General features: G+C 43.4%; 27 protein-coding genes, 1 other RNA gene and 1 pseudogene. 17 read left to right on the forward strand and 12 right to left on the reverse strand.

The genetic code is table 11. From position 1 onward, the window contains the following. Positions 1-299: pseudogene (locus tag OSCI_RS01335) on the forward strand (RNA methyltransferase); the annotation flags it as partial. A gap of 45 nt (positions 300-344) precedes the next feature. Here the strand turns inward: OSCI_RS01335 and OSCI_RS31225 are convergent. Next, a complete protein-coding gene (locus tag OSCI_RS31225; RefSeq protein WP_007353039.1) occupies positions 345-584 on the reverse strand; it encodes a hypothetical protein in 240 nt (79 codons plus the stop codon). A 52-nt stretch (positions 585-636) separates the two neighbouring features. On the opposite strand from OSCI_RS31225, the gene OSCI_RS01340 reads away from it, so the two are divergent. The 3 genes from OSCI_RS01340 to OSCI_RS01350 are packed head-to-tail and all read left to right on the forward strand — an operon-like array spanning position 637 to position 3,394. Then, positions 637-1,878: a serine hydrolase gene (locus tag OSCI_RS01340; RefSeq protein WP_007353040.1), complete on the forward strand. Its 1,242-nt coding sequence runs from the start codon at positions 637-639 to the stop codon at positions 1,876-1,878. A gap of 43 nt (positions 1,879-1,921) precedes the next feature. Further along, a complete protein-coding gene (gene ychF / locus OSCI_RS01345; protein ID WP_007353041.1) occupies positions 1,922-3,013 on the forward strand; it encodes a redox-regulated ATPase YchF in 1,092 nt (363 codons plus the stop codon). 21 nt (positions 3,014-3,034) lie between these two features. After that, positions 3,035-3,394, forward strand: coding sequence for a phage holin family protein (locus tag OSCI_RS01350; protein WP_007353042.1), 360 nt, complete (start codon positions 3,035-3,037; stop codon positions 3,392-3,394). Between the two features lie 188 nt (positions 3,395-3,582). Here the strand turns inward: OSCI_RS01350 and OSCI_RS01355 are convergent, their stop codons facing one another. The 8 genes from OSCI_RS01355 to OSCI_RS01390 all read right to left on the reverse strand — a co-directional run bounded on the left by OSCI_RS01355 (position 3,583) and on the right by OSCI_RS01390 (position 12,276). After that, positions 3,583-4,896 carry a protein arginine N-methyltransferase gene (locus tag OSCI_RS01355; RefSeq protein ID WP_007353043.1) on the reverse strand — a complete coding sequence of 438 codons (1,314 nt, stop codon included), beginning with the start codon at positions 4,894-4,896 and terminating at the stop codon, positions 3,583-3,585. A 95-nt stretch (positions 4,897-4,991) separates the two neighbouring features. Then, positions 4,992-5,768 (reverse strand): ABC transporter permease, encoded by a 777-nt coding sequence (locus tag OSCI_RS01360; protein ID WP_007353044.1) that lies wholly within the window; start codon positions 5,766-5,768, stop codon positions 4,992-4,994. 96 nt (positions 5,769-5,864) lie between these two features. Continuing rightward, complete coding sequence (locus OSCI_RS01365; RefSeq protein ID WP_234708686.1) at positions 5,865-6,578, reverse strand: HAD-IA family hydrolase; 714 nt, start codon at positions 6,576-6,578, stop codon at positions 5,865-5,867. Positions 6,579-6,762: 184 nt separating this feature from the next. Continuing rightward, positions 6,763-7,956, reverse strand: coding sequence for an NAD(P)/FAD-dependent oxidoreductase (locus tag OSCI_RS01370; RefSeq protein WP_007353046.1), 1,194 nt, complete (start codon positions 7,954-7,956; stop codon positions 6,763-6,765). Positions 7,957-8,358: 402 nt separating this feature from the next. Beyond that, complete coding sequence (gene pcrA, locus OSCI_RS01375) at positions 8,359-10,707, reverse strand: DNA helicase PcrA (RefSeq protein WP_019487142.1); 2,349 nt, start codon at positions 10,705-10,707, stop codon at positions 8,359-8,361. A gap of 147 nt (positions 10,708-10,854) precedes the next feature. After that, positions 10,855-11,187, reverse strand: coding sequence for a hypothetical protein (locus OSCI_RS01380; RefSeq protein ID WP_007353048.1), 333 nt, complete (start codon positions 11,185-11,187; stop codon positions 10,855-10,857). Then, positions 11,171-11,536, reverse strand: a complete 366-nt coding sequence (locus OSCI_RS01385; RefSeq protein ID WP_007353049.1) for a hypothetical protein — start codon at positions 11,534-11,536, stop codon at positions 11,171-11,173. Before OSCI_RS01385 ends, OSCI_RS01380 begins: the two co-directional genes overlap by 17 nt. A 290-nt stretch (positions 11,537-11,826) precedes the next feature. Continuing rightward, positions 11,827-12,276, reverse strand: coding sequence for a DUF4278 domain-containing protein (locus OSCI_RS01390; RefSeq protein ID WP_007353050.1), 450 nt, complete (start codon positions 12,274-12,276; stop codon positions 11,827-11,829). 402 nt (positions 12,277-12,678) lie between these two features. Between OSCI_RS01390 and OSCI_RS01395 the strand changes: the two genes are divergently transcribed. The 3 genes from OSCI_RS01395 (at position 12,679) to nadB (ending at position 15,864) form a co-directional block, all read left to right on the forward strand. Next, the gene (locus tag OSCI_RS01395; protein ID WP_007353051.1) at positions 12,679-13,419 is read left to right on the forward strand and encodes an SIMPL domain-containing protein; all 741 of its coding nucleotides are present in this window, start codon (positions 12,679-12,681) and stop codon (positions 13,417-13,419) included. A gap of 27 nt (positions 13,420-13,446) precedes the next feature. Beyond that, entirely contained in the window at positions 13,447-13,584 is a 138-nt protein-coding gene (locus OSCI_RS29490) for a hypothetical protein (RefSeq protein ID WP_157135536.1), read from the forward strand. A gap of 543 nt (positions 13,585-14,127) precedes the next feature. Continuing rightward, entirely contained in the window at positions 14,128-15,864 is a 1,737-nt protein-coding gene (nadB, locus tag OSCI_RS01405; RefSeq protein WP_007353053.1) for an L-aspartate oxidase, read from the forward strand. A 131-nt stretch (positions 15,865-15,995) separates the two neighbouring features. On the opposite strand, the gene OSCI_RS01410 is transcribed toward nadB, so the two are convergent. Continuing rightward, positions 15,996-19,220 carry an EAL domain-containing protein gene (locus OSCI_RS01410; RefSeq protein ID WP_007353054.1) on the reverse strand — a complete coding sequence of 1,075 codons (3,225 nt, stop codon included), beginning with the start codon at positions 19,218-19,220 and terminating at the stop codon, positions 15,996-15,998. Between the two features lie 284 nt (positions 19,221-19,504). Between OSCI_RS01410 and OSCI_RS01415 the strand changes: the two genes are divergently transcribed. The 8 genes from OSCI_RS01415 (at position 19,505) to OSCI_RS01445 (ending at position 38,202) form a co-directional block, all read left to right on the forward strand. Continuing rightward, entirely contained in the window at positions 19,505-20,323 is an 819-nt protein-coding gene (locus OSCI_RS01415) for a tetratricopeptide repeat protein (RefSeq protein WP_007353055.1), read from the forward strand. 340 nt (positions 20,324-20,663) lie between these two features. Then, positions 20,664-21,054: a transfer-messenger RNA gene (ssrA, locus tag OSCI_RS27795) on the forward strand. A 734-nt stretch (positions 21,055-21,788) separates the two neighbouring features. After that, a complete protein-coding gene (locus OSCI_RS01420) occupies positions 21,789-22,667 on the forward strand; it encodes a cupin-like domain-containing protein (protein ID WP_007353056.1) in 879 nt (292 codons plus the stop codon). Positions 22,668-22,759: 92 nt separating this feature from the next. Beyond that, complete coding sequence (locus tag OSCI_RS01425) at positions 22,760-27,376, forward strand: non-ribosomal peptide synthetase (RefSeq protein ID WP_007353057.1); 4,617 nt, start codon at positions 22,760-22,762, stop codon at positions 27,374-27,376. 152 nt (positions 27,377-27,528) lie between these two features. Continuing rightward, a complete protein-coding gene (locus OSCI_RS01430; protein ID WP_007353058.1) occupies positions 27,529-28,455 on the forward strand; it encodes a condensation domain-containing protein in 927 nt (308 codons plus the stop codon). 17 nt (positions 28,456-28,472) lie between these two features. Continuing rightward, positions 28,473-29,480: an alpha/beta fold hydrolase gene (locus tag OSCI_RS01435; RefSeq protein WP_007353059.1), complete on the forward strand. Its 1,008-nt coding sequence runs from the start codon at positions 28,473-28,475 to the stop codon at positions 29,478-29,480. A gap of 183 nt (positions 29,481-29,663) precedes the next feature. Then, positions 29,664-32,930, forward strand: a complete 3,267-nt coding sequence (locus OSCI_RS01440; protein WP_007353060.1) for a non-ribosomal peptide synthetase — start codon at positions 29,664-29,666, stop codon at positions 32,928-32,930. A 229-nt stretch (positions 32,931-33,159) separates the two neighbouring features. Continuing rightward, complete coding sequence (locus tag OSCI_RS01445; RefSeq protein WP_007353061.1) at positions 33,160-38,202, forward strand: type I polyketide synthase; 5,043 nt, start codon at positions 33,160-33,162, stop codon at positions 38,200-38,202. Positions 38,203-38,318: 116 nt separating this feature from the next. Here OSCI_RS01445 and OSCI_RS01450 read toward each other — a convergent pair whose 3' ends face one another. Both OSCI_RS01450 and OSCI_RS28105 read right to left on the reverse strand, forming a co-directional pair. Further along, entirely contained in the window at positions 38,319-38,924 is a 606-nt protein-coding gene (locus OSCI_RS01450; protein WP_007353062.1) for a thylakoid membrane photosystem I accumulation factor, read from the reverse strand. A gap of 68 nt (positions 38,925-38,992) precedes the next feature. Continuing rightward, positions 38,993-39,370 carry a DUF29 family protein gene (locus tag OSCI_RS28105; RefSeq protein WP_071592460.1) on the reverse strand — a complete coding sequence of 126 codons (378 nt, stop codon included), beginning with the start codon at positions 39,368-39,370 and terminating at the stop codon, positions 38,993-38,995. 229 nt (positions 39,371-39,599) lie between these two features. Here OSCI_RS28105 and OSCI_RS01455 point away from each other — a divergent pair, with 229 nt between their 5' ends. Both OSCI_RS01455 and OSCI_RS01460 read left to right on the forward strand, forming a co-directional pair. Further along, positions 39,600-40,676 (forward strand): FecR domain-containing protein, encoded by a 1,077-nt coding sequence (locus OSCI_RS01455; RefSeq protein WP_007353064.1) that lies wholly within the window; start codon positions 39,600-39,602, stop codon positions 40,674-40,676. 53 nt (positions 40,677-40,729) lie between these two features. Then, positions 40,730-42,568: a CHASE2 domain-containing protein gene (locus OSCI_RS01460; protein ID WP_007353065.1), complete on the forward strand. Its 1,839-nt coding sequence runs from the start codon at positions 40,730-40,732 to the stop codon at positions 42,566-42,568. Positions 42,569-42,930 lie beyond the last annotated feature (362 nt).

A 42,930-nucleotide genomic window follows, 5' to 3' on the forward strand; every position in this document is an offset into this window, starting at 1 on the left:
AATTACCAATTACCAATTACCAATTACCAATTAACACCCAAGCTCCCCTAGAAGCCTTAGAAGGCTATTATCAGCAGCTAGAAGCTTCACTGTTAAAAATTGGGTATATTTATCCCCATACGGCCGCAAGTAGGATGGAAAAATTTCGCCGCTTGTTTAACCGCGCTTACCCTTCCACAGCAGAAGTGTCAATGCTGCGGGGCGTTCTCCGTCAAATAGATTGGGCATTGCGAACCTACCCAAAGAGCGCTGTAAATGATACTCTGGATGCGTCGCCGCCCGATTTTCCCCAGGACTAGCGACGCTAATTCTTGCGAGCAAGCCCGCAATTTTCAATCTTAAATCTAAGTGGTGAAGGAGTTAGGTGTGGCTGAGCGGTTTCCAACTAGGTCTATATTCTCCGTAGTATCCTCCTCTTCAGAGTCGGACTCTAAACCTTCAAAATCCAGCAATGGGGGTAAACCTACTAATTCGTCGCGCCGCCAGCGCCGCCCTCCTGAAAAGGAAATGGGGAGAGAAGGTAGAAGTTCTGGCCCCACGCCGATCGCGGAGCACAGAAATAAGAGAGAATTATCCCGTCCCAAATCGAATCCCTCCAAACCTCCCCTAAGTAAAAGTGGGAGCCAAAATTCTAAATTGGGTACTCCCAAATCTAAGATCGAAAATCTACAAGCGATCGCAGATACTGTTAGCCGTAAACAGCAAAAAAGCCCAACTCTTCCTCGTTCTGGCAATCGAGCGGATGCGCCTCAAAGACGGAAAATAGAAAGCGATTCTTTCCAAACTCCCAAAACTCGCCCCCAAAATTCGCCCTATCCAGGGCCGCCACAACCTAAAAATCGGGTAGCAAAACGTCCTCGGCGGCGGGGGATTTCTCCTGTAGTTTACGCTACTCGCTTGCTGATTTTGGGGGTGGGTATTGCGGTGATTGCGGGTACTGTAATTTCAGTCCTCAATTCTTTTACCAACGCCACTTCGGTAGCGCAGGAGCAAGTGCAAAACAGCTCTGGAGTTGCAGAAAGTCCTTCGCCTTCTCCATCCCCGGCTACGCTCACGCTACAGCTAAATCAAGAAATGGTTGGGCTCAAAGCTGAAATTGATAAGTTGGCGGCTCAGAATCTGAATTTCACGCCGGGAGTGTTTATCGTTGATTTGGATACCGGAGGCTACGCTAGTGTCAGTAGCGATGCTGCTTTTGCTGCTGCGAGTACGATTAAAGTGCCGATTTTAGTGGCTTTTTTCCAGGCTGTAGATGAGGGCCGAGTGCGCTTAGACCAGGTGTTAACTCTGCGGCCAGAGCATATTGCTAGTGGTTCTGGGGAGTTACAGGATCAATCCCCAGGGACGAAATACACTGCTCTGGAGGTGGCTACTAAGATGATTGCGATCAGCGATAATACGGCGACGAATATGCTGATTGAGTTGTTAGGTGGCGCTGAGGCGTTGAATCAACAGTTTCAGACTTGGGGTTTGACGGTGACGGCTATTCGGAATAATTTACCCGATTTGGCAGGGACGAATACTACCAGTCCCAAGGAGTTGGTGAATTTAATCGGGCAGATTAATCAGGGGGGTTTGGTGTCGTTGCGATCGCGCGATCGCTTGCTTTACATTATGCGACAAACCCAAAATGATTCTTTATTGCCTAGAGGTTTGGGTGAAGGCGCTATTATTGCTCATAAAACTGGCAATATTAATTCTTTGGTTGCCGATGCGGGTATGGTGGATATGCCGAGTGGCAAGCGTTACCTAGTAGCGGTGATGGTTAAGTACGCTAAAAATGAAAAGGGAGCTGATAAGTTAATCCGCGATATTTCTCGGACGACTTATGAATATTTCGAGCAAGGGGACGCAGCTAGTTCTAAATCTTCGCCTTGAATTTCTGATATTCTAGCAAATAGTAAAATGTTTTTAATTTACTATGCTCAGAGCCGGAATCGTCGGATTGCCCAATGTAGGCAAATCTACTTTATTTAATGCCTTGGTTGCCAATGCCAAGGCAACAGCCGCTAATTTTCCTTTCTGCACGATTGAACCGAATGTGGGTGTCGTGGCGGTACCGGATGAACGGTTAAACGTACTGAGCAATATTTGCAATTCTGCTCAAATTGTACCGACGCGGATTGAATTTGTTGATATCGCCGGTTTGGTGAAGGGTGCGAGTCAGGGAGAAGGACTAGGGAACCAGTTTTTATCTCACATCAGAGAAGTGGATGCTATTGTTCAAGTTGTACGTTGTTTTGAAAATGATGACATCATTCACGTTGCCGGCTCAGTAGATCCGCTACGAGATATTGATATTATCAATCTAGAGTTAATTTTAGCAGACTTAGCTCAGATTGAAAAGAAAATTGAACGCACCCGAAAGCAAGCTCGGACTAGCAAGGAAGCTCAGCTAGAATTAGGAGCTCTGGAAAAATTGGCAGCAGTTTTGAATGAAGGTAAACCAACGCGACAGTGCAGTTTAACTGAAGAGGAAGCTGAGTCTGTTAAAGGATTAGGTTTGATGACGAACAAGCCAATTATCTATGCTGCTAATGTCTCTGAGGATGAGTTAGCAGGGGGCAACAATTATGTTGAACAAGTGCGAGAACTAGCATCTAAAGAAAATGCTAAGGTTGTAGTAGTTTCTGCTCAAGTTGAGTCAGAATTAGTAGAGTTGCCAGAGTCAGAACGAGCAGATTTTCTGGCATCTTTGGGGGTGGAAGAAGGCGGCTTAAAATCTCTGATTAGAGCTACCTATGAATTATTGGGTTTGCGGACATATTTTACCAGTGGGCCAAAGGAAACTCGCGCCTGGACAATTCTTGCCGGAATGTTAGCACCGCAAGCAGCCGGCGTAATTCACTCTGATTTTGAGCGTGGTTTTATTCGCGCAGAAACTGTTGCTTATAAAGATTTAGTTGCGACTGGTTCGATGAATGCAGCTAAGGAAAAAGGCTTAGTCCGTAGTGAAGGCAAAGAGTATGTGGTGCAGGAAGGAGATGTGTTACTGTTCCGGTTTAATGTATAGGTTTTTTCAAGGAGTAAGCAGATGAATATTGTGCCGATTCTGATTAGTTGGTTGGTGACTTCGGTGAGCTTTTTTATCATTTCTAAACTGCCGATTGGAGTAGAAATTACCAGCTTTAACAAAGCTCTAATTTCAGCGGCAGTTTTTGGAATATTGAATGCTCTAATTCGTCCAGTTTTTGTTGTTTTGGGTTTACCTTTTATCTGGATAACTTTCGGTTTGTTTACCATCGTTATCAACGCGATTATCTTTGGTTTAGCTGCTTGGCTAGTCGAAGGATTTTGGTTGCGGTGGGGAATCTGGAGTGCATTATTAGGCGCAGTTGCATTGGGTTTTATTAACTCGTTGCTTTATCAGGTATTGGCTTCTATTAAGCTGTAATTTAGCACGCCTAAAAACTTCAGCCTGAATTGCAAAGAAATCGGGTTTCTCTGAAAAATTAAGATGCTCACGAGTTATCTGCAAAGAAACCCCAAAGAAACCGGGTTTCTCTGAAAAATTAAGATTCTCAACGAGGTATCTACAAAGAAACCCGGTTTCTGACCTCGACTTGCATAACTCCTGTCCTGTTAAAATATTTCTAATGACTTACCTCTAAAAAATTCAGAGTTCACCTGACTATAAAGTTGCTGTGGTTGGATTAATTCGCGAATGGGTTGTAGATAAAAATTACTATATTTCCAATAATCAAACTGTCTAAGAACGCGATAACTAATTGTCTCTAAAAAGTTCATTAATCTCTTTTGATTCACTCTCCTAACTTCGATAATTATATCAGGTTGATATTTTAATAATATCTGTTTAGCTCCTTCTAAAACCTCAACTTCTAAGCCTTCAACATCGATTTTAATTAAATCTATGGGCTCTTGTACTAATTCATCCAAAGGCAGAATCTCTATTTCCCCTGTTTCATTGGCTACCACTTCATTTAAACACAAATCCCCGGCTGGATGTTCTACCAGAGTAGATTTACCTGGAAATCTGCCCACAGCATAGCCTAATTTGGATAAATCTACATTACTAAGTTGATTTAAGAATATATTTCTTTTTAACAACTCAATTGCACCTGGATGAAACTCAATTGGAACCACCTTAGCTGCTGTCATTACTTTGGCAAAATAAACTAAATGGTTGCCCGTATTTGCTCCTACATCTACAATAACAGGATTTTTAACTTTGATATTTTTATCTATAAATTCCAACTCCGCTAATTCATAAAAATGACCTGAAATGTGAGCAATTTCAACACCTAGATTTTTCCCTGTAATCTCAAAATTCACAGGATTTTCTTGATAATCAAAGGAAACTTTATTATTGTCGCTCAATAAATGATTGACAAAAGATAACCATTTCTGAGCGTTAACGTGACTGGGATTTATTTGCAAAACATTTGTAAATATATCTCTGGCTTCAATGAGGTGATTTTGCCGTACTAATATATTTCCAATTGACCAAAGAGACTCAACATCAGCAGACGATTTTTCTAAGACTATTTTAAAATAGGTAATTGCTTCATCTAATTGACCTTTTTGAATTAAAATTGCTCCAATTTGTCTGAAACCATTTAAATAAGTTGGTTCGATTTCTACCAAACGTTTAAAACAGATAATAGCTTCATTAAATTCCTCTAATTCCATCAGACAGTTAGCTAAATTAGACAAGCCAATTTTATAGTTAGAATCAAAAGAAAGCGATAATCTATAAAACTCTATGGCTTTTTCTATATCCCCTTGTCTTTTATAAATAACGCCTAAGTTACTTATACTCTCAATATGATTTTTTTGCACTGCTAATATTTGCAGATAAATCGATTCCGCTTCTTGAAATTGTTCGTTTTGTTGATAGTTTAAAGCTATCTGAAAACTCTTTTCTATACTCATCATAGTTGTAATGCTGACTTCTGGATGGTAGAGATACCGCCCAGAGGGCGGTGTTAGGTGATAACTTTCTAATTCCTATTAGTATTTATCAACTTCAACTAATCCTGCTGCGTCGAAAATTGGCGAGCCCCAATTAGAGAAAAAATCACTGCTGCACCCAATAAAATTGGTACAATATACCAAGGAAACTTAGTTAAATCGTAGGCAGCGGCTCTCAAGCCAATACTAGCATAAGTCAGTGGTAAGAGATAAACTATGGTTTTTAAAGCCATTGGCAAAGTTGCAGGGTCGAAAAAAGTTGCTCCCAAAAATGACATGGGAACTATGAGAAAATTGTTATATAAGCCGACAGCTTCCAGCGATTTTACTGTCAACCCAACAATTACGCCTAAACCAGAAAATACCGCACAATTAAGGACTATCACTAGCAAAAATAGGGGATTGAGAAATACTAGCTTTTGAGTGAACAAAACTGCTACTAAAATCACTGAAGCAGAAGTCAGTAAACCTCGGACAATTCCTGCTAGCATTTTACCAGTATGCAAAGCTAAAGGATGCACTGGTAGTAACAATAATTCCTCAAAAGTTTTGGTATAGAGGCGTTCCCCACAAATGGAAAATACAGTACCGCTAAAACTGATAGTCATTGAGGATAAAGCTACCATTCCCGGTAACATAAACTCTAAGTAATTACCCCCAATGGCGGGTTTAGGCAAGGAACTACCCAACCCCAAACCAAATGCTAAAATATAGATGATTGGCGATACTAAACCCGCAGCAGCAACCGGGAGTATTCTAACTCGTAAATCTAACCAATCTCCCCAAAAAACGGTAAGAGTGTCAGCTAAAATATTTTTGAGTCGGGATTCTGTCATGTTAGGGCTAAGTGAGGAAATTTTTGATCTTTGTAACGCTGCTATCTGGGTGATATATTTACCACCCAGAGGGCAGCGTCATATTATATTATCAACTTAAAAGTACAAAATATCAAGACTTGTACACTGTTGAAAATCTTGCTCAATTATAGGAATTTGATCCGCTGAAGTTTGTTCTCGATTAAGTAAGATTGCTTTAATTCCAGCCGCTTTCGCACCTTGATAGTCAGCTTTAAAGCTGTCACCTATATGTAAAGCTTCTACGGCCGAAAATGAGGATTTTTGTAAAGCAGTGAGAAAAATTTGGGGATCTGGTTTGGCTGCACCTACTTCTGTAGAAATTGTTATAGATGTGAAAAAATCAGCTAAATTAAGTGCCTTTAATACCGAATAGAGGCGCGAATCAAAGTTAGACAATACTGCTAACTCAATTCCTTGATTTTGCCATCTTTCTAATGCTGGTTTGACATCGGGATAGAGAAACCAAGGTTCAGCAGTGGCAAAGTATTTGTATAGTTCAATAAAGAAACTAGAAAAGTCTGAGAATTTGGTAAATACGCCTGCTGTTTGGAAGGTTTGGATGGCAAGTTTATGCCACCAATCAAATTCCATTTCGGGAATTTTGGCAAAGTCTACGCCGGGAAATGCCATCGGAGTTGCTGAGGTAAAGCTTTGAAGGAAAGCTTGATTTAATAATTCGGGAGAAACTTCTACTCCAAAACGGCTAGTTATTTTGGTGTAAGCTTCCCCTACACTACCACGCACTCCAAATAGCGTACCAACAGCATCGAGAAAAATAATTTTAGGCATTGGTAATGGGTAATGGGTAATGGGTAATGGGTAATTGGTAATTGGTAATTGGTAATTGGTAAATTGCTTTGCTTTGCTTTGCCCCAATGATATAATTTCAAGTAATTTACCAGACTTGATATTCGCCATTAGCAATTAGCCATTAGCAATTAGCAATTAGCAATTACCAATTACCAATTACCAATTAGTTTACAAGCATTTCTTGAATTGGTCTAGCTATCCAATTAAAACCTACTTTGATTTGATGATCTAATGTAGGCATTCGATAGAGATAAGCTAAACGACGGGCTACGTGAGCCATTTGACCGTCTAGTTTAATTCCTAAACCCGCAAAAGTAGCATTGTCAACTCCTAATGTCAACATTTCTCCGAGTGGCTGATAGCGGAAAGGAAGCAAAGGTCTGTCAGTGAGTGATGCCCATATATTCCAGGCTGTGTAGTCAGCTTGCTGGAAGGCTACTTGAGCACTGGAAGGGACTTTTTGACCGTCAGCATCTACGCATTCGGTTATATCTCCCAGGGCAAAAATTCCTGGGTTATCAACTACTTGTAACGTCGGTTCAACAATTAATTGACCGCGAATATTTTGCTGGAGATGAAGCGAACGTACCATCGGGGATACAATCATTCCTACCGTCCATAAAACGGCATCTACTGGCAAAATGTCGATCTGTCCTTTGTAAACTAGAGAAATTGTGTCGGACTCAATAGCATCAACACTGGTTTCTAAGTCTATCCAGACGCGGCGTTTTTCTAAGGCAATATTTGCAGCTTCTCGGTTAAAATCTGGGGATGTTTGGAGAATTTTATCGCTTTGTTCGATTAGGCGTAAGCGTCCTCTTTCGCCGAGGCGATCGCTCAATTTACAAGCTAATTCTACCCCAGAATAACCGCCGCCAACGACGGCAACCCGAATTTTGTCAGATTGAGAGCTTTCTAGAATTCGCAGGCGTTCTTCGAGGCGGTAGGCATCGCTAATAGTACGAAAGGGGAAGGCGTGTTCGGCTGCGCCACTAACTAAATTGAGGGGAGTTTCGCCGCCAAGGGCCAAGACTAAGCGATCGCAAGTAATTTCTGGGCCGTCTTGCAACTGCACTCGCTTTTCGGTGATGTCAATCGCAGCAACAGTACCTTGACAAAAGCGGATACCCGTATCTTTCAACAATTCTTCAAAGGGTGGGGCGATTTCCCAGGTTTGTAATTCTCCGGTGAGGATTTCGTATAACAGGGGAGAAAACAGGAAGCGATCGCACCGATCGACTAAGATAATTTCAGGTTTTTGGGGCTTGGCAAAAGGTAATTGACTCAAACGCAGAGCCGTGTAGAGTCCGCCGAAGCCGCCACCAAGAATGCAAATGCGGGGTTGTTGTTGAGTCATAAAAAATGTCGGTAAGTGGGAAACTCAGAGGTTTGAGCATCGGAGATGTAAACGAAACGGGCGGTTTTAAACGCCATGAATCTTAAAATAGGTAACTTTCACCGTCTTTTTTGTGGATTGTTGTGTCTCTCCAATTGCTTGTGATGTTAGCTTCATAAAGTTTTAAGAGCTTGTTAGAACTGCAACACTGTTTCAGTGACTTTGCAGACCTCATCTTATTGACTATTAACAATTTTATACCAATTCTCCAAATTCTTGAGACCCTCTGCATTGTTGAGTGAACTTCCACAACTGCTGCATAACTTTTTTGGAGAATTTTTATTACAAGAGCCTCCTAACTTCTGCCTCCTGCCTTCTGCCTCCTGCCTCTACTGTTGCATAACTTTCTTTGGAGAATTGGGATTAATTCACTTTTTGCAGCGGTGCAGTTCTCGGATCGAGGATTTTTTGACCCGATCCAGAAAACCTAATCGCCAAAGTAAATTTATCGCCAGTTCCTAAAATATAGGTAACTTGTCCCAGTCCAAAAGATGAATGAACAACGCGATCTCCTACCTTCCAATCCATTAACTTTGTATTCCCAGTTTTGCCTTTCAACTTATTAGATGGCGATTGCGAAACAGGTGTTTTAGCTGTCTTTTTCTTAACGGTATTTCCGCTCAAAAACTCCCTCGGTAATTCTCCTAAAAATATCGAAGGAATAGCTAACTGCTTATTTCCCCAAGTGCGGCGCTCTATGGTATAAGTAATGAACAACCTTTCCTGAGCGCGAGTAATCCCAACATAACAAAGGCGGCGTTCCTCCTCCAAAGCAATAGGATCGTCTAAACTGCGAAAATGTGGTAACAATCCCTGTTCCATTCCCACTAAAAACACTACTGGAAATTCTAACCCTTTCGCAGCGTGGAGAGTCATCAAAGAAACCCGCGATTCTTCCTCTTTCATGCTATCCATATCCGAACTCAAAGCAGCACTCGCCAAGAAATTTTCTAGTTTAGCTTCTTCGGCATTTTCTTCTTCAAATTGCTGTACTGCATTGTATAGTTCTTTGATGTTTTCTATGCGATCTTCTGCTTCATCAGTACCTTGTTTTTTTAACTCATCAATGTAACCAGATTCTTCTAAAATACCTTGGACAACCTCAGAAGCAGAGGTATTTGCCACTTCCTCTTGCCACTTTCGGATCGTCCGCATAAATTCAATAATCGGCTTAGCAGTCCGCCCTGCTAAAGTGTTAACAGATTCTTCATCAACTAGAATATCCCACAGCGGAATATTCAATTGCTGAGCAGCTTGTACTAACCTATCTGTCGTAGCTTTGCCAATACCACGCCGAGGTGTGTTGATAATTCGTAACAGGCTGACAGTATCCGCAGGATTAACAATTAATCTTAAATAGGCTAATACATCTTTAACTTCTTTGCGGTCATAAAACTTCAAGCCGCCAACTAAATTGTAAGGTATACTCCACCGCACTAGACACTCTTCAAAGTTGCGCGATTGGGCATTTGTGCGGTATAATATAGCAAAATCTCCCCATTTTAATTCGGGATTCTTCCGCACCAGTCCTGTAATTTCATTGGTGACAAATTCTGCCTCTTGAATTTCATCATCCGCGCGCTCTACACAAATTGGTTCTCCCTCCCCGCGAGTTGGCCGCAATACTTTATCGATGCGTTCGGTGTTGTTTTCAATTAGGGCATTAGCAGCGTGTAAAATGTTGTCTCTGGAGCGATAATTCTCCTCTAATTTTACCATTGTCCGGGTATCATCGTCCGCCAAACCGTCGCCGAAGTCTTTCTGAAAATCGAGCAGAATTTTGAAGTCTGCCATGCGGAAAGAATAAATCGCTTGATCGACATCACCCACTACAAAAATAGAGCGTCTTTCCCAGTTTGTAAATGTTTGGGGATCTTCGTTATTTGTGGCTAACAGGCGAATTAAGTCATACTGGACGCGGTTGGTATCTTGGTATTCGTCTACTAAAATATGGCTAAATTTTTGATGCCAGTAACCCAATACTGACTCGTTTTGACTGAACAATTGTACGGGTACGCGAATTAAATCATCGAAGTCTAGTCCGTTGTTAGCAGCGAGAGCATCTTGATAAAGATTGTAGGCATCAGCGATTACTTTTCCCCGATAATTCGGTTGTTCTAATTCGACTTCTCTGGGAGATAAGCCTTGGTTTTTAGCATTGCTAATTGCGTAGCGAACATTACGGGGTTCAAATTTTTTGTCGTCCAGATTTAGCTGTCGGGTGACGATATCTTTCACCAGACTTTGAGCATCAGATTCATCGATAATGGAGAAATTTTTCCGCCAGCGACGACCTTTTTCGTCTTGAAATTTCTCGATGTCGTAGCGGAGAATCCGAGCACAAAGACTGTGAAATGTACCTACCCACAGAGGTTTGATATAATTTCTATAAACCCCCGATCGCAGTCTTGCCTGTTCATCAGGTGCTAATGCTTCTAATGGTTTACCATATTTCGCCTCAGCTTGCCCAGTTGCAAACAATTTCTCTATTCTCTCTTTCATTTCCCGCGCCGCTTTGTTCGTAAAAGTTACGGCGAGGATATTATCAGGATCGACTCGATGGGTGCGAATTAAATTAGCAACTCGATAGGTTAGAGCCCGCGTTTTGCCGGAACCTGCGCCTGCTACTACTAATAATGGGCCGCAAAAATGCTCGACGGATTGGCGCTGTGAGGGGTTGAGTTGGCTGAGAAAATCAGTAGTTGGTGTCATGGCGATGTGAGTGCGGGCCCCAGGGCGTTGTTGCAAGAGACAGAAATAATGTCTATAGACTAGGCTACCATTTTCTGCATAAATTGTACACTCCCTGCCCTGATAGATAGTTGTTAATTGCTCACTAATCGTGCCGTTTTCCCCTTTTTACCTAGCTCTACCAGTGCGCTCTTTAGCTTTATCGTAAGCAGGATCGTGTTCCTCAAAACTAATAATAAACACCCGTTTAGGAGTTGGAGATTCATATATCCGATAAACCAGCCGATAGGCAATTCCATCCCAATTTATATCTAAAGTGCGGTAGCCATTCAGTCTACCGTCTAGATCGTGACTTGGTACGCCGCGAGGCTGATAGGGATTCTTAGCCAAAACAAGCTGATAGACTGAAAATTCTTCCTGTAGCTGTTCTGGTAAATTTGGTAAGTCTTGCGTATTTACCAGGGGGTTAATCTTGACCAAGTAATTAGATTTTGTAGCCACGTTGTCTCAACCAATTATCTAAAGCTTCATCGTCAATCTCTTGGCCTATTTCTACTTCTATTGGCCAGTCAGTAGTGCTCTCTAGAAATTCCAAGTCTTCCTTAGTTAGCTCTTTTGGTTCCCTGGAAATATTTTTTTCACTATCAGGCCAAGCTTCATCTGGTATCTGAAGACCGCTCTCAGCAGCTTTAATAGTTCTTCGCAATAAATCTTGATGCGCCTTGTAGTCGTGTGGTGCAACTTCAAGTTCTAATTCCATACTTTCCACTAGATATTTTAATTTCTCAAACACATTTTCTAGAGGATGTGTTGCTATCTGTTCTGTTGGTGAATGGCTGACTTCTGACATAGTTTTGTACCACTATTTTTGCAACTTTTAACTATTTTATCATTTGACAGATAGTTTTTGCTTAAGCAAGCCTCCAACCAAAATCGCTGCCACAATTCCTAACCGGAACCCAAGAGGGACAACTACACCCGCAGCTACCCCATTTTGAGGCTGACTCTGAGCTATTTCTGCGGATGCTTTTTATCAACACTCGGCTAAAATCTGTGGGAGAATTATCTTGAGTACCAGCTACATTCCGAGCGGTACAATAATCCTATCAGTAATCGCACTTGCTAACTCGTCAAAATTAATCATTCAAGATTCATATCTTTTTCCACCGCAGGCACGATGGCTTGTTCTGACTTAACAGGAGCACCTCGATATTTCATCCCTGCTGTCACCACAGTAGTATTTTTTAGCTTCGGCGTTCTCCAAATTTGACCGCGATATTTGCCTGTAATTTCTCCATCGCAGACTTCAACTGAGGGAGGGAAAGCTTCATAGTTAGCACCGCGATAAGTGAGGTTAATTTTCTTCTCTTCATCATCAACAGGATGAATTGACTGCAAGAGCTTTCTACTAGCTAAAATTACGAAGATTAAAAGTAATGCCTTGATTTGCCAAGGAGCTAAAAACAAACTTATAATTAAGCTGATCGTGACAATTGTTCCGGCAAGATAGGCGGCTTCGTTAGCGCAATTCTTAAAAATAAAAGTCACTGCGAGAGCAATTACCAAAGGAGTAACAAAAAACCAAGTCATTCAATCACCTCTGAGCTAGAAGTCAAATTTACAGGACTTAAGCATTACTCACGAATAATCAAAATTTGGCATTGCTTTGGGCTGGCTTCCTACCCTTGCGACTGCGCGATGCTTGATTCCTAATGACAGAAAATGGTAGTGAGTGGGTAAATCCTGATTTTTATTAATATAAGACAGTGTAGGCAAAAAAACACTACACTTTCATGAAAAATACTTTTTTCCCAAAATGGGTCTGTTGTAGAGATAGACTCAGGGGAAGTCTGGGCGATCGCAGAAAGCAGAGGTAGAAGCCAGAAGGGGAGAAAGCTATAAGTTGCGAAAAGTGTAACCAACCGGATCTCTGCGAGTTGCGATGGCACAGTAAGAGTATGCCATCTGTTCTATGTGAGGAAAATAAGGTTTATGAATCGAATTAGCGCATCCACCTACCAAATTAAACCCCGGAGTCTGTTGACAGCTTTATGTTTAACTCTGAGTTTGATCGGTTTTACTGGTTTAGACCCCGCAATGGCGCAGGAGCAACGCCTGAGAACGCTAACGGTGACTGGTAGGGGTATGGAAGCAATTCCTACTACTTTAACTCAAGTGCGTTTGGGAGTTGAGGTGCAGGGACAAACGGCGGCGGAGGTGCAGCAGGAAGCGGCGAAGCGATCGGCGGCGGTGGTGTCGCTGTTGCGATCGCGTAATGTAGACAAATTGGAAACTACTGGGATTACGCTCAGTCCTATGTACAACTATGAGAATAATAAGCAAAAGTTGATCGGATATGTTGCGACTAATACTGTTAGTTTCCGCATCAATACTGAATCTGCGGGGACTTTGTTGGATGATGCGGTGAAGGCGGGGGCGACGCGAATTGATGGCGTGAGTTTTGTAGCGGCGGAAAGCGCGATCGCATCGGCCCAGCAGCAAGCGCTACGCGAAGCGACTCAAGATGCTCAAATTCAAGCGGATGCGGTTTTGGGGGCGCTGAACCTCAAGCGAGGTGAGGTTGTCAGCGTTCAGGTGAATGGTGCGAGTCCCCCACCACCAATATTTCAGCCTCGTTTTGCGGCCGTAAGCAACGATAAGGAGGCTGCGACTCCCGTAGTCGGAGGGGAACAGCAGGTGGAAGCGTCGGTGACTTTGCAAATTAGTTATTAATGGCGATCGCTTAATCTTTGTCATCTGTTGCCCACATTTGCAAAGGCGACAGATGCAAAGGGCGATCGCGCTTCTTTGCTCAGCTTGCATCCGATCGCAGCTTGCGAGGCGGTAAATTCTGTAGGATTTACCGCCTCGCAACTCGCAATGACAATAAAGGGGTAGTAAAGCCGGATTTGGTATCAGTCCTAAGCTATTTTGTAGCGAACTAAAGGTTTATTCCTGAATTAAAATTGAGTGTCAACTTCATTTTATAGATTATTTAAAAGAAAGAATTATTTAAAAGAGAGAAGACGCGCCTAGCTTCTGGAACTAAATAGTGAAAATAAAATTTAGTTCGATCGATTGAAAGTCTCAATTTGTAGCTAGCTGCTCGATCTTTTTTGATTTCATACTTTGCTATCTCTAAAAATTGTTCAAATTAAGAAAATTTAGAATTATCGCGTGAGCGATCGCAGGTTTAAAAAGTATTATAGCAACCGCCACAACTGTTAGGACATTCTCAATCCCCCAAACCATTTCTAGTATTGCATTTTCCTCCTGCCTCCTGCCTTCTTCCTCCTGCCTCCTGCTATAACACCCAAGCTGCAACCTAGATTGATAATTCTGACAAAGCTTAAGAACAAGTAAATTTTTCCATAACCTAATATACTACGAGTTGAATATCTGGAAATCAACCACAAAATTCTTTTAGATTTGGAGAAAATATTGAACTCACCTAACTCGTCATCCTTAAATATTCCATCACACTTTGACGTTATTGTAGTCGGATCGGGAGCAGCCGGACTTTATGCTAGTCTGTGTTTGCCAGAACGTTATCGTGTAGGCTTAGTTACTAAAGACAAACTGAGAACCGGTTCGAGTAAATGGGCACAAGGAGGAATCGCCGCCGCGATCGCAGATGATGATTCCCCACAACTACATCTGGAAGATACTTTACACGCGGGAGCGGGTTTGTGCGATCGCGCAGCCGTAGAATTTCTCGTAGAAAATGCTCCAGAAGCGATCGCTTCTTTATTAAAACTTGGTGTAGCCTTTGATCGCAAAGAAAACAAACTAGCAACAACTCTAGAAGCAGCTCACTCTCGCTCTCGCGTCTTGCATTCCCAAGATACCACCGGACGAGCGATCGTTGATATCCTCACCGCCAAAGTATCAGAACAGCCCAATATCCAGGTATTACCCCAAGCCCTAGCCTTGAGTTTGTGGCGACATCCTGAAACTGATTGTTGTCAGGGTATTAGTCTGCTATACCAAAATCAAATCCTGTGGCTTAGGGCAAATGCAGTGGTTTTAGCCACCGGTGGCGGAGGGCAAATTTTTGCCAAAACTACGAATCCGTCAGTCAGTACCGGAGATGGTGTCGCCCTAGCTTGGCGGGCGGGAGCGGTAATGCGGGATTTAGAGTTCGTGCAATTTCATCCCACTGCTTTAAGTCAACCGGGCGCACCTCACTTTCTGATTAGCGAAGCAGTACGAGGAGAGGGGGCGCATTTGGTAGATGGTGATGGAAAGCGTTTTGCTTTTGACTACCATCCCCAGGGAGAGTTAGCACCACGAGATGTAGTGAGTCGGGCGATTTTTAACCATTTAGAAAAAACTGCGTCCGATCCGGCTGGAGCTAATGTTTATTTAGACTTACGAGCGATCGCACCGGCACAAATTCGCCATCGCTTTCCGAATATTATCCAAAAATGTCAGCAGTGGGGGATTGATATTTTCCAGCAACCCATACCTGTAGCACCTGCGGCGCATTATTGGATGGGAGGGGTGGCGGTAGATTTGATGACTTCTACTTCGATTAAGGGATTATATGCGATCGGCGAGACTGCCAGTACAGGGGTGCATGGCGCAAATCGTTTGGCGAGTAATTCTTTACTCGAATGTATAGTCTTTGCAGCACAATTGCACAAGTTGGAAGTGGAAGCGATCGCTAGTAGTGAGGTCAAATCTTGGACAGTCGAGGTGGGAGACTGGAGTCAGGAAATAGAGGTATTAGAGTTAGTAAGAGAAAAGTTACCGGCCCTGATGTGGCATAGTGCGGGGATTTGTCGATCGCAGTCTCTGCTAACAGAGGCGATCGCTCAAGTTAGTGCTTGGCGTTCTCAATTGGCAAATCTAGAAATTAGTAAATATATCCTCAATTTATCTCCCAGCAACAATATCGAATTTGAGTTAGTTACAGCGGAACAACAATTAAAGCTAGCAGCCGAAACCATGAATTTATTAGATATTGGCTATCTCATCCTCAAAAGTTCACTATTTCGGACTGAAAGTCGTGGGGGACATTATCGTAGCGATTATCCCGATACTTCTACCAGTTGGGAAGTACATACTCTAGTGGAAAGGGAAGAGTGGCAAACCTCCCCCGTCTCGCGAACAATCCCAGGACTCACGCACGCAACCACAGAAACCGGGTTTTTTGACGAAAATACTTCGTTGTGACCCACAGATGCTCTCAAAAACCCGGTTTCTAGGACTCCCTGCGTAAGTTATAAATCAGTTAAATCAAGCGATCGCCAGTTACAAACACGGTAAAAACCGATTGTAAATAAAATCATGTAATTAAAGTATACCTAAGAATTTGACCCTCCAGAACTGAGTTGCATTTCCAGCAATCTTTCGGCGGCTTCCCTATCTACTGGTCGCGAGAATAAATAGCCTTGTCCATGTTCGCATTGTAGCTGTTGCAATTGATTTAACTGCTCTCTTGTTTCTATTCCTTCTGCTACCAAATCCATGCCTAAATTGTGAGCTAATATGATGATAGTGCGGATAATTTCTAAATTCTTAGGATCTATGCTCATGCGGCTAACAAAGGCACGATCGATTTTCAAAGTGTCAAAAGGAAATGTATGCAGATATGAAAGAGATGAATATCCCGTGCCGAAGTCGTCTATACTCAAGTGAATTCCCCGATCTTTCAGGTATTCCAGAATATTTGTTACCGATTTAGCATTTTCCATAACTGCTGTTTCTGTAATCTCTAATTTCAAGCTCAAAGGGTTAATTCCTGTCTCTTTTAGCAAGCGATCGATTCGCTCTATAAAGCAGGATTGAACCAATTGCACTGCCGAAACATTGACACTGATCGATAAAGGAGGATTAGTAGGGAATTTTTGCTGCCATGCCATAATTTGACTTGTTGCTTCGCAGAGAACCCACGCGCCTAGTGGTATAATTAAACTACTTTCTTCTGCTAGGGGAATGAACTCCGCAGGCGAAACTAAACCCCTCTCTGGATGCAGCCAACGAACTAAAGCTTCAAAACCGATGATTTGATGGTTAACCAGGGACAAAATAGGCTGATAATAAACTTGAAATTCTCTATTTTCTAAAGCTCGTCGTAAATCGGCATCTAAATGTAAAGGTCTGACAGCTCGTTCTTGCATTGATGTATTAAAAACGGCATAGCGGCTTTTTCCTAACCCTTTGGCTTGGTTCATCGCAGTTTCGGCAGCTTGCAAAAGTTGTTCTGGTTGCTGATAATTAATAGAACTCAAGACAATGCCGATGCTGGAGTCTGTGAATAATTCGCAGCCATCTAATTTGAAGGGTGCGCTTAATTGCTGCTGGATGTGTTCGGCGATCGCGATCGCATCGCTTTCTTCCTGAATATTTTCCAATAAGATCGCAAACTCGTCTGGCCCGACATGAGCAATGCTATTAATTTTAGGAAGCTGCTCGAACTCATCATTTTTAGGGCGACAAGTTTGCAGTCTTTCTGCTACAGCCATTAGCAGTTCGTTCGCCACTTTCTGCCCCATGCTATATTTTACAAGCTGAAAGCGGCTGAGGTCAAGGTAAAGTACGGCGAATAAAGTTGTTTCCTCACAGAGAGATCGCACGGCAAACTGTTTGAGCCAAGCTATAAAAAAAGTCTGATTGGGCAAATCAGTAATTTGGTCGTAAAAAGCATACTTCCACAACTGCTTTTCTGCCCGCTGTTGTAAGGTAATGTTTTGTACCATTGACAATACTCCAATTACCGCGCCGTCTTCTTTTTTTATCGTTGTATTTTGCCAGTCACAGGTGATAATTTCACCTGTTTTAGTGAGGTTTTCATTAACATTTTGCTTCGTATGTTCGCTGTGAAATAGCTGCTGGAAAATATCTCCGATCTCGCTACGAACTTCTGGGGGAACGATTATGTCGTAATGTCTGCCTAAAACTTCTTCTTTGCTAAAGCCAAATATTTGTTCGGCGGCAGGATTCCACTCTTGAATTCGGGATTCTGGATCGGTGAAAATATATCCAATTGGCATTCGTTCAATTTGTAACTGGAGGCGTTCTTGTAATTCTTTGGTTTGTTGATATAGCTGGGCGTTAAGTATTGCCATTGCACAGCGTTCGGCGGTAATTTCTAATAAATGTAGTTCGCGATCGCTGTAGGGATGAATGCTACACCAATCTACATGGAGAACGCCTACTAAAGTGTCGTAGCGCTTCAGGGGTAAGCCTAGCATGGTACGAATTCCGCAATCTTGAATATACTCGTTGCATACCCGCCCGTCAGTCTGGGCATCTTCTACATACAGCGGTTTTCTAGTGGCGGCGATGATGCCGGGAAAGCCTTCTCCAATGGGGATTGTGCTAGCGCTGATTCCGGTCTCAACTCCAATGCTGGCGCGTACAGATAGTGTAGTAGCTGCTTCCTCTTCTCCTATTAACAGGATGGCCGCTCTGTCAGCCTTCATTACTGTTACAATTCTTTCTAAGAGCACGTTCAGCAGTTCTTCTAGTCTCAAGGTGCTGATGCTGTTGCCAGTGACAATGTTAAGGGCTGTCAAATCTTCGGTTTGTTGTCGAAGTTCCTCGATTAAGCGATCGCGCTCTTCTTCTGCACGTTTGCGATCGCTGATGTCAGCAATGACTGATAGAATGCTGTTGATCTGACCGTCAATGTCATATAAAGGCGCTAGGGAAAGAGAAATATCGATCTCGCTGCCGTTGCGCTTCACTGCTTTAGCTTCTAAATTCACCAAGGAGTCACCTTGGAAGACGCGATCGCGCACAACCTCACATTCCTCCTGTTTCTGGGGTGGAATAATCGGAAGAGGACTGTTTAAAACTTCCGTTTCCCGCCAGCCCAAAATTTTCTCTGCCGCTGGGTTCCACATTTTTACATAATTCTGGCGATCTGTTACAAAAATTGCCAGTGGCGCAGCAGAAACTACAGCTTGCAATTTTTCTTTTGTTTTTTGCAATACTTCTGTTGCCTGTTTGATCTCAGTGATATCTCGCGAGATGCCAATTAAGCCAATGGTCTTGCCGCTCTTGTCGCGGCAGAGGTATTTTGTGGCAATGTAAACTCGCTTGATATTATTGATTATCCCAAATTCTTCGATAGTTTGAGTCTCCCCACTCGCGAAAATTGCGCGGTCATTTTCTTGGTATTGGCTAGCAGTTTCTAGAGAGAAAAAATTCCGATCGTCTTTGCCTAAAATTTCCGATTTTGGTCTTCCTAAGAGCTGAGCAGTTGTGGAGTTAACCATCAGGTAGCGCCCTTCAATGTCTTTAACAAAGATTGCATCTGTCGTACCTTCAATGATTGCCTCTAAGAGGTTGTAGCTTTCTTGGAGGGAGTGGAAATTTCGGCGAATTAGAGCATAGATTAAACCACTGGTAACTAGGACAAATACCCACCCTTTAAGGGTTTGTATATTAGTGAAAAATCCAGAGGTCTGGGTCAGACTACCTAGTACCGTGTCGGAAAGCAAAATCCACAGGCTACTGAAAAAGGCATAGATAAATACAGTTCTGTAAGCTAATTGCTTGACAGAAGTTAAATTACTGTTCATGATTTTTTTAAGTTACGCCTGCGTGCGCGGCGGGCTATACTTGCGAGGCTTCTCAATCTGTCACCAGGCTCTTAGAGTTAGAAAAAAATCTGGAGTGCCCAGCGAGATTGTAGAGGACGGAAAGGTGGCTGGGAGTCTTGATAGCAGTAGCGCGATCCCACCCCCTGATTGCCGATAGTAAATGCTGACTATAGTTTAGCGGAGTTTGAATTAGAAAAAAATCTTCATTATAGAGAATTTAAGTTAATAATTGAGTTAAGTAAAATTGAACTGCTGAAATCGCTATGATTCGCTTAATTTTGACATCTTTGACTGTTACTTTAGTGATCGCAATCACTTGGTTGGGTAATTTAACTCACGCGATCGCGCTTTCTTCAACACCAGAAGCTGCTAATCCCCAGGAAGAATTAGGCGAACTGGTGCAGAAAGCTTTTGCTGCTACGAATAAGGGCGATTTTATTAAGGCTGAGAGTTTCTGGACGCAGATTGTTGAGAAGTTCCCAGAAATTGCCCCAGCTTGGAGCAATCGCGGCAATTCTAGAGTAAGTCAAAATAAGCTAGAGGAGGCGCTTTTAGACTATGAGAAAGCGAGCGAATTGGCTCCTGACGCTCCCGATCCTTATTTAAATCGAGGCACGGCTTTGGAGGGTTTGGGGCGGTGGTCAGAGGCGATCGCATCTTATAATCGTGTACTAGAATTAGACCCTGAAGATCCAGCCGCTTACAATAACCGAGGGAATGCAGAAGCGGGTTTAGGAGAGTGGGATCTTGCGATCGCAGACTACCGCAAAGCTGCTGACTTAGCTCCCGAATACGCCTTTGCCCGTGCTAATTACGCCCTCACTCTTTACCAAACTGGCGAAACTGCTGAAGCTATCACCACAATGAAAAATTTAGTCCGCAGATACCCAAAATTTGCCGATATGCGAGCAGCATTAACTGCGGCCCTTTGGGAAACGGGACAGCATGGAGAAGCTGAGAGTAATTGGGTGGCCGCTGTTGGGCTCGATAGTCGTTATAAAGACCTAAATTGGGTAGCAACCATTCGCCGCTGGCCGCCTGCGGTTGTGGCTGCATTGGATAAGTTTCTGCATTTGAAGTAAGTAGGACTGGGGGAAAAGAGGGGCTAGGGGCTAGGGACTAGGGGCTAGGGGCTAGGGGAAGAGAGGAAAAGAGGGGGGCTAGGGGCTAGGGGCTAGGGACTAGGGGAAGAGAGGGGCAGAGGGGACTAGGGAAGAAGGGGAAGAGGGAGCTAGAAGTTAGTAATTAGAAATTAAACTTTTTAAGACGAAAATGAAGAAGTAATCTCGATTTTACCTCTTCCCTAGCCCCTAGCCCCTAGCCCCTAGCCCCTTTCTTCCCTAGCCCCTAGCCCCTAGCCCCTCTTCCCTAGCCGACTTGACAGCCCACTTAGAATTGTTTAATATAGATATATGCAAACAAGGGGCTGTAATGGTTTCGACAGGGTGGCGAACGCTACTCCGTGATGCAGGTCGAGAGTGAGTCTTCTCTCGGAAATACCGGGCTCAACAAACAATAAGTGCAAACAACATTGTACCTTTTGCTCGTAAAGCCGCTACTGTAGCTGCTTAATAACCCATAACACGGTTCGAGCGTCTGTAGTTTGACTCCGTTAAGGATTACAGACAAAACCCCAACGGATGCCCTAATTAGTTTCCTCTGGTAGGCTAATTTGGAAAGAACATACCGGAGCATCCCACAATCCGGGACAATGGATAGTTCCCGCCTAGAGGATCAGATAGGCTAAACCTGTGAGCGATCGGGAAGCTAATACCCGCTTTGGACGGCAGTTCGATTCTGCCCAGTTCCATTAAGTTAAATACCCTCACCTTTTTAGGTGGGGGTATTTTGTTGTTGGGTAACGCTTGCGGATGCAAATAAACTTACGCTAATTATCCAGTAATTAACTCCAAGATGAAGACCAGCTTACAAAAGCAGACAAATTCACGGTAACTAGCCAGTAATTAACCTCAAGATCAAGGGGAGGATAGAAGCAGCTAGAAGAGTTGAAGAGTTAAGGAAATAATACTTACGTATAACTATAATAATATCAGACTTAATTATAATAAGTTGTTATTGACCAAAAAGGATCGCCATAGTTAAGAATTGTTAACAACCAAGCCCTCCAAAATATGTTGATTTTATTAAGGAGTATGGCTCATTGTAAAGAATTGGTAAAGCTGTTATTAAAATAAGATCCTAGTAAATAAGGGTATTGCTACCAAAGATAGATCGCTATAATACTTATCCTAGCTGCATTCTAGCTATTTTTTTGCAGCTAGCATGGTAGCTAGAGAAGAGTAAATAGAAAAATCTATCGGGAAAATATTAGCCCTCTCAACTAAAGTATAGGAACTTTTTTCCTAAGTCTATCTTTACACAACTGTTTTAATCGTGTTATTGTCAATGTGGAACATTAATTTATCGTCTATCTTGTGGACTGTCGCCACCCCAAACACACAGGTTGTACTTTGCTATTTTCAACCAATCCTCAGTTAGAGAAACTCTCTACATTATTTAGATCGAGACTACAAGGAATAAAAACTTATGACTACAACCACACAAAAGTTGCAGGTAGATCGCCGCAGTGGTCTAACTCATCAAGAATTTGTGGACGAATACCGCAATCCGAATAAACCCGTAATTATTACGGATCTTTCAAAAGATTGGCGAGCAACAACAGAGTTTACACCGGAATTTTTTAAAGAAAAATTTGCTGAAAGAATTATTGTTCTTGCGGATAAACCTTACAAGGTTGCGGAGTTGATGGATCTCTTGGTCAATTCAACCAAAGACAACCCCGCTCCTTATCCTTTGAAGATGGACTTACGCAAAGAATTTGCTGAATTAGTACCTTATGTAACACCTAGACCTAGCATTACTATCCCCGATCGCACTCCAAATCCCTTAATCCCTAGCGTGTGCTTGAATAGTTTATACGATCTAGAAATTTTTTTTGGAGGGCCAGGCGGAGAATTTCCTTACCTACATTACGATTACTTAGGTTTGTATGCCTTTATTAGTCAAGTGTATGGTGAAAAGGAATTTACACTATTTCCACCAGAGCAGCAGCCTTATCTTTACCCTCGCAAAGACTCTCCTTGGTTATCTGACATTGAGAATCACCACAATCCAGATATTAAAAACTACCCACTTTTTGCTCAAGCAACCCCAACAACTGTCGTCATCTCAGCCGGTGAAACCATGTTTATTCCCTGTGGTTGGTACCATACGGCGCGATCGCTCACAGTCACAATTTCAGTCGCCTTCGATCAGCTTTGTCAATCCAACTGGAATTTTTTCATCAAGGAATGCGTGACGGTTCGCAGAAAAAAATATCCGATCCTATCGAGAGCGATCGAGGCTTATTTAACAGTTTTAGGCTCTTTAATGACGGCTAGTGAAAGGTTGAGTGGGACAAGATAACTAACGGCTAGTGGAGATCTTTTTAAATCTCCACTACAATAAACACAGAAATGTTAGATTGTGAAAGTTGCTAATTTATTGAAAGTTGAGAAATGAATAACGAGTTATTACATTCACAATTCAATGCAACTGCCGTTGAGTTCGATCCGTTTGCTAGCGGTGAAATCTTAGTGACAGCACCCGCAACAGAAGCACAAAAAGAAATTTGGCTATCTGTACAAATGGGAGATGAAGCAAATTGTGCCTTTAATGAATCCCAATCCCTGCGGTTGCGCGGCCCCCTCAATCTAGAAATACTCCGTTCTTCCTTTCAAGCAATTGTGCAAAGACACGAAGCACTGCGGACTACCTTAAGTGCCGATGGCTCCACCCTTTGTATTACAGAATCCCTCAACCTGGAAATTCCCTTAATTGACTTATCAGCATTAAGCGAACAAGAGCGTAAAATCCAACTCGCACAACTGCGGCGACAAGCTGTCGAGCAACCATTCAATCTCGAACATGGCCCCCTATTGCGCGTGCAAATTATCAAATTGCAAGCTGAAGAACACCTGGCAATCATTACAGCTCACCACATTATTTGTGATGGTTGGTCATGGGGGGTATTTATCCCAGATTTAGGTGCAATTTACTCCGCATTAAAACAAGGTATTTCCCCTAACTTACCCCTACCCGAAAGCTTCAGCGAATACGCATTATTACAGCAGCAACAAGCAAATTCTTCAGAAGTTCGCGCCGCTGAAAACTACTGGATAGAAAAATTTGCTAATCAAGTTCCCGTCCTCAATCTTCCTATAGATCGATCGCGGCCTCCTTTCCGAACTTATAACTCTTTACGGGAAGATTGGGAAATTAATGCCTCTGTGGTGACACCGCTTAAACGTGCAGGCGCAAAGCTCGGCTGTAGTTTCGTAAATACCGTGTTTGCGGCTTTTGAAATCTTTCTCTACCGGATATCGGGACAAACAGACTTAGTAGTAGGAATGCCGACAGCAGGTCAACTGTTTGCCGATAAAAGCCAACTGGTAGGTCACTGCGTAAATTTACTACCACTGCGAACTGAAATTGACGCAGAGCGACCCTTTAGCGATTACCTACGACAGCGAAGAGCAGCAATTTTAGACGCTTACGAACACCAACAAATGACCTTTGGTAGCGTCCTCAAGCAATTAAATCTGCCGCGAGATCCCAGTCGAATTCCCCTGGTATCGGTAATTTGTAATATCGATCAACCCCTGAAGGGTAATAGCCTTCAGTTTGAGGGTTTAGAGGCAGAATTTTTCTCGAATCCCAGAATTTCTGAGAATTTTGAGATGTTCATCAATGCTGTAGATTTGGGCGACAAACTGATCTTAGAATGTCAGTATAATACGGATTTATTTACGGCTGAAACGATCCGCCGTCGCCTGCAAGAATTTGAGACTTTATTGGCAGGAATTGCCAGCGATCCTCAGCAAAAAATCTCCGAACTTCAGATTTTACCGGCAGATGAAAAAGCCCAAATCTTGACAATTTGGAATCAGACGCAAAAAGAATTACCTCAAGTTCAATGCGTTCACCAATTATTTGAAGCGCAGGTAGAACTTACCCCGGAAGCCGTAGCTGCAATTTTTGACGACCAACAACTCACTTATCGGGAATTAAACGCCAAAGCTAATCAACTAGCACACTATTTACAAACATTAGGAGTGGGGCCAGAAGTGCTAGTGGGGATCTGCGTCAATCGTTCCCTAGAAATGTTAATAGGATTGTTGGGAATTTTAAAAGCAGGCGGTGCTTACGTACCCTTAGATCCAGCCTATCCTCAAGATCGGCTAGAATTTATGTTCCAAGATGCACAAATTTCCGTACTTTTAACTGAGGAAAAATTGCTAGCAGAATTGCCGGCATCGGCGGCAATTCGCATTTGCCTCGATCGCGACTGGCCAACGATCGCATCCTACAACCAGAATAACCCCACAAACCAGAGTTCGCCCGCTAACTTAGTTTACTTACTCTACACCTCCGGTTCCACAGGCAGACCTAAAGGTGTCGCGATCGAACATCATAGTCCCATTGCCTTTATTGACTGGGCCAGAAGCGTATTTTCACCCCAACAACTGGCGGGAGTTTTAGCCTCAACTTCCATCTGCTTTGACCTCTCAGTATTTGAGATATTTGTACCTCTAAGCTGCGGTGGCAAAGTCATCGTCGCAGAGAATGCCTTGCACCTGCCTAGCTTACCGGCAGTCAAAGCAGTTACATTGGTGAATACAGTCCCCTCTGCGATCGCAGAATTAGTCAGAATCGGCATCCCTGCCAATGTAAAAACAGTCAACTTAGCAGGAGAACCCCTTTCTCAAGCATTAGCGCAACGGTTGTACGAAACCGGGAGTATCGAACAGCTATTTAACCTCTACGGCCCTTCGGAAGACACCACCTATTCAACCTTTACCTTAGTCGAAAAAGGAGCCAAACAACCGCCATCTATTGGTCGGCCAATTGCCAATACCCAAACTTATATTCTCGACTCTCACTTACAACCAGTTCCCATCGGCGTAGCTGGAGAATTGCACCTGGGTGGTGCAGGTTTAGCGAGGGAATACCTGAATCGGCCCGAATTAACAGCCGAAAAGTTTATTGCCAATCCCTTTAGCAATCAAAATGGCGATCGTCTTTATAAAACAGGAGATTTAGCCCGCTATTTACCCGATGGCAATATCGAATATTTAGGCCGGATTGATAATCAAGTAAAAGTTCGCGGCTTCCGCATTGAACTAGGCGAGATCGAATCAGTTTTAGCTCAATATCCCGCCGTCCAAGAAAATGCAGTAGTAGCCCGCGAAGATGTCCCTGGCGAGAAGACTTTAGTCGCCTATGTGGTACCGGGAGATCTCAGCGCGATCGCCGATCCCGAAACCGGAGTTGATGCTAGTAGCGAACAAGTAGCAGAATGGCATCAAAAATGGGATGACCTCTACAAATCTGGGTATGAAAATCTCTCAAACCAGAAATCAAAAGATTGGAAATCGCCCAACTCTCAATTAGATGATGTTGCCTTTTTGTTTCTGGGACTCTCGCAAGTTCTGATCGAAAACGCCGACTCGGATTGGCAGTTAGATGACTTAGCAAAGCTGACTAAAGCTGATGAAATGGATGCTTTAGAAGAACAAGTCAAACAATGGTTAAATCCCACCATCGATCGGATTCTTAGCTTAAAACCAGATCGGGCGATGGAAATTGGCTGCGGCTGCGGTCAGATATTATTGAGAGTTGCACCTCACTGTAGCTATTTCTTAGGAACAGATTACGCAGAATTAGTAATTCAGGAACTAGGAAAAACAGTCAATAGTCCTGAATGGAACTTAACTCAAGTCGAGCTAGATTGCCGAGAAGCAGACCAATTAAAAGAGGGAGAAATCGCTTCGTTTGACACCGTAATTATCAATGGGGTGACTCCGCATTTACCCGATATTAACTATCTGTGGCGAGTGCTGGAAAATGCGGTAAAAACCGTCAAACCAGGGGGATGCCTTTATGTGGGAGACGTGCAAGGTTATGGGCTATTAGCAGCCTGTCATGTAGCCGACCTTTTAAAGCGATCGCCTGCCTCAATGCCTCTCGAAGAATTCAAAAAAGCCCTCGAAAATCGCATTGCCAATGAAGAAGAACTGATGATCGATCCGGGATTCTTTTACGCCCTAGAAGAGAAAATTCCCGCGATCGGTCGAGTTGAATTTCAACTGCGCCGGGGTCACATTCTCAATGAAACAACTCAAGTTCACTACGATGTCTTCCTCTACATCGAGCCCGAATCCCAAACAGTAGTAGAACCAACCTGGCATGATTGGCAGGACGAACAATTAACTCTGGAATCAGTACAGAAAATTCTGGAGGAAAATCAGCCAGATTTGTATTGCATCAAAAGAGTTCCTAACAGTCGGCTTCAGAAAGAAGTACAAGCTCTAAAATTGCTCAGAAATCAGGATAACTTACCCACAGTGGGAGACTTGACTGCTGCCTTAGAGAATATCCCCGCTGGTATTCATCCTGAAAGTTTGTGGGCTTTAGAAGAGAGTTTACCCTATACGGTAAATCTACAATGGTCAGACATCAGCAGTAAAAATGGCTACTTTGAGGCAATTTTTCAACGACGTACCTCAGAAAAATCCCCAGCGCTGAAAATCGCTCCTCCCCCAGAAGCAAGAAGAACCACCTTACCTCTAAACCGCTATGCAACCAATCCCTCTCTGAAGAAATTATCCAATAAGTTAATCCCGCAATTGCGGAGCTTTTTGAAAGCAAAACTACCTGACTACATGGTGCCCCCAACTTTCGTCTTCTTAGGCGAAATGCCGTTAACTCCTAATGGCAAAATCGACCGTCGGGCATTGCCAAATCCGATCCAAAATCACCTAGAACTAGAATTAAACTACGTTGCTCCTCGTACACCTATAGAACAAGAATTGGCTCAAGTTTGGGCTGAGATTTTGAGGATAGAACGAGTTGGTATTCGTAACAACTTCTTTGATTTAGGTGGACATTCCTTGTTAGCAATTCGAGCGATAACTCGTTTGCAAGAAAGCCTGGGTGTAGAACTGTCTTTGAAGAGCTTCTTTCAAGCACCGACAGTAGAAACCCTGGCGGAACAAGTCGAAGCTTTACGCTACGTGCAAGGAGCAAAGATTGATTTCGACACGGATGAAGAACGTGAAGAATTTGAGTTATAGCAACTGCTAAACTTACGTAACGCCGCCCTCTGGGCGGTAATTTACCACCTAAAGGGCGGCGTTACATAAGTTATCAAAAAATAGAAGTTGCTCTGTTAATTGTGGTCTTCTACTATATAACAACATTGATAAAACCATCAGGAAATTGAGTTATGAAAACCGCTGAATTTTTGACAGATCTGCGAAGTTTAGGTGTAGAAATTCAATTGAAAGGCGATCGCTTAACCTGTAATGCTCCCAAGGACGCTCTTACTGCTGAATTGCGAAAAGAATTAAGCACTCGCAAAGCCGAAATTCTCTCTTTCTTGCGCCAAGCTGAGGAGATAGCTGTTACACCCACAGTCACCATTAAACCTGCTCCCAGAGATGGGAATTTACCCCTTTCTTTTGCTCAAGAACGTTTGTGGTTACTCAACCAGTTTGCTCCCGATAACCCAATGTATAACATCCTATTGGCGGTACGCCTGCGGGGAGAGTTAGATGAAAGCGTGTTCGAGCAATGTTGGGGGGAAATTCTGCAACGTCATGAAGCTTTGCGAACTACCTTTAAACGAGTTGATAACCAACCCGTACAGATTATTGCTGAATTTATCTCTTCTCTTTTATCGATTATCAGCTTAGAAGAACTCCCAGAAATTGAGCGAGAACCAGAAGCGCTACAAATCTTGAACCAAGAGGTTCAACGCCCTTTCAAATTGGAAGAGGGGCCTTTATTCCGAGTAAAATTAGTGAGACTAAATCACGAGGAAAGGCTTTTAGTAGTAGTCATACATCATATAATTGCCGATGGTTGGTCATTAGAAATATTGATGAAAGAATGGGGAGCGCTTTACAAAGCATTTTTGCAGGGACAGCCTTCTTCTTTGCCGAAGTTACCCATCCAGTATGCTGACTTTGCCTATTGGCAAAAACAGTGGTTGCAAGGTGAAGTATTAGAAAGCCAACTAGCCTACTGGAAACAGCAATTAAGTGGCAATATTCCTGTACTGAAATTGCCCATTTCTCAGTCTGCAAGCTTGACTCCAAGTTCCCAAGGTAGCTATCAAGTTGTAGAGTTTTCTAAGGAATTAATGAGATAGAAATTGAACTCACCCAGATGTGGGAAGAAACTTTAGGAATTAAGCCGATTGGAGTTAAGGATAATTTCTTCGAGTTAGGCGGACACTCACTGAATGCTGCGCGTTTGTTCTTTAAAATTCAGGAGAAGTTTGATAAAACTCTCCCTCTAGCTACTCTTTTTCAAACCCCAACTATTGAGGGAATTGCTAATATTCTTCAGCAAAAAGAATGGTCTGCTCCTTGGTCAAGCTTAGTCCCAATTCAACCCAAGGGTTCGAGAAGGCCTTTATTCTGCATTCACGCAGTTGGTGGCAATGTGCTTTCTTATCAGGTTGTAGCACATTATCTCGGTCAGGATCAGCCTGTTTATGGATTACAATCGCGAGGTCTTGATGGGAAATCGCAACCTCACACTACTATTGAAGAAATGGCAAGAGATTATATCAAAGAAATTCGTAGCGTCCAGCCTAAAGGGCCCTATTGTTTGACCGGTCACTCCTTTGGAGGAATTGTGGCATTTGAAATCGCTCAGCAACTTGTAGCGGCTGGTGAAAAAGTTGGTTTGCTGGCTTTACTTGATACCTTTAGTCCGACTGTATCAACCGATGTGCCATCTTTATCCTATCAGTTTTACATCCATCGTTTAAATCTTTCACGATTTAAACTCAAGGATAAGTTTTTGTACGTCATTGATAGAATACTGTGGATGTTTGAGAAATTAGGCGCGAAGATTGTCAAGAAATTTTATCAGTGGTTCCCTGGTAAAAATGGCGATGGAATCCCAGAGCATTTTAAGCTAATAGAGGCCAATAATTTTCAGTCTCAATACACTTATGCGCCGAAAGTTTATCCGGGGAAGGTGACTGTATTACGCGCAATTGAACGACCAACAAAAGAATATTATGAGCCTTTTCTAGGCTGGGGAGATTTAGCTGCTGGTGGAGTAGATATCGTAGAGGTTCCGGGACATCATAAAACTCTGATCTTAGAACCTCGCGTTCAGTCCTTAGCCAAGGCTTTGAATGAGTGTTTGGATAAGGTGTAAACAGGAAAGATTAGTAACGCCGCCCTCTCCAGAGGGCGGTAAATTACCACCCAGAGGGCGTACAGTTTTCTCTCCTAGATAACTAAAGTTTCTTCCTCCTTCCTTCTCTCCTAGATAACTAAAGCTTCTTCCTCCTTCCTTCTCTCCTAGATAACTAAAGCTTCTTCCTTCTTCCTTCTTCTTATGAGCGATCGCTATTCCTATAAACTATCACCCATGCAACAGGGGATGCTGTTTCACCACCTCAAGGCGGAACAATCCGGGGTGGATATTGAACAGGTACTCTGTCATCTTCATCACGATCTTAACGTTGCAGTTTTCCAACAAGCTTGGGATCTCGTCATTGAGAGACATACTACCTTAAGAACTAGCTTTGGGTGGTCGGAAACAGGGGAACCGTTGCAAACAGTACATCCCCAAGTAAACATAGTAATCGAACTTCAAGACTGGCGAAACTTATCGGAGAGCGATCGCACTCAATCTCTCCCTACCTATCTGCAAAGCGATCGTCAACGTGGTTTTACTCTAGCAGAACCTCCCTTGATGCGTCTAGCCTTGTTCCAGCAAGGCGAGGCTGACTACCAGCTAATTTGGACATTCCATCATATTTTACTAGATAGTCACGCGATCGCCACTGTCTTAAAAGAAGTTTTCACTTTTTATGAGGCTTTGTCTCAAAAACAAGAATTACAACTAGCCGCACCCTATCCTTATCAAGACTACATCGAATGGTTACAAAAGCAGGATCTATCGCCAGCCGAAACCTACTGGAAACAAACCTTTAAAGGCTTCAGTACACCCACTCCGCTAATAGTCGATCGCCCCTCTGTTCAAGATAGTATTCAAGCCAATCGGATAATAGAAACAATTCGAGTTTCACCCTCTATTACTTCTAGCTTAAAAGCTTTATACCCAGCCAATAAGATCGCTCTCAATACGATTATTTTAGCAGTGTGGGCACTGCTACTCAGTCGCTATAGTAGTGAAGAAGAAGTCTTATTTGGTCATACTAGAACTTGTCGCCAAGGAACCCTCAAAGGTGCAGAAACAATGGTGGGTTTCTTGAGCAATTCTCTACCTTTACGAGTCAATGTCTCACCAGAAAAAACCATAAAAAATTGGCTAGAAGCGCTCCAAAATCAATTGGAAAAATTGCAAGACTACGAACATACTCCTTTGATTGAAGCGATTGCTTGGAGCGATATTTCCAGTGGAACTTCTTTATTTGAAAGCCTTGTCACCTTTGAAGATGAACCGATTAACTCGCTCTTACAAGGTCAAGGTGGTGATTGGGTTAAGCGCGAATTTCAACTCCTAGAACAAACTAATTTTCCCCTCAATCTTTACGGATACGGTGGCGAAGAACTTTTACTCAAAATTGAAGCGGATGCTCAACGCTTTGATGGCGATACAATAGTTAGAATGCTAGGGCATCTGAAAACTTTACTAGAAAATATAGCCGCTAATCTCGATCGCCCCCTAAAGGAATTACAGTTACTAACTGTAGCTGAAAAAGAGCAATTATGTCAATGGAATCAAACCCAAACAGAGCATACGAACTACTGCGTTCACCAATTGTTTGAGCAACAGGTAGAACGTACACCTGATGCTATTGCTATTACCTTCCCTTCCCAATCTCCTGACTCTTATTTAACCTATCAACAACTCAATGAACGAGCTAATCAACTCGCCGATTACTTACAGGAATTAGGCATCGGGCCCGATATCTTAGTTGCCGTTTGTCTGGAACGATCTTTAGAAATGGCGATCGCGATTTTAGGTATTCTGAAAGCAGGCGGTGCTTATGTTCCCATAGATCCAGCTTACCCTCCAGAAAGGTTAACATTTATGTTAACTGATACCCAAGCCCCTGTCATTCTTACTCAGTCCCAATTAGTTGACAATTTACCCTCCCATCAAGCTAAAACTATTTGCTTAGATACAGACTGGTCAACCCTCAGCCAAAAAAGCAAAACTAACCCCATTAATCGAGCTAATCCTCATAACTTAACCTATGTAATTTATACATCTGGATCGACTGGTAAACCGAAAGGTGTAGCTTTAGAACATCGAGGTTTAGTTAACTTAATTTTGTGGCAACTTCAAAACTCTGGTCTCAGCGTTCAAGCCAAAACTCTACAATTTGCTTCTCTGAGTTTTGATGTCTCATTTCAGGAGATTTTCTCAACTTTATGTGCTGGTGGAACCTTAGTTTTCATTACCGAAGAATTGCGGAGAGATGCGGGTAAATTATTAAGCTTCCTGATGGCACAATCAGTTGAAAGGCTTTTTCTTCCTTTTATTGCCTTACAGCACCTTGCAGAAGCGGCCCAAACCTACGAATTAGTTCCTACTACGCTGCGAGAAATAGTCACGGCGGGGGAACAATTACAAATTAGTCCGGCAATTTCTTACCTGTTTTCTCAGATCAAAAACGCCACATTGCACAATCATTACGGCCCTTCAGAAAGTCATGTAGTTACTGCTTTTACCTTAACAGGTTCGCCTACTAATTGGCCCGCACTTCCCTCTATTGGTCGCCCGATTAGTAATACTCAAATGTATGTACTAGATCGATACTTGCAAAAAGTACCAGTCGGTGTACCAGGGGAATTATATATTGGTGGGGTGAACTTAGCAAGGGGTTATCTCCATCGCCCCGACTTGACAGATGAAAAATTTATTGCTAATCCCTTTTTAGAGGAGTTGGAAAGCAAAGATTTCAACTCAAGACTTTATAAAACAGGGGATTTAGCTCGCTACCTTCCTGATGGAAATATTGAGTATCTGGGTCGGATTGACAATCAAGTTAAAGTGCGGGGATTCCGTATCGAATTAGGGGAAATAGAAACGGCACTAGCGACTCATTCCGCAGTTAAACAAGTGGTGGTAACAGCCCGCGAAGATGAACCCGGAAATAAACGCTTAGTAGCTTATCTTGTCCTGAATACTGAACAACAAATTGCCATTAGTGACTGGCGAAAGTTTCTCCTTGAGAAACTCCCAGACTATATGATTCCTTCAATATTTATCACCCTAGATCGCCTACCACAAACTCCTAGTGGCAAGATAGATCGCCGATCTCTTCCTGCGCCAGATATGCAGCGGCCGCACTTAGAACAGAGTTACGCGGCTCCGCAAAATCATTGGGAATCAATACTTGCCAATATCTGGTGCAAGCTGTTAAAATTTGAGCAGGTTGGTATTGATGATAATTTCTTCGAGCTTGGTGGTAATTCATTGCTCAGCCTTCAAGTAGTTGCCAAAGTCAGGCAAGAACTTAATATCGATCTACCAGTGGTAAAAGTATTTCAGTATCCTACTATCAGTGACTTGGCAAAATACCTCTCTAGTCAGGGAAAAAATGAGGTTTCTGCATCTGAACAGTTTCAAGAGCGAGGAGATAAACAAAAGTCAGCAATGGCTCGGTTTCGTCCTACTAGGAAGTGATTGTTAGACTATTATAGTTAAGTAACTCCACCTAATTTTGTAGGATGGGTGGAGCGAAAGCGAAACCCATCTTAGAAGGCAGAAGGCAAAAAGAAAAAGTAGTTTTGAGTAGGTAGGTTATAGTTAACCGTTAACCGTTAACAAAGAGTTGGGTTACGCTGCGCTTCACCCAACCTACATTTTGTAGAAACGATCCATGCTGTAGAAACTAAAGGAGATCAATAACTTAATGACTAATTCACAAGAATATGAAGGTGTAGCAATTGTCGGGATGGTTGGGCGTTTTCCAGGCGCAACCAATCTCGATGAATTGTGGTCGAATTTATGCAATGGTGTTGAATCGACGACATTTTTAACTGATGCTGAACTTGACCCCAGTATTGACAGCCAACTAAAATCTGACCCAAACTACATCAAAGCGAAAGGGATTATTAAAGATGCGGATAAATTTGATGCGGATTTCTTTGGGATAAATCCCCGCGAAGCGGAAATTATCGACCCGCAGCAGCGAATTTTTCTAGAAATGGCATGGGAGGCTTTAGAAAAAGCGGGTTGTAATCCTGACACTTATAAAGGTTTAATCGGTGTATTTGCCGGAACGGGAAATAACACTTATTTCGCTAATAATGTTTCTAAAAGACCGGATTTAATCGAAGCGATCGGTGCATTTCAAGCAATGGTCGCCAATGAAAAAGATTTTTTGACTACCCGCACTTCCTATAAGTTAAATCTCAAGGGGCCGAGTCTTAATATCTATACTGCTTGTTCGACTTCCTTAGTCACAGTTAGTAATGCTTTCTACAGTTTACTGAGTTATCAATGCGATATGGCGATCGCAGGTGGTATCTCCGTCACCGTTCCCCAAAATAGCGGCTATTTGTACCAAGACGGGGGAATGTTTTCTAATGATGGCTATACTCGCTCCTTTGAAGCAAACGCCCAGGGGACGGTATTCGGAAATGGTGCAGGGGTGGTGGTACTCAAGCGTTTAGAAGATGCGATCGCCGACCGCAATTATATCTATGCTGTGATTAAAGGTGCGGCCACCAATAACGACGGCGCGGGAAAAGTGAGCTTCGCCGCCCCCAGTGTAGACGGTCAAGCAGGCGCGATCGCAATGGCCCAATCTTTTGCCGGCATAGAACCCGAAACTATTAGCTACATCGAAGCACACGGAACTGCTACACCCCTGGGAGATCCGATTGAAATTGAGGCCTTAACTCAAGTTTTTCGCGCTCAAACTCAGAAAAAACAATTCTGCGCGATCGGCACCATTAAAAGCAACTTCGGACATATAATCGCAGGTGCGGGCGTTGCTGGTTTGATTAAAACCGCCCTTTCTCTTCACCATAAACTCATCCCGCCTACGCTGCACTTTGACAAACCCAATCCCAAAATTGATTTTGCCAACAGTCCCTTTTACGTCAATGCCACTTTATCCGAATGGAAAGCCGGCCCCACACCTCGACGGGCCGGTGTCAGTTCCTTCGGCGTAGGGGGTACAAACGCCCATGCAGTCTTGGAAGAAGCGCCCCCAGTTACACCCTCTGGCCCCTCTCGTCCTCGGCAATTACTCTTACTCTCAGCGAAAACCCCATCGGCCTTAGATGCGGCCACAGCTAACTTACGGGAATACTTGCAGCAAGACCCCGCACTCAATCTCGCGGATGTTGCTTACACCCTCAAAGTCGGTCGCAAACCCTTTAATCATCGCCGCTTCGCGGTCTGTAGCAGCCGAGAAGATGCCTTACAGGTGCTAGATAGTCTCCCTCCCCAACAGTCGGCCACGCGCCAGACAGACGGCAAACAGCGCCCGATTGCGTTCATGTTTCCGGGGCAAGGGTCGCAGTATATCAATATGGGCTTGAATCTCTATGAGACTGAGGCTGTATTCCGAGACACAGTAGACGAGTGTGCAGAACTGTTGAAACCCCATCTGGACTTAGATTTGCGGGATATACTCTACCCTGACGGTGGCGATGCTGAAGCCGCAACGACTCAGTTACGCCAAACTTGTTTTACCCAACCGGCTTTATTTGTTGTTGAATATGCTTTAGCTCAACTGTGGATGAGTTGGGGGATTCAACCTCAAGCGACCATCGGTCATAGTATTGGTGAATTTGTTTCCGCCTGTCTAGCTGGGGTGTTTTCGCTACAAGATGCCTTAATGTTAGTGGCGACAAGGGGGCGGTTGATCCAGAGTCTTCCCACTGGTTCCATGCTATCAGTGGCCCTACCGGCCGCCACTTTAGAACAGCGGTTGAGTGCGGAAGTGGCAATTGCAGCGATTAATGGCCCCTCTTTATGTGTAGCATCGGGGGCAACAGATGCGATCGCAGCCTTAGAAAGCCAATTAGCAAGCGAAGGTATCACCTGCAAACATTTACATACCTCTCACGCCTTCCATTCACCGATGATGGAACCCATCATCGACACCTTTGCTAATTATGTCCGACAAGTAGAACTTAAGCCACCACAAATTCCCTTTGTTTCTACTGTTACTGCTAGCTGGATTACAGCAGAACAAGCAACAGATTGTCTATACTGGGCAAAACATTTGCGGCAAACAGTACGCTTTGCAGAAGGAGTACAGGAATTATGGCAAAACGATTCTACCCTAATTTTATTGGAAGTTGGCCCTAGAACAACGGCGGCAACCTTAGCTCGCAAACAAGCCAAAGACTTGAAAAAACAAGTCGTAATTTCTTCCCTCAGCGATACCGCAGTTAATAATAGTGAATGGTCAGCTTTATTAACTGCCGTTGGACAACTTTGGCTGGCGGGTAGGGCGATCGACTGGGAGAGTTTTTATGCTGAAGAAACTCGCAGTCTCATTCCTTTACCCACCTATCCTTTTGAACGGAAACGCTACTGGGTAGAACCTATTGCTAGCATCCCATCAGCAGCCGAAGTTGCTGTCACCTCCGCCCAAAAAGCGATAGATTCTCAGCCCCCATTACCATTACCCATTACTCATTCTTCATCCACCATGCAAACATCCCTAGCGAATCAAACTAAATCGCGCAAAGAGAGAATTTTCCCCTTATTACAAGAAGTCATCGAAGAAACTTCGGGGTTAGAAATTGATATTGCTGATGCTGCAACCTTATTCGTAGAATTGGGAATAGATTCTCTAGCTTTGACGCAAGTGGGAACTGCTTTGCAGAAAAAATTCAACATCAAAATTACATTTCGTCAGTTATTAGAGGATTTCCCCACCCTCGACAGCTTAGCAGAATTCCTAGATGGAAATTTGCCGCCAGAAGTCTTACCCGCCCCACAGGAAACCGCACCAATTTTATCACAAACTGTCAGCGAATCAGCCCCGCCGCCACATCAAATAACCAGACAAGAAAATCAAAACCAATTGCCAGTCACCAATTACCAATTACCAATTACCAACTACCAAGTACCCATAGCAAATACTCAACCCGGTTCTCTAGAATCCGTCGTAGCTCAACAGTTGCAATTGATGTCCAAGCAACTAGACTTGTTGGGAAATAATCATTCATCTTCCCTACCATCTGCACTGCCTGTTTCTACTCCTCAAACTATCCAACAGTCGCCTCCAATCTTATCACCTGCTCCGATCGGTAATGGCAGTAGTAATGGCACTAGCAGCGCCCCCACATCACAAAATTCTCCCCCACCAACCGAAGAGAAAAAACCCTTTGGTGCTGCGGCGCGAATCAACACTCAGGGAAGAGAATTAAATTCCCAACAACAAGCAAAATTCGAGGCATTTGTCAAGCGATATACAGCTAAAACTCCCAGCTCTAAAAAGTACGCTCAATCCCACCGCCACCACCTCGCAGATCCGCGCACAGTCTCAGGTTTTAATCCCACTTATAAAGAGATTGTTTACCCGATTGTAGTCAATCGTTCCTTGGGTTCCAAACTTTGGGATTTAGACGGTAATGAGTATCTAGATTTAACCAACGGTTTCGGCTCTAACTTTTTTGGATATTCCGCACCCTTTATTGTCCAAGCAATTGAAGAACAACTCAAACAAGGTTATGAAATTGGGCCGCAAACCCCTCTGGCTGGAGAAGTTGCTGAACTGATTTGCGAATTAACTAAGCTAGAGCGCGTGGCATTTTGTAACACAGGATCGGAAGCAGTTTTAGGTGCGATGCGCCTAGCCAGAACCGTAACTGGACGTAATAAAATCGCCATTTTTTCAGGTGCTTATCACGGCATTTTTGATGAAGTAATCGTGCGGGGAACGAAAAAATTACGGTCAATTCCCGCCTCCCCAGGAATTATGCCAGAAGCAGTTGAAAATGTGTTAATCGTGGATTATGGCGAACCTGAATCTCTGGAAATTTTAAGAAATCATGCCGATGAATTAGCCGCGATTATGGTAGAACCAGTCCAGAGTCGCCGTCCCGATCTTCAACCCAAAGAATTCCTGCATGAATTGCGACGAATTACCGAAAAATCGGGTTCAGCTTTCATTATGGATGAAGTGATTACTGGTTTCCGAATTCATCCCGGCGGTTCTCAAGCTTATTTTGGCGTGGAAGCGGATATCGCCACCTATGGCAAAGTAGTTGGTGCTGGTTTACCGATTGGGGTAATTGCTGGCAATCGCAAATTTATGGATGCTCTCGATGGTGGTTTCTGGCAATATGGCGACAGCTCATTTCCTGAAGTTGGTGTCACCTATTTTGCGGGTACTTTTGTCCGCCATCCGCTGGTATTAGCAGCGGCGAAAGCAGCTTTAGAGTATTTGAAGCAATGCGGGCCCCAGTTGCAACAATCGCTCAATCAAAAAACCAATAAATTAGCGGCGGATCTCAATGGTTTGTTTGAGCAATTGCAGGTTCCCTTCCAAGCGAAAAATTTTGGTTCTCTTTTTAAAGTTATCTACCCGCCAGAATTTGTAGAAGGAGAATTGCTATTTTACTGGTTGCGGGAAAAGGGAATTCATATTTGGGATCACCGTCCTTGTTTCTTGACGATCGCGCATTCAGACGCAGAGCTAGAATTTGTAGTCGCGACGTTCAAGCAAAGCATTGTTGAAATGCAAGCCGAAGGCTTTTTGCCTTCACCAGGTAACGGTAGTAAGGCTCTTGAGTTAGCGGGAAATGGTCAAAAACAGGGGTCAGGAGCAAATGGTAGCGCCTCCCCTCAACCACCGGTTCCCGGTGCAAAATTAGGACGAGATCCGAAGGGAAATCCGGCTTGGTATATACCAGATCCAGAAAGACCAGGAAAGTATTTACAGGTAGGAGAGAGCCTTTTACAGTCCAAGGCGATTTCACTGTAAACAAGACTTATGTAACGCCGTCGTCCTGGTGGTAAAGATACCACCGGGACGACGGCGTTACGAAGTATGCTTTAAGTCCTGACTTTATAAGAAATCCCCTGACAGACCGGGGAGTGTCAATTCGACAACTCAGTATTGAACTCATTCACCCTTCGCCGTTTGAGCTCGACAGACTCACTACGGGGAAGCAAGTTAAAGACTTCTCGGAAAGCATCATCTACTTGCTCGAAGGGGACGGCTCCCTTGATGTTGAAAGCAACTTTGCCAGACTGATCTAGTAACACCGTTTGAGGGACAACGCCTTCGTAGTAGTGGCTCGGTTCTGTAAGCGAGTCTAAAGGTTTAGCAGGGAGGGAATCAACGCTGACGGGGATAAAGTCAGCGGCGCGGCCATAGTATTGCTGGAGGTTGGAGACTACGGTGGTATATTGCTTGCAATCGCTGCTGTCATCCAAATAGAACACCAGCAAGGCTGGTTTGCTGCGTTGAAAGGAATCTGTAAGGGTGACTCTGGGAGGTACGAGAGAGCCATTACCACCGTAGAGAGCGAAGATATTGCCGTCGAAGCGATCGTCGTTGATGCCGGCAAAAGCTGCCGGTGTGAATGCTAGCAGGCAACTAAGTGCAACTGCGAGGGTTAACAAGCAGGGTAAGATGCAGTATCGCCAACTGCGGCGGAAATTAGTGGTAATGGTTAGGCGTTGAATCGCAGAAGGAGTCATAGGTTGTTGCTAGTGTTGCTGATGAGGCGAAGTTCCCTTGCCTCTACTTTATTTTTATCTGTTTGGGGCTAACGTAATATTAAATTTAAGGCTAAATCCAGAATTTGCTCTCGGTTAACCAGTTGTTCTAACTCTTTAGCTTTGTACTGCCCTGCTTCCACTTCTAGAGAAGCTTCGTTAATAGCTTGCTGATATGCTTCTTCTAGAGATAGGCGCAATTCTTCAGGAGGCAAATAAACGCCCCCTGCTTTACGACGCTTATTTAGTCCCTGAATTTTTAAAACAGAATTGGGAATAGATACTTCCCAGGAGCGAGTTGAACGATTTTCGGCTTGCTGTTTAATTAAGTGTAGCAGTAGAATTACAGCATAAATAATAATGTTATTAATTATGTCAGATTGGCTTATATCTTCAAGTTCTTCAACGATGGCTAATGACCCTTTAATATCACCTTAATGATGATCGTATGACTTTTATCTTTATAGTTGCCATTTTTAACTGATTTTTATATTTTAGCGCTCTCAGTGCGGACTCCGCTTGCTCTATCCCAAAGATAGGCAAGAAGCATATCCTGCGATCGGGGTGGGACAATAGAAATATGGTCTAATTCCTGATTGGCGGCGTTGGGAAGCGAAAAGTGGGGGTATTTACAGTTAAACATGACAAAATTTAGACATGAATAAACTTCTTACTTACTGGCGCTTATCTAGAAGCGAGATACTGACCTTATCTCTAGCTGTTCTGGCTGCCTTGTCGATTATGCCTGAAGCGATTGCTAGCCCTGTTTCTTCCTCCCCCAAACAGCTACTAAATGCTAGTAAATTTCTCGCCCCACAGATCCCAATACCTCGATCGATTGTCTCAAATTTCCCTAACTCTACTCCTGTTGATATTATAATTGGACAGGGTGCTTCAGAGCGATCGCTCTCTATACAGGAACTTCGCGGTACTGCTACTATTGGCGGTAGAGCGGCAAAAGTAGGCGATCGCTTATCCGCTTCTGACGATGAACTTGTCACTGGTAATGACTCTATAGTTACTTTGGTAATAGACAATAATTCTGGAATTGTTGAAGTTGCAGAAAACACTGCTGTCAAAATAGAAACCCTATCAGCAGACGCAGCTAATCCAGTTACAGCTATTTTTGTCAGTAAAGGGCGAGTTAGATTATCAATAGCATCATCTGCTAGCAAATCTTCCAGTTCTAGAGCCTTGAATGGAGTTAGTGAAACTCGCGTTGCGGGTCTTAATAACTTGACAGGAATTGGTCAAATATACGAAGTCGCACAAGCTGCCAATTCTGCTAAAAATGCTCCTGTCAGAGTGCGGACTCCCAGGGGAGTTGCTGGGGTTCGAGGCACATCTTTTGGTGTTAATGTTGGGCCTGATGGTAAAACAGGGGTTGATACAATTGAAGGTGCAGTAGGATTTGCGGGAATGCAACAGGAAGTTGCTGTTAATGCTGGTTATTGGAGTGTAATTAACTTCGGAGGTGAGCCAACTTTTACCAAAGAAAATCCGGCTTTAAGTATACTCAGAATCCGCAGTTTGTCAAGAATCAGTTCGCGGACTTTTCGGTTATTTGGTCAAGTTCAACCGATGGATTTAGTATATGTGAATGGGGAGGCGATCGCAACTGATGCAGAGGGTAAATTTAGAATAGAAGGAGATATGCCTCTTAGCCGTCGCCTGAAGGTGACAGTGCGAGGGCCATCAGTGAGAGAACGAGTGTATGAATTAGCAGTTCCCTAAATTAGCAGTTATTAATAAATAACCCAAGACTCAAAATTAATCTAGGGACTGGTATGAATTTTAAAGATTGGATGGTGCATCTAAAAAAAACAATTTCTGTAGTTCAAAAATATCTAGCAAGTAATCCTCCTTGGCTAACAGGCGCGATAGCAGCAGTTGTTTCTGTAGGAATGTTACAGTTAGGTGCTTGGAGACCTCTAGAATATTTGGGCTACAAAACTTTATTTCAACTTCGCGATCGGAGTATTATTCCTAATCCTGGTTGGGATCGGAGAATTGTCGTAATCGGAATTGACGATCGCAGCTTGCAAGAATATGGTCAATTTCCTTGGTCGCGCGATCGCTACGTGCAATTACTAGAAAGTTTGAAAAAAAGTGCGCCAACTGCTATTGGTTTTGATATTCTTTTCATCGATCCTAGCCCAAAAGATGCTGAATTAGCAGCAGCAATAAAAGCTAGCGGTAATGTGGCGCTCGCTAGAACGGGGGATGAGGAAAACTTAGTACCAGAAATCAAAGCAGCCGCACTTTTTGTTGGCGATATTTTGCACGAATCAGACGCAGATGGTATCAGCCGTAGAGCTAACCTTTGGTTCAATGGTACTCCCAGTTTTAGTTCGGCATTGATTCAAATTTATAATATCCATAATCCGGGTAATCCTATACTTTTGCCTCAGCCAATTGTAGGAGTAGAACAACAAAAAGTAGCGGTTAACTGGCCGGGGAAAACTAGGTTTTTAACGACCTATGGATTTAGCGATGTTGTAGCCGGAAAGATTCCACAAGATGCCTTTACTAATAAGTTGATTTTAGTCGGATTTGTAGCTGAAGGTTTGGACAGGGTGCGGACACCTCTGGATCGCACGACGGCTGGGGTTTATCTTCATGCTGCTATGATTGATAATTTGCTTAATTCGAGGCTACTAAGACGAGTACCGAAAGTTTGGGAAATTATTTTGTTGCTAGGCATTGGCCCTGTTACCAGTTGGATTTTATTCCATCGAGATGTTAAGGAAAGAACTACGATCGCGATTGGTTTGCCTACAGCTTGGTTTACCGTCGCTGCTTTATTATTTGGCTTCTCTCACTGGTGGATTCCCATTGCCTCGCCTATCGGTACAATTATCTTAGCTGGTATTGCTTTACAAGCACGAGAACAATATGAAAAGCAACAGTTAATGCGGCTATTTGAAAAGCACGTTGACCCGGAAACGGCCCAGATGATTTGGAAGCGGAAAGCTGAAATTTTTCAACAAGGGGAACTCGAACCTCAAGAAGTTACAGCCACAGTTTTATTTATGGATATCCGCAGTTTTACTACTATCTCTGAAAAAATGCGACCGCGAGAGTTGCTTACCTGGCTGAATACTTATTTGGAGGCGATGACAGACTGTATTATGAATCGCGGCGGCGTTGTGGACAAATATATTGGGGATGCGATCATGGCTGTTTTTGGCGTTCCTTTTTGTCATACCGAAGAGAAAGAAATTGAACAAGATGCTATGAATGCGATCGCCGCCTGTATAGATATGCACGAACGTCTCAACGAACTCAACAAACACCTCAGAGAAGAAGGCAAACCTCTAATTAAGTTTGGCATTGGTCTTCACACTGGTCAACTGGTTGCAGGCAGCGTCGGGGGTGCGAGGCGGCTGAACTATTCTGTCATCGGCGATGCTGTCAATGTCGCGGCGAGGTTGGAGGCAATGAATAAGGAAGTTACTTCGGATAGTCCCTATAATCTATTAGTGACGGAGAGGACTTTTGACTGCGTGCGCGATCGCTACGAAGCCCAAAAAGTAGGTTCCATTCAACTCCGAGGCAAAGCAGAAACAACCGTAGTTTACGCCATTCTCGGCGAAAAGCAACTTCTAACCAAAAGCGAAACTTGAGCCTTGACAATTTACCTTTTATACCCATTCTCTTTTTTGCTTGACAATTTACCTCCTTTACCTATCCCCTAACATGAAAAAATTGTTACAAACTATTACAACAAGACTAATAATGTGAACGTCATGCCTGAAAATACTGTGCGGGAGGTAGTTAGCAAAAAGGACTCGCACCTTGAACTGACGGCCCGACATTTCCCAACACAAAACCCCCAGCCCCAACCCCAGCCTAACTTGCAAAAGTAGGTGAGCGCAGGTCATCTGTGGTATTGTAAACGACAGCATTGTGCGCGACTTGGACAAACGTACCAACATCGCAAACAAACGTTAAAACTCCAAGCTTTCACAGCCTGGAACCTTTCACC

It is taken from the genome of Kamptonema sp. PCC 6506, from assembly GCF_000180455.1.
GTDB classification, from domain to species: Bacteria; Cyanobacteriota; Cyanobacteriia; order Cyanobacteriales; family Microcoleaceae; genus Kamptonema; species Kamptonema formosum.

Coding starts and splice junctions, on each gene's coding strand:
- ychF (WP_007353041.1), top strand. CDS start 1,922: ATGCTCAGAGCCGGAATCGTCGGATTGCCCAATGTAGGCAAATCTACT.
- OSCI_RS01350 (WP_007353042.1), top strand. CDS start 3,035: ATGAATATTGTGCCGATTCTGATTAGTTGGTTGGTGACTTCGGTGAGC.
- OSCI_RS01355 (WP_007353043.1), bottom strand. CDS start 4,896: ATGATGAGTATAGAAAAGAGTTTTCAGATAGCTTTAAACTATCAACAA.
- OSCI_RS01360 (WP_007353044.1), bottom strand. CDS start 5,768: ATGACAGAATCCCGACTCAAAAATATTTTAGCTGACACTCTTACCGTT.
- OSCI_RS01365 (WP_234708686.1), bottom strand. CDS start 6,578: ATGCCTAAAATTATTTTTCTCGATGCTGTTGGTACGCTATTTGGAGTG.
- OSCI_RS01370 (WP_007353046.1), bottom strand. CDS start 7,956: ATGACTCAACAACAACCCCGCATTTGCATTCTTGGTGGCGGCTTCGGC.
- pcrA (WP_019487142.1), bottom strand. CDS start 10,707: ATGACACCAACTACTGATTTTCTCAGCCAACTCAACCCCTCACAGCGC.
- OSCI_RS01385 (WP_007353049.1), bottom strand. CDS start 11,536: ATGTCAGAAGTCAGCCATTCACCAACAGAACAGATAGCAACACATCCT.
- OSCI_RS01390 (WP_007353050.1), bottom strand. CDS start 12,276: ATGACTTGGTTTTTTGTTACTCCTTTGGTAATTGCTCTCGCAGTGACT.
- OSCI_RS01395 (WP_007353051.1), top strand. CDS start 12,679: ATGAATCGAATTAGCGCATCCACCTACCAAATTAAACCCCGGAGTCTG.
- OSCI_RS01410 (WP_007353054.1), bottom strand. CDS start 19,220: ATGAACAGTAATTTAACTTCTGTCAAGCAATTAGCTTACAGAACTGTA.
- OSCI_RS01415 (WP_007353055.1), top strand. CDS start 19,505: ATGATTCGCTTAATTTTGACATCTTTGACTGTTACTTTAGTGATCGCA.
- OSCI_RS01420 (WP_007353056.1), top strand. CDS start 21,789: ATGACTACAACCACACAAAAGTTGCAGGTAGATCGCCGCAGTGGTCTA.
- OSCI_RS01425 (WP_007353057.1), top strand. CDS start 22,760: ATGAATAACGAGTTATTACATTCACAATTCAATGCAACTGCCGTTGAG.
- OSCI_RS01430 (WP_007353058.1), top strand. CDS start 27,529: ATGAAAACCGCTGAATTTTTGACAGATCTGCGAAGTTTAGGTGTAGAA.
- OSCI_RS01435 (WP_007353059.1), top strand. CDS start 28,473: ATGTGGGAAGAAACTTTAGGAATTAAGCCGATTGGAGTTAAGGATAAT.
- OSCI_RS01440 (WP_007353060.1), top strand. CDS start 29,664: ATGAGCGATCGCTATTCCTATAAACTATCACCCATGCAACAGGGGATG.
- OSCI_RS01445 (WP_007353061.1), top strand. CDS start 33,160: ATGACTAATTCACAAGAATATGAAGGTGTAGCAATTGTCGGGATGGTT.
- OSCI_RS01450 (WP_007353062.1), bottom strand. CDS start 38,924: ATGACTCCTTCTGCGATTCAACGCCTAACCATTACCACTAATTTCCGC.
- OSCI_RS01455 (WP_007353064.1), top strand. CDS start 39,600: ATGAATAAACTTCTTACTTACTGGCGCTTATCTAGAAGCGAGATACTG.
- OSCI_RS01460 (WP_007353065.1), top strand. CDS start 40,730: ATGAATTTTAAAGATTGGATGGTGCATCTAAAAAAAACAATTTCTGTA.